Origin of the sequence: Frigidibacter sp. MR17.24 (assembly GCF_037095655.1) — a bacterium.
Lineage (GTDB): Bacteria > Pseudomonadota > Alphaproteobacteria > Rhodobacterales > Rhodobacteraceae > Frigidibacter.
In genome coordinates, this window is record NZ_JBAWKE010000001.1 from 108,985 (window position 1) to 165,612 (window position 56,628).

The window sequence follows — 56,628 nt, forward strand, 5'->3', positions numbered from 1 at the left end:
GCATGGTCAGGAGCGCCCGCGTCTCCTGCGCATCCATGGATTTTACATGGACGCGCTTGAACCAGCCGAGCCGGACGAGCTGTGCGATGCCGCGCGCATCATTGCGATCCGTCTTCACCCGCATCGCGGCGAAGGCGGCACGCACGTGCCTTGCCTCCATCACCGAGACGCTGAATCCTTCTTTGGTCAGCCCTTCGAACAACCACTGCGACAGGCCGCCGGTCTCGAGGCCGACGTGCTCAATCCGTCGACCTTGGTGGCGTATAGCTCGTGCAATTGCCGATGGTTCGCTAAGGCATCGACCTTCTTTCATGATGCGACCGCCCTCATCGACGACGCAGAAATGGGTTTCATCCAGCGATACGTCGAGGCCTGCGAAGAATTCCATGGCATGATCTCCCTGAACGATGGCGACATAGGGGAAGTGTCACAACAGCGGGTCTTGGCGCATAGCCCGATCAGCGCATCTGTATCGCCAGAGCCAGATCCTGGCGCGGTCAGGCCTCGATCTGCATCGTGCCGTGCTGGCCGACTGGGTCGGCAAGGCCGCCTTCCACCTCAGGCCGATCGTCGACCGGCTGGCCGAGCATCTGCGGCGCTCCGACAAGCTGTTCATGGAGTTCGAAGGGGACCGAGGCCCCGGTGGGGCCGCGTAAGCCCCGCAGAACGCGACCGCCCCGGTGCTGGATCCGGGGCGCGGAACTACCAAGACCGGCTACCTCTGGGCGCTGGCCCGCGATGACCGGGCCTGGGGCGGAGAGGCCCCGCCGGGCGTGGTCTACTTCTACGCGCCCGGCCGCGCGGGCGAGAATGCCGAAGCCTTCCTGACCGGCTTCGACGGCATCCTGCAGGTCGATGGCTATACCGGCTACAGCCGGCTGACCAAGCCCTCGCGCCGGGTCGGCGCGCCGCTGCGCATCGCGCATTGCTGGGCGCATGCGAGGCGCAAGCTGAAGGAGGTCTTCGACCGCGACGGCTCGGACATCGCCGCCGAGGGGCTGCGCCGGATCGCCGAGCTTTATGCCGTCGAGGCCGATATCCGCGGCACCTCCGCGGGCCAGCGCCTCTCGGCCCGTCAGGCCCGCAGCGCACCGCTGGTGGCGGCCTTCGGAGACTGGCTTCAGGCGCAGCGTCGCAAGATCTCCGCCAAGTCCAGGCTCGGCGAGAAGCTGGCCTACATCCACAATCATTGGGAGGGGCTGCAAACCTTCCTGACCGATGGCCGCGTCGAGATCGACAGTAACAGGGTCGAGAACATGATCCGCCCGCTGGCCCTCAATCGCAAGAACGCGCTCTTCGCCGGCCACGACGAGGGTGGCATCGCCTGGGGTCGCATCGCGTCGCTCATCGAGACCTGCAAGATCAACGGCATCGAACCCTTCGCCTATCTCAAGGCGACGCTCGGGGCCCTCGCGAACGGTCATCCACAAAGCCGTCTCGACGAACTCCTGCCTTGGAGCTTCCGGCCGTCAAGCTGAAACGGCCGTGGTCCGCTGCAACCGCTTACTGTTTTGGAAGTGACCGAGGTGTAATTCATCCGCCTCAGCCAAGCTGGATGGCGATGTCCAACCCAACCGTACCATCTGCCTCCAATACAACGCGCAATGCTTGGGTGCCTACCACTCGCCAGCACCGCGGAACTTGATATCAGCGCTGTCTATCCGCAGGGTCGCGGGGTTATTAGGGCGGCGGTAGGGGATCTGCACCCCAACCCGTGTCTGACGTAGGCACAGTGTAGTACAATCCGGGACAGGCCAGTCCAGCCCTGCTATCTCCTTCAGTCTGGCGACCAACCCAACCGTCTGCCGCAGCGGTAGGCCGAGCAATACCTTCAGCGTAAGGCAAGTCTGGATCGCGGCCTCCGAGAAGGTCTCGGGATGACCACGCTTGCCCGTTTTGGCTGCGAGCCGAGTCTTCGTCGCGCAGGACCAGATCGATAGCGAGCCGCGGCGGCGCAGTGCGGCATTATACTCCTATCAGTTCGCCATGCGGTGGCGGGAAGAAGAAGGCTTCGGCATGGCCCGAAGCGAACATCAGGATTCACGATGTGCATCCGCATCCCTGATAAGTGCGACAACGCCTTTCACCGTGGCCACAAAAAAAGCCGGGACTATCGAACCAATGGGCTTACTTCTTGCCCATGAGCTTCCACTGAAGGCAAGAATAAACCGGTCTCGATATCGCCCCCGTCAGATGCCGCGGGGCAGATGCAGGATCGCGCGCAGGCCGGGGGCTGCGTTCTCCAGCGTCAGCCCGCCTCCGTGTTCATGGGCGACGGCGCGGGCGATGGACAGTCCCAGACCGACGCTGCCCTGCGCGGCACCGCGTGCCGCATCGATACGGTAGAAGGGCAGGAATACCTTCTCGAGCAGATGGTCGGGGATGCCGGGGCCGCGGTCGCGGATGATGACGTCGACCATGTCTTGCGTCTTGCGGACATCGACCTCCGCGCTGCCCCCGTATCTCACGGCATTCTCCAGCAGATTGCGCAGCGCGCGCCGCAGTGCGTCCGGGCGACAGCGCAGTGGCAAGGCCGGGATCTCGGCGCAGCTGACGGACTGCCCGAGGTCGGAAAGGTCATCGCACAGACTGCAGACGAGGGCGCCAAGCTCGACCGTGCGCGTCGGTTCCGACACCGTGACGCCGCGTGCAAACGAGAGGGTTGCCTCGCTCATCCGCTGCATCTCTTCGAGTGTTTCGGTCATGCGGTCGCGCAGGGTGTCGTCCGCGATCATCTCGGCCCGCAGGCGCAGGGTGGTCAGCGGGGTGCGCAGGTCATGGCCGATGGCGGCGAGCATCCGGGTCCGGTCGTCGACGAAGACCTGGAGTCGATCCTGCATCCTTGTGAAGGCGCGGTGCAGCGCGCGGATATCCTCGGGGCCGCGGGGCAGCTGGCGCGGAGCCTCCTCGCCACGGCCGATGGCATCCGCCGTCAGGGCAAGGCTGCGCAAAGGGCGCGCAAGACGGCGTGCCGAGACGGCCCCGACCAGGCTGAGGACCAGCGCAGTGATCGCGGTCGAGATCAGCGACGGCACGAGCCCAGGGTCCGCCAGCCTGCGCTTGTAGATCACCCCGTTGAGCCAACGCCCGTCCGGCATCTGTGCGATCAGACCCGTGCCCACCCCCTGCGGCGAAGGCAGGATCAGCGCCTCCGGCCCCCCCTCCCAGAGCGGCTGGGGGAGGGGACGCCATCCCGCGAAATCCTTGGTGTCGATGATCTTGCGTTCTGCCTCTGTCAGGTCGAGCATGCCCGGCGTCAGGCGAAAACGCGTGATGTCGTCCAGCGGCGCCAGCAGGTAGGCGCGCGCGCGTGCGTACCAGTCGCGGCCTTCTTCGGTCGGGTCGGTCTCGGAGGTCCAGTACCGCGTGTGGCTGGTGGCGCTGGCCAGCAGGATGTCGCGTCGCTGGGCATCCGGCATGTCCTGCACGACCCGCAAGAGGCTCGCGGTGCGGCTGACGAACTCGTCGCGCATTGCCTGTTCCAGCACCGCGATCCGGCTGCCCCGAGACAGGATGAACCCGGCCGCCTGGCCAAGCAGCAGCGCGATCAGCATCACGCCGAGCATCTGACGGGCGAGGCTCTGGCGCCACCAGGCCATCATGGGCGGTGCAGCTCGGCACACAGACTGTAGCCGCCGCCCCAATGCGTCAGGATCATCGTCGGGTTCCGGGGATCGTCTCCCAGCTTGCGGCGCAGGCGGCTCACCTGATTGTCGATGCTGCGATCGAAGGGGTCGGAACTGCGTCCGACCGTCAGGTCCAGCAGCCGGTCCCGCGACAGCACGTGGCCCGGATGATCGAGGAACACCTGCAACAGCCGGAACTCCGCCGTGCTGAGCGCGACGCTGACGCCATCGCTGCCGGTCAGCTCTCGGCGCCGCCTGTCCAGCCTCCAGGGGCCAAAGTCGACCGTGTCCTGCTCGGGGGCGGAGGGAAGCGGCCCGCCGCCCGATCGCCGCAGCACGGCCCTGATCCGGGCCAGCAATTCGCGCGGGTTGAACGGCTTGACCAAGTAGTCGTCAGCCCCGACCTCCAGCCCGATGATGCGGTCGAGGTCATCGGCGACCGCCGTGAGAAAGATCACCGGCAACGTGCCCGCCGCGCGGATGTCGCGGCACAGGGTCAGCCCGTCTTCCCCCGGCATCATCACGTCGAGCACCACGAGATCCGGGGCGCCGCGGGCCAGCACCTCGCGCAGGGCCCGCCCGCCATCGGCCCGGGTGACCCGATAGCCATGCGCCTCGAGGTAGTCGCCCACGAGGTCGCGGATGTCGTCGTGGTCATCCACGACGACCACATGCGGGTCGCCAACGGCAGGGGCAGACAGATCTTGGGACCGGATCATGTGCCACGAATACAGGGCGGCCCCGCTCTGCGTCCATCGGTCAAACTGTAATAGATTGTATCGGCGGCGTGGCGTCCGGCGGCAGGCCGATACACTTTTGTGCAGGTCGGACAAACCTGCGCGACAGGCCGGTGCCATTCCTCTCCGGGTCAGACCCGCATCGAGTGCCGTTCGAACGGCAGGCGGGGAAAGGAGAGAACAGACATGGCTGTGAGCTTCGACCTCAACGGGAGGCCCGTCCGCTTCGACGGCGATCCCGAAACCGCGCTGCTCTGGGTGATCCGGGATCACATGGGGTTGACGGGCACCAAGTTCGGCTGCGGCGCGGCGCAATGCGGCGCCTGCACGGTGCATCTGGACGGCGCGACGCGGCGCAGCTGCATCACGCAGGTGGGCGACATCGACGGTGCCAGCATCACCACGATCGAGGGGCTGGACGGCCCGGTGGCCGAGGCACTGCGCGCCGCCTGGGTCAGATTGAACGTGCCGCAATGCGGCTATTGCCAATCGGGACAGATCATGTCCGCGGCGGCGCTTCTGGTCGAGGTGACCTCGCCCACCGACGAGGACATCAACAACGCCATGAGCGGGAACATCTGCCGCTGCGCCACCTATGTTCGCATCCGCAAGGCGATCCACCAAGCCGCCGAAGCGGTGACGAAATGACCCGCCTGACACGTAGATCCTTCCTCGGGCAGGCCGCAGGCGCACTGACCATCAGCCTCGTCTTGCCGAGCATGTCCCGCGCTCAGGAGCTGCGCCGCCTGACCCCCGCCGAGATCAAGGAGGTTGCCGCGACCCCCAATGCCTTCCTGCGGATCAATGCTGACAGCAGCGTCATGGTGATCTGCAAGCACATCGAGTTCGGACAGGGCACCTCCTCCGGTCTTGCGGCGCTCGCGGCCGAGGAACTGGACGCCGACTGGGCGCAAGTCCGGGTCGAGTCCGCCCCCGCCAACGCGCAGCTTTATGCCAATCTCAACATGGGCCAGCAGGGCACCGGTGGCTCATCGGGGATCGCCAACAGCTTCTACCAGATGCGCAAGGCAGGTGCGGCGGCACGGGCGATGCTGGTGGCTGCCGCCGCCGAGGCATGGGGTGTCCCCGCCGCCGAGATCACCGTGGAAAAGGGCGTGATCCGTCACCCGGCCTCGGAGCGCAGCGCCGGCTTCGGCCAATTCGCCGAAGCCGCCAGCGCCCAGCCCTTCCCCGAGCAGCCTGCGCTGAAGGAGCCGTCGCAGTTCACCCTGATCGGTACCGACCTGCAGCGGCTCGACGCGGTGGCCAAATCCAGCGGCCAAACGACCTACAGCATCGACGTCACCCGCGAAGGTCTGGTCCACAGCGCCATCCTGCATCCGCCCGTCTTCGGCGCAAGGCTGACCAGCCTCGACGATCAGGCGGCGCTGAAGATTGCAGATGTGCTGGCAATTCACGAGGTCCCTCAGGGCATTGCGGTGATCGCCCGCACCCGCCACGCGGCGCTGGCCGGTGTCGCGGGGCTGCGGGCGGAATGGGATCACGCCGGGGCCGAGACACGGTCGACCGACGAGATGTACCGCGACTATGCCCGTGCGGCGCAAGAGCCCGGGGCCGACGTCGAGACCGTTGGTCGCGGGGCGCAGGGGCTCGATGCCGCCGTGCAGGTCATCGAGGCGGAGTACCGCTTTCCCTTCCTTGCCCACGCCCCGATGGAGCCGATGGGCGCGGTTGCCGATGTGACGCCAGAGCGGGCCGAGATCTTTATGGCGAGCCAGTTGGTGACACGCGACCTGACCGAGATAACCAAAGTTCTTGGTCTGCCGCCCGAGGCCATCACCTTGAACATCATGTCGGCGGGGGGGAGCTTCGGACGGCTCGGGACGCCGGATGCGGAGTTCGCCGCCGAGGTCGCCGGCATCGCGCAGGCCTGGGGCAAGGGCCCGGTCAAGCACCTGTGGACCCGCGAGAACGACCTGCGGGCGGGGCGCTACCGCCCCATGTCGCTGCATCGGCTGCGCGGCGGGCTGGACGCCGACGGCAACATCGTCGGCTGGGACCAGGTCATCGCGATCCAGTCCTTCCTCGACGGCACGGCCTTTGGCGGCGGCGTGCGCAACGGTATCGACCGCTCGGCCACCGAGGGTGGAACAGGGCTGCCCTATGCCATTGCGAACCGCCACGTCGGGCTGCACCTGATGCGGAATGGCGTGCCCGCGAACTTCTGGCGCTCGGTCGGCAGCAGTCACAATGTCTACGTGGTCGAAACCTTCCTCGACCTGTTGCTTGCGCAATCGAAGAAGGACCCGGTGCAGGCCCGGCTCGACCTTCTGGCCGAAGATCAATCGCGGCTGCGTGCCGTCCTCCTGAAGGTCGCCGAGATGGCCGACTGGCAAGGCGGCGTCCAGCGCGGCGACCGCGCGCTGGGTGTGGCCATGGCCACCTGCTTCCGCAGCCATGTGGCTGAGATCGCAGAGGTGTCGCGTGGACCGGACGGGCTGCCACGGGTTCACAAGGTCTGGGCGGCCATCGACTGCGGTCTGGCGATCAACCCCGACCAGATCCGCTCGCAGATCGAAGGCGGGATCGGCTTCGCGCTCGGCGCGGCGCTGCACGACGAGGTGACGCTGGCGGAGGGCGGCGTCGTCGAACAGTCGAACTTCGACACCTATCCCTCGCTTCGCATCCACGAGATGCCCGAGGTCGAGGTCGCGATCATCCCCTCGACCGTCGATCCGACCGGCACTGGCGAACCCGGCGTCCCGCCGTTGGCCCCCGCCGTGGCCAATGCCTGGCGCGCTCTGACCGGCACGCCGATCCAGACGCTGCCCTTCCGCCGGGGAGTGCGCGCATGAAGCCGTTTATCCACATGTCCGTGACGCTGTTCCTTCTTCCGCTCGCGGCCTTCGCGCAGGAGGCCTCGGATCTGACACTGCGCGGGCCCGAGGCATTCTCGCGGATCGAGAACGACGCTGAACGCTCGGTGGCCATCTTCCGGGAAATGGGCAAGGTCATCGAGAGTCCGCGCTGCATGAACTGTCACCCGCGCGGCGACAGCCCGATGCAGAAGGACGGCGTGCCGCACATGCCGCCGGTGGTTCGGGGCGCAGACGGGCATGGCGCGCCGGCGATGGAATGTTCGACCTGTCACTCTGACGCGCCCGTGCCCTTCGAGGCGTCGGATCGCAGCGTACCCGGCCATCCCGACTGGCATCTCGCGCCGGTGTCGATGGGCTGGCAGGGTCTGCCTCTCGGCGAGGTCTGCGTGCAGATGCTCGACCCCGGGCGCAACGGCGGTCTCTCCCTTGACGAGTTGATCCATCACAATGGCGAGGATGGTTTGGTGGGCAGCGGTTGGACGCCGGGACCGGGCCGCACGCCTGCGCCCGGAACACAGGAGCTTTTTGGCGCGCTGACCCGCGCCTGGATCGAGACCGGGAGCGCCTGTCCCTCTTCCTGAGCGTCCAAAGCACGAGGATCGCCGCCCCGGCACGGGCGGCGGTCCTTTTTCATGCAGGTCAATCACCTGCCTCTGCGCAGGCACATGAAAATCGAGACCACTGCTGCTACGGCAAAAACGGCTGAGGAGGTCACGCACAGACCGGTGTAGCGAAGGGCATCGACAATTGGTTGGCAGAGCATGGGCGACAGGAAATGTCCGAGGAAGATCGCCGAGGCCAGTGTCCCGGAGATGCGCCCGATAGGCAGCCGGCATGCCGGTGCTGCCGAGCGTGACGAGCCGCGAGCTGGTCATTCGCTGCTTTGGGCCGTGCCGAATGCGCGTTTGTCCCGCTCTGCCAAGCTGGAAGGTGACGAGCAGCCCGCCTCGATACTTGGCACCGGTGTAATGTGGCGAACTCGGTAGGGGAGGGGGCCAGCGGTCGCTCACCGGCGTCCGTAAGGACTGCGCAGGCCCTTGCGATCCAGTCACCGCCCGCCCCGATGGGAGCGGATGCCGCTCTATCCTTCGGGATAACCGATGCAGCGCGTCAGCTTCGGTCGTCAGGCGCCCCGTCATTCTGCTGAGCGAAGCACCGCACACGAAACAACAAGCCCCGCGGTCTCCCGCGGGGCTTTGTCTGTTTGATGGGGCTGTCGGCGCTCAGGCGAGCTGGATGTCGAGTGCGAGGCCGCCGCTGCCGTCGGGTGTGAGCACGACCTGGCGGATGATCCCCTTGAGGAGTTGATTGGCTTCGATCCGGGTTCCGTCTGCTCCCGCAGAGAGCAACTCGCCCAAGCGGCTAATCTGTTTGCGGTAGGCCGCGGCGAGTTCGGCAGGGGAGGGGAGTGACACTGCTTGGTCTTGTTGAGGCAGGGCTTCCAGCCTGGCGATCATCCGATCCCGCTCGACTTCCCTCTCCTTCAGCCGCTCGACCAGCGCGGTGGAGCCGCCATCTTCGAGCAGGCCGACCAGACGCGCGATCGCGGTCGCGGTGTCCTTCAGCTTGCGCTCCAGTGCCGCACGCTCACCGCCGGCCTGCACGGCGTAGTCGCTAAAGGTTCGCTGGGCTTCCTGCGCGAAGGCCGTCGCAAGCTCGGGGTCATCGAGCTGTCAAACGACATCAGGAACTGACCCCCTGTCGACACGAAGAACTGACCCCTTTCATTGATGGGTGACGGTTGGGGTTTCGGGTGCCGGAGCGGCCTTCTGCAGAAGGCCGCTCCGGCACCCGAAACCCCAACCGTCACCCATCAATGAAAGGGGTCAGTTCTTCGTGTCGACAGGGGGTCAGTTCCTGATGTCGTTTGACAGCTCGATGACCCCGAGCTTGCGACGGCCTTCGCGCAGGAAGCCCAGCGAACCTTTAGCGACTACGCCGTGCAGGCCGGCGGTGAGCGTGCGGCACTNGATGGCCGTCGCGACGACGGGGTCGCCGAGCACAGATCCCCATTCACCGACGGCGCGGTTCGATGTGACCATCAGCGCGCCGCGCTCGTAGCGGCGGCTGACGAGCTGGAAGAACAGATGAGCGGCATCCGGCTCGAACGGCAGGTAGCCAAGCTCGTCCACGATCAGCAGCTTCGGCTTCGAGAAGTGCATCAGCTTCTCCTCGAGCCGGCCCTCGGAATGGGCCTTGGCAAGGGCCGCGACGAGTGTGGTGGCGGGGACGAACAGCACCGTGTAGCCGGCAATGATCGCCTCCCGACCGATGGCCACCGCCAGATGGGTCTTGCCGACGCCCGGCGGGCCCAGGAGCAGGACGGCCTCGCCATTGGCGATGAACCGCCCCGTCGCAAGATCTCGGATCTGGCCCCGGTCCACCGAGGGCTGGGCGGCGAAGTCGAAGCTGGCCAGGTCGCGGCTGAAGGGGAAGCGGGCGAGGCCGAAGCCCATCTCGATGCGCCGCTGATCCTTGCGGGCGATCTCGCGCTCGCAGAACAGGGTCAGGGCCTCGCGGATCGTCATCTCGCGCCGGCCGGCCTCGTCGATCAGGCTGTCGATCTGGTCGCGGATCGCCGTCAGCTTCAGCCGGGTCAGCATCCGGTCCAGATGATCGGGCATGTCGGGCATCATCACCAGGACCCTCCCGCGACAGCATCGTATTCGCTGAGCGGCCGCAGCAGCGCGGCGGGTGCGGTCGGCACTGGGGTTGCCTTCCGCCGTCCGATGCCCGCGAAGTGGGCCGGATCGGCGACACGGCCATGCCGTCCCGCCCGCAGCATGTGACGCGCAACCTCCTGTCCGGCATGCGTCACCCGCAGCTCGGGGCCGGTGACCGTCACCGCGACGCTTTCCCCGATCAGCCGCCAAGGGACGGAATACGCATTGCCATCGACCTCGACCGAGCAGTCCGAGCCGACCTTGCGCACCAGGTCGCGGCTGGAGAGGAAGGGCGGAACCCCAGCCACGCCGCGAAGCCGGTGCGCCTCGTCCCGCTCGAAGCGCAGACGCGGGGCCTCGCCTGTCGTGCCATGGGCGCGCAGGTCGGCGATGTCGCGGGTCCAGGCCACGAGATGCGCCTCGAGCGCGGCGAAGCTGTCGAAGCGCCGACCCGCAATGGCGTTCTTCTTGACGTAGCCCACACCGCGCTCGTCCTTGCCCGTCCGCCAGCGGCCTCGGACCGATGGCGGCCACTGGCGAACTTCGGGCCCGATAGGGTGCGCAGGCTTTCACCGCGAAGCCCCAGTGGCGGGCGAAGGCATGCAGCTTCGGGTTCACCACCACCTCCCGCGAGACGGGGTCATGGTGCTGGATCAGCGCCCGCGCATTGTCGAGCAGCACCTCCTCGGGCACGCCGCCGAAGCTGGCGAAGGCGCTCTCCATGCCAGCAAACCAATGCTCTTGCCGCTCGCCCCGGAAGGCCCGGACATGAAGGCGGCGGGAGTATCCCAGCGTGGCGACGAAGAAGAAGACCTTCTCGGACTGCCCAGCGATCTCCACCCGCCGCTCCCCGAAGTCGATCTGCAACTGCTGCCCCGGACGGGTCTCGAACCGCACCGTCGCCCGGGCCTCCGCCCGAAGCTCCTGGCGCAGGTGAGCGACCGCGCGCCCGACGGTCCGGAGGCTGACGGTGATGCCATGCTCCGCCGCAAGCTCCTGGCGCAACACATCCGCATTCCCGAAGTGGCGGCGAAACCGCTCAGACAACCAGGCCTCAAAACCTTCGAGCGCCTTGGTGCGTGACGGCACCGAAGCCGCTCGCCAGCCACCCTCGGTCAGCCATCGCTTCACCGTATTGCGCGAGCAGCCGAGTTCCGCGGCGATCCGCTTCGTCCCCCAGCCGCAAGACCGCAGCGCCAGCATCGCCGACACATCGTCCGGCGTCCGCATCTCGACCCTCCCCACCATTACCACCGGTGAGGAAACTGCGGGCTTCTCTTCTCTCATGGAACATCCTCTCGGCCAGAGGGGTCAGTTCCTCATGTCGCCGAGGGGGCAGTTTTCCATGTCGCCTGACACCGCCACTGAAGTGATCCACCAACTGGGATAGGATTTGTCGCTTAGAAGGAGGATCTGAGAGATGGCAGGTAAGCGCGAGAAGCCTGAAGACATTTTCACGAAGTTGCGCCAGGTGGAGGTTCTGCAGGCGCAGGGCGCGAAGATTGCAGATGCGGTGCGCCGGATCGGCGTGACCCAGCAGACCTACTGCCGTTGGCGGCGCGAGTCTGGCGGGATGAGCCGGGACCAGTTGAAGCGCCTGAAAGAAGTCGAGACGGAGAATGCTCGACTGCGGCGAGCGGTGTCGGATCTGACCCTGGACAGTGAGGCGGAAATGCAAACGATCCAGTGAATCGTTTGCCCGCCGAACGATCCTGTCGGAGGCGGCACGGGGAGTGAGGGGCGTCCCGGAAACGGTCCGGGGGACCGTTTCAGCCCCGAACGGGCGGAGCCCCTGAGCCCCTCGCGCCGCCGCCGCTGCATCGACCATGTTTGCGACGTCACCGGCGTGTCCGAGCGCCGGGCGTGCCAGGTTCTGGGCCAGCACCGCTCGACGCAACGCAAGCTGCCTGTCGGCCGGGCGGACGAGGCGCGGCTGGCCGCGGACATCATCGAGCGGGCACGGCAGTATGGCCGCTACGGCTACCGTCAGATCGCCGGTCTGCTGAACGACAGCGGGTGGCAGGTCAACGTGAAGCGGGTCGAGCGGATATGGCGGCGCAAGGGGCTCAAGGTGCCACGGAAGCAGAGAAAGCGCGGCCGGCTCTGGCTGGCGGATGGCTCCTGCGTCCGGCTCAGGCCGGAGCGGGCAAACCACGTCTGGTCCTATGACTTCGTTCAGGACCGCACAGCTGACGGAAGGGCCTATCGCATGCTCAATGTCATCGACGAGTTCACACGGGAGGTTTTGGCGATCCGCGTCGCGCGCAGTCTCAATTCGACCGACGTGGTCGACGTGCTGACCGACCTCTTCATCCTTCGCGGCCCACCCGCCTTCGTCCGCTCGGACAATGGCCCGGAGTTCATAGCCGGCAAGGTCCGCGACTGGATCGCGGCGGTCGGTGCACGGACCGCCTATATCGAACCGGGCTCACCTTGGGAGAATGGTTATGTGGAGAGCTTCAATGCCCGGCTTCGCGACGAACTGCTCGATGGCGAGGTCTTCCATTCGCTCCGCGAAGCCCAGATCCTGATCGAGCAATGGAGGCGGCATTACAACACCAAGCGCCCCCATTCAGCCCTCGGCTACAAGCCGCCGGCACCCGAAAGCATCGTTCCAGTCGACCGAATGCCGACGATGCACTAACTTTGAGACCGGATCACTCGATCGGGGCAGGTCAACCCGGCGCGTTACCGCCGGATCGCTGTCGTCGAGATCGAGATGGCGGGCGATGTCCGCGAGGGTCGGAGCGTGCGGCTCCTGCCGCGCGGCTGCCTTCGCGGCGCGGATGCCCGCGTCGAGTTCGGCAGGCGTGTGGCCGACGGCCCGGCGCGCCAGATCTTCAAGGGCAGGGGTATCTTCTTCGGGTAGGTGCTTCTGGAGGATTTGAGCGAGCATCTTCTCATCGGGCAGGGGCATCTCGACATGCAGGTCCAGCCGGCCGGCGCGTAGGATCGCCGGATCGAGGCGGTCGCGGTGATTGCAGGTGCCGATCAGGATCAACTCTTCCTCGCGTCCGAGCGTGTCGGCGGCATGGAGGTGTCGGAGGCCAAACGGCTGAAGGCGCTGGAGGCTGAGAACGCGAAGCTCAAGAAGATGCTGGCGGAGCACATGCTGGATGTGGCCACGCTCAAGGAGATGCTGAGAAAAAACTTCTGAAGCCCAGTGCAAGGCGAGGTGCCGTGGACCGGGCCATGACAGAGAAAAGCTACAACCAGCGGCGGGCCTGTGCCCTGGCCGGGATCGACCCGCGTGTGTATCGGCGGCGATCAACCAGACCTGCGGACGCCTAACTGCGGGAGAGGCTGAAGGCGCTTTCCAGCGAACGTCGGCGCTTCGGCTATCGAAGGCTGCACCTTCTACCTGGCCGCGAAGGCTGGAAGGTGAACTGGAAGAAACTCTACCGGATTCACCGTGAAGAAGGCCTGACAGTGCGCAAGCGTGCCGGTCGCAAGCGCGCGATCGGAACGAGGGCGCCGATGGTGATCCCGCAGGGGCCCAACCAGCGATGGTCCTTCTTCGTCTCGGACAGCCTGTCGGACGGGCGCCGGTTCCGGGTGCTGTGCGTCATCGACGACTTCAGCCGGGAATGCTTGGCAACGGTCGTGGACACTTCGCTATCGGGACAGCGCGTTGGTCGAGAGCTCGACAGCATCGCTCGAGGGCGCGGCTATCCATGCATGGTGGTCAGCGATAATGGGACAGAGCTGACCTCAAATGCCATTCTAAAATGGCAGGAGGAGCGCAAGGTTGAGTGGCATTACATCGCGCCAGGAAAGCCCATGCAGAACGCTCGCGGCGGCCTCGAACCGGTGGCGGCTCGCCGCTCGCCGTCGAGAGCTTCAATGGCCGCCTGCGCGACGAGTGCTTAAACGAGCACCTGTTCGCCAACCTGCGCCACGCCCGGGAATGGATCGCCGACTGGCGCAACGACTACAACCATCACCGCCCCCACACGAGCCTCGACGGGCTCACCCCGTGGGAGTTTCACCAACGGTCAGCAGAGAACCAAACCCTGAACAGAGCGAACTGAAAAACGCGGACTCTATGGGGAGCAGGTCAGCAGGCACGCAAGCATGGTGCGTCTGGCCGCACGCAATGGCGCAACGTACATATTGGCATGGACGCGCAGACCGGCGATGTCCGCGCCGTCGAATTCACCTCCAGACGGCAGGGCGATAGCTCATTCGTCGGGGAAATGATCCCCCGGATCGTTTCCTGACCCTCCTCATTGCCTGACCTTCTGGCCGGTCGCTCTGATCGGGTTCGCGGGCAGGACGCGGCAGGGCGATCCAGACGCCCGTCAGGTCTCGGTAACGCTGCGGACCTGCCGGCCGATCTCTTCGACGAAATGCTCGGCCACGGGGGAGAGGCGCGCCCCGAGCGGCTTGATCAGCGCGATGTGCATTTCCTCGCGCACGCGCATCGGTCGCGAGATGCCGCCGGCCAGGCGGTGCTGGGCGGCGGTCCAGGGATCGACGACCGAGACGCCGAAGCCGCGCAGAACGAAGGCGCTGATGACAGTCGACAGGTAGGACCGCAGCAGGAAGACCGGCCCGGTGCCGAGGGTCGCGAACCATCGCCCCTGAATCTGCCCGGTGACGGTGCCTTCGTCGAAGCCGACATAGGGTTGGCCGGCCAGGTCTTCGGGGATCACCTCGTCGCGGGCCGCCAGCGGATGGTCCGGTGTCGCGATCAGGTGGAACCCGACCGCGTGAGTGACCACCAGGTCGACCTCGTGCTGATGGTGGCTTGCCATGTTGAGCCCGAGCTGCGCCTGCCGCCGCGCCACCTGACGCACCACGGGCAGGGTGGTGATGTGCACCGCGCCCATGTCCTGAAGCTGGCCCCTGCGCGCCAGCCCCGCGATCGCGTCGGCCAGCAGGGTCGAGGCGAAGACCGGCGCGGTGGCGATCGACAGCCCCGAGTGGCCCCCCGCCCGGATCCGCTGCGCCGTCTGGTCGAGCACGTCGAGCCCGATGAAACTGCGCTCGACCACTTCCCAGTATTCCTCGGCAGCCGGGGTCGGCACCACGCGCGAGCCGTGGCGGGTGAACAGCGGGAAGGCGATGCTGGCCTCCAGATCGCGGATCAATCGGCTGACGGCAGGCTGCGACAGCCCGAGATATTCGGCCGCGGCCGTGACGCTGCCGTTGCGCATGACCTCGCGAAAGGCCTCGATCTGCCGGTGTGTGATCATCATAACATTTTAGCATGGCCGGTGGCGAGGCGGTCAATCGGCAAAGCTGCATCTGCGGGCGGAGCCCACCACGTTCGCGCCGAGGGATGACCTCGTGCGGATCGGCAATCGCATTCCGTCGATGAAGGCCTCCGGCAAGGCCGGCCGGGAGATCGCCCATCGCACCCGGGCGCTGCTGGCCGCCGTCGACCGCTCGCTCTTGCCTCCGCGGGATGATGCGAAATCGACGATCTGATCGGAAGCGGCGCCGGGGATGGGTGTTCGTCCGGGTGCACCTGCCGTCGACATGACAGGGCGGCCCGGCCATCCCGATCGGGGGCCGGGCCGTCCCGTCTTTCCGCGCAGGCAACTCGGTCGAAGGGCGGCCGTCGCTGGAAAGATGGCTCAGGCCTGAACCATCCGGCCCGGCCGCAGGACCAGCTGCGCCACGGCGAGGATCAGCGGAACCGCGAAGACCGCGGCACTGGCGAGCGCAATGTCGGCATAGCCGAAGCCCTCGCGGATCACCGCGCCGCCGACGACGGCGCCAAGGCCGTTGCCCAGGTTGAACGCCCCGATGTTGACCGACGAGGCCAGCGTCGGCGCATCCGCGGCGAAACGCATCACCCGCATCTGCATGGTCGGCACCAGCGCGAAGCAGAGCCCGCCCCAGACGAACAGCAGCCCGAGCGTCGGAACCAGCCGCGCCAGCACGAGGCTCAACCCGATCAGAAGGACGATCAGGGCTGCGAGCGTCACGATCAGCGTCGCGCTCAGCGAGCGGTCCGCGGCCCGTCCGCCGAGCGCGTTGCCGAGCGTCATCCCGAGGCCGACGATGACGAGCGCAAGCGTGATGGTCTCCGCCGAGGACCCGGTCACCTGCTGCAGCATCGGGGCGATGTAGGTGAAGACGGTGAACTGCCCGGTCGAGGTCAGCACCGTCATGCCGAGCGCGAAGAGCACCGGGCCGCGCAGCATCACCCGGATCTCGGCCAGCGCGTTGGCCCCGGCGGGGGCGGGCAGGCGGGGCAGGGCGCGCGAGAGTGCGAGCGCGGTCAGCAGACCCAGCCCCGCGATCACGACGAAGGGCACGCGCCAGCCGGCGATCTCTCCAAGCCAGGTCATCGCCGGCACGCCCGCCACGTTGGCGACGGTCAGCCCCATGAAGACCGCGGCGACCGCGCCCGCTTGGCGCCCCGGCGCGACGAGGCTCGCGGCGACCAGCGAGCCGACGCCGAAGAAGGTTCCCTGGCAAAGCGCGGTGATGCCGCGGGCCACCAGCAGGGCGTGGTAGCCCGGTGCGGCGGCGGCGATCAGGTTGCCGGCGGCAAGCACCACGGCCAGCGCGATCAGCAGGTGGTTGCGGGCGATCCGGCCGGCGGCCAGCGTCACGAGCGGCGCGAAGACCGTCACGCCGAAGGCATAGGCCGTCACCACGAGACCGGCCGCGGGAATGCTCACGCCAAGGCCTTGGGCGATCGATGGCAAGAGGCCCATCGGCGTGAACTCCGTCAGGCCGATGGCAAAGGATCCGAGGGACAGCGCGGCCAGCGCCGGATTGATCGTCATGGAAGGTCGTCCTGCAGGGTCGTTGGATGTGAGGCCATGTGATCATGGACTTTGACGCGGGCGGCGATTAGGCCCGGTCGGGGAAAACCATTCTTGAGTCAGGGGCAAAGATTTGGCGCAGGGCACGGACCGGCTGCGGATGATGGAGGTCTTCCTCACCGTTCTCGACGAGGGCAGTTTCTCGGCGGCCGCGCGGCGGCTCGGCATGACGCCCTCGGGCATCAGCCGGACGCTCGACCGGACCGAGGCGCGGCTCGGCCTCCGGCTCATCACCCGCTCGACCCGCGCGCTGGTCCCGACCGAGGAGGGGCGGCGCTATGCGCAGGTCGCGCGCCGGATCCTGGCCGAGCTTGACGGGGCCGAGGAGGAGCTTGCCGCGGGCGACCGGCCCTCGGGCCTCCTGCGCGTCTCGGCCGCGGTCTCGCACGGGCGGCTGCGCATCGTGCCGCTGCTGGACGAGTTCGCCCGGCTCTACCCGGCGGTGCGCATCGATCTGACGCTGACCGACCGGCTCGAGGATCCGGCGCGCGGCGAGACCGATGTGGCGATCCGCTTCGGCACGCTCGGGGACAGCCGTCTGGTCGCGCGCAAACTGGGCGAAGAGCCGATGGCGGTCGTCGCCGCGCCGGCCTACCTTGCGGCGCGCGGCAGTCCGCGAACGCCCGAGGAGCTGAAGCATCACGAATGCCTGCGGTTCAACTTCGATGGCAACCGCGCGCGCTGGCCTTTCCGTGTCGGGGACGAGCGGGTCGAGGTGCGTGTCGACGGGCGGTTCCAGGCCAACAGCGGCGAGGCCCTGGGAATGCTGGCCGTCGCGGGGCTCGGGATCGCGCGCGTGGCCCGTTTCGCGGTCGAGGACGATCTGCGCGCGGGCCGGCTCTGCGAGGTCCTTGCCGATTATCCGGTCGACGAGCGCCATGCCGTCCATGCGCTCTTTGTAGGTGGGCCGGGCTTGCCCGGCCGGACCCGTGCCCTTGTCGAGCATCTGGCATCCCGGCTCTGAGGCCCGCGGGCGCGGGCCAGCGCGTCACGCCCTGTTCAGACCGGCAGGGCGCGCGTGCGCAGCGAGAGGAGCGCGCCCAGCGCTGCCGTGCCGATCATGACGAGCAAGAACGCGTCGAATGGGCGATTTTGCGCCAATCGACCGGCGTTCGATCTGCCATTCGACTGGAACTGGGGCGTAGGCGAATGTTTGCGCAAATTTTTCGGCTCTCCGGGAGCTTGCTCGAATTTGCTCCCAATTGAAGACAGTGGCTTCGAGATTTGGTGACGTCCGCACACCGAAACGACGCAAGGTCGCGGTGCGGAGTCGCCATTCTCTCGTGCATCTCGACCGGACGGCCAGGGGGCGGACCTGGGGGCGAGGGGGCCGCGATCGCCGCGATGGCGCTGCCGGTCGGTGCCGCTCTCGCGCAAGGTCTTCAAATGACTCGAACTTGTCGCGGGGCTGCGGGCATTCCGGCCTTGTAATAAAGGCGTTTCGGCGGCCCGAGGGGTGCCGTCCGACCGCGCCTGATGCCCGCGCGGCGGTTGTGCCGGTCCTGGACCCCTGCACATGATCTGGGTTGCATACTACTATATCTAGTAATGTGGCTTTGGCGGGGCGGATTTGTGCCGTCGCATCGGTGGCGCGGGCAGCATGACGGGGCCGCATTACGGGGCCGCCGGCGGGCGCGCGCGTGCTCAGGCTGCCTGCCGATCGGTGCGAACCCGCGCCGGATGGCGGCCTCGCGGTCTGTCGCCGGCACCGTCAGGGCGACAGGGGCGGGGCGACGGGGGGCGGGCGTCGGGACGTGCCAGACGCCCGCGGGCGATGTCGTGTGGCCGGACGGCCCGCCTCAGCCGGCGCGGGCGAGGGTGCGCTGCGCGCGTTCGACCACGGGGCGGTCGATCAGCTTGCCGTCCAGCCGGATCGCGCCGGCCGCACTGGCGCCGGCGGCCTGCACGATCTGCTCGGCGCGGCGGATCTCCTCGGGGCTTGGCGCGAAGCCTTCATGCACCGCCGCGACCTGGCGCGGATGGATGCACAGCTTGCCGCCGAACCCCAGGTCGCGCGCCCGCGCCACGTCGGCCGCCAGCTGCGCCGGATCGTCGAGCGCGACCGTCACCCCGTCGACCGGCGCCGCGATCCGCGCCACGGCCGAGGCCAGCACCAGCCGCGACCGGGCATACAGCAGCGCCTCGCCCTCGGCCTCGATCCCGGTGTCGAGCTGGAAGTCGACCGAGCCGAAGGCCAGCTGCACCACGCCCGCGCTTTCGGCGATCCCGCGCGCGTTCCACAGCCCGAGCGCGCTCTCGATCACCGGCACGATCGGCATGCCGTCGGGCAGCGCCGCCGCGATCCGCGCAAGATCGGCCGGGTCCTCGGCCTTGGGCACCAGCGCATGGGTGACGCCGGGGCTTGCCAGCAGCGCGACATCCTCGGCGTGCCACTGGGTGCCGCTGCCGTTGACGCGCACCGCGGCGCGGCCGCCGGCCTGCAGCCAGGCGCCGATCGCGGCGCGGGCACGGTCCTTGGCCTCGGGCAGGACCGCGTCCTCGAGGTCAAGGACGGTGACATCGGGGCCGGCGGCGACGGCCTTGTCGAAGCGTTCGGGGCGGTCGCCCGGGACGAACAGATAGCTGCGGCTTGTCATGACGGGGCCCCTCCTCGGGCCGGTTCGGGTTGGGGACGGGACCGGCGGCCGGCGACCCGGCGCGGGCCCGGCCGCGGTGCGCCGGGGATCACGCCGGCTGGGCGCGGTGGCCGCCGCGGGGGCGGGTGGCGATCAGGAAGGCGCCGATTGCCGCCAGCACGAGCCCGGTCGCCAGGAAGGCGGTGCCGTAGCTGCCGGTGTGGCGCACCACGGCGCCGAAGGCGGGCGGGCCGACGACCACGCCGGAATATGTCAGGAACAGGCTCGCGCCGGTCAGGGTGCCGACCTGGCCCGCGGGGGCCAGGCGCGCGACCTCGGCCAGGAACACGCCGTTCCAGCCGATGGCCGAGGCGCCGAAGACCATCGCGACGCCGGCGATGGCGGCGGGCGGCCAGCCGGGCGCGGCCAGCGCGAAGGTGATGCCGGCCCCGCCCATCGCAAGCCCGAGGCAGCCCAGAAGCAGCCGCGGCGCGACGAAGCGGTCGGCCATCCAGCCCCACAGCAGCCGCCCGGCCACCCCCGCCACCTGCGCCATCGCGAGGATCGAGCCCGCGGCGGCAAGGCCGAGCTGCTGCACCCGGGTGAGATACAGCACGAGGAAGGTGGTCAGGCACAGCTGCATCGCCCCGAAGAAGAACGAGCACAGCCCGATGTCGCGCATCGCCGGCATCCGCAGCAGCTGTCCCAGCGGCCGCAGCGCCCGGCGCGGGTCCAGCGCCCGGGCCGCGTCACGGGTGTCGTCGAACAGCGGCCGGATCGCCTGCGACACGGCGGCCATGCCAAGGCACAGCGCCGCCAGCACCAGCGCCGCCCGCTGCCAGCCGCCGGCATGGATCAGCGCGGGCACCATCAGCCCCGCCAGCATCCCCCCGAGCGGCACCCCGGTCTGCTTCAGCGAGAAGGTGATCGCCATCCGGTGCGGCGGCGTGGTGCGCACCAGGATGTGCGAGCTTGCCGGCGTCACCGGCCCATAGCCCAGCCCGATCAGCGCCGCCGCGACAAGGATCATCGCCGGCGCCCCGGTCGCGGCCGCGGCCAGCCCCGCGGCGCACAGCAGCAGCGACACCTGGCTCATCCGGATCGGGCCGTAGCGGTTCACCAGATCGCCCGAGCACAGGCTCGACAGGCAGGCCGCGCCATAGACCACGCCGACGAAGATGCCGACCGACCCGGCGGCAAGGCCTGTGGTGCGGGCGGCCTCGGGCGCCATCACCGGCGCGGCGAGCGAGGCGAGCGACACCAGCGCCTGCACGGCGATGGTGATGACGAGCGGAAGGGCAGAGGACTGTCGCATGGCGCGGCCTTCGGGTTCGCCGCCCGGGTCCGTCGCCCCGGGACGGGGGCGGGCAGGGGCGGGGCTTCGGGGCCCCCGGCCGGCGGGGTCGCCGGGCGCGGGGCGTGCGGGTGGCGCGGGCCCGGCCCGCGACAGGCGGCCCGGGACCGGAGGAGCAGGGCTGGCCGATCGCTGGACAGCAGCACCGGCACCGGCACCGGGCGCTGCGGGCCAGATCCCGCAAAAGCGGCCCCGCGCATGAGGCCCTTCGGGTCAGGCCCTCCGGGTCACGGCTTCGGCACCAGCGTCGGCACGGTTTGCGTCTCGCGGTGCAGCACCATCGAGTGGCTGAACCGGTTGCCGGGATGAAGGTTCACCGCCAGTTCGAACAGCTCGCCGGTCATTGTCAGATAGCGCCGCTCGACCCGCAGCCCCGCCGCGCCGGGCTCGGTGCCGAAGGCCTCGGCCGCGCGGTCGTCGAGCAGCACCGCGCTGACCTGCTGGTGCACCTCGCTTGCCACGATGCCATGGGCGGCCTCGATCATCGCGTAGATCGGCGTCTTCGGCTCGGTCACCCCCGCGATCACCTGTCGGTAGGGCCAGGCGATATAGACCTCGGCCAGCGCGATCGGGCGGTCCTCGCCGGCGACGTGGCGCTCGCCCAGCACCCGCAGCCAGGCCTGGCCGGGGCGACAGCCCAGCAGCTCGGCCAGCGCCTCGTCGGCGATGACCTCGCGCGCGTCGCGGATCACGAGGTTGACGTCCTGCACGTAGCGGAACAGGTCGCCGATCCCTTCGCTGGCATGGACATAGCGCGACGTCGCCTTGGGCGCCTGCACCCGTGTCCCCACCCCCGGCTGCCGGGTGACCATGCCCAGGTCGGCCAGCCGCCGGATCGCCTCGCGCACCGTGTGGCGGCTGACGGCGAACCGGGCGCACAGCTCGAACTCGGTCGGCAGCAGGCTGCCCACCGGGTAGGTGCCGGCGGCGATCTCGTCGATCAGGTGCTGGGCCAGCACCATGTAGCGCGGCTGGCCTGCGGTGGCGGGCAGGGTGCCGGACTGAACGCCGGACTGGGCGCCGGGCTGTGCGGGGGTGGCGGACTGGGTCATGGGGCGTCAGGGCACCTTGCGCAGGAGTTCCGGGGGCCGGCGGCTGTCCAGCGCCCCGAGGATGGCATCGTTGTCGGCGCCAAGCCGCGGCGCAGGGCGTTTGGGCAGCTCTTCCCCCGGCACGCGGACCGGGCAGGCCAGCGTGCGGATCGTGCCGCGGACCGGGTGCGGCACCTCGGCGATCATGCCCTGCTGCGCCACATACGCGCTGTCGAGCGCCTGCGCGACATCATAGACCGGCGCCGCCGGCACCTGGCCTGCGAACCGCTCCATCCACTCGGCCGTCGTGGCCGAGGACAGCGCGCGGTCCATCTCCTCGGTCAGCTCGTCGCGGTTGGCCAGCCGCGCCTTGAAATCGGCGAAGCGGGCATCGCTCGCCCAGTCCGGCCGGTCGATGGCACGCGCGAGGATCGGCCAGAACTTCTCCTTGTTGCACATGATGAAGATCCAGCCGTCGGCGGTCTTGTACATCTGGCTGGGCGTCAGCGAGGGGTGGGCGCCGCGCGGCGCCCGCTCGGTGGTGATGCCGTCGTTCATGTACCAGGTGCCAAGGTAGTTCACGTTGTGCAGCGCCACGTCGAACAGGCTGGTGTCGATGTCGCGGCCCCGCCCGGTCGCGCGGGCCGAGACCAGCGCGGCCAGCAGCGCCATCGCCGCGGTGGTGCCGGTCATCATGTCGATGATCGAGATCCCGAACCGCGCCGGCGGCCCGCCCGGCTCGCCGGTGACGGCGCAATAGCCCGCCTCGGCCTGCATCAGGTAGTCATAGCCCGGCCAGGCCTTGCGCGGCCCGGTGCGGCCATAGGCCGACAGGTGGCAGCACACGATCGCCGGGTTGACGTGGCGCAGGCTCGCGTAGTCGATGCCCAGCCGCTCGGGCAGGTCGCCGCGCAGGTTGTCGAAGACCGCGTCGGCGGTCGCGACCAGCGCCTCGAACTGCGCGCGGCCCGCGTCGCTTTTCAGGTCGATCGTCACGCTCTTCTTGTTGCGGTTGAACGACTGGTAGAAATGGCTGTCGCCGGGTTCGAAGTAATAGGGCCCGACGTGGCGGCCGACCTCGCCGCCCTCGGCCGGGTTCTCGACCTTGATCACCTCGGCGCCCAGGTCGGCAAGGTGCTGGGTGCCGAACGGGCCGGCGCCGTACTGCTCGACCGCGACGATGCGGACACCTTCCAGGGGCAGGCTCATGCCGGGTTCCTTTCGACAAGCTGGCGGGCGATGATGATGCGCTGCATCTCGTTGGTGCCCTCGCCGATGGTCAGCAGCGGCGCGTCGCGGAACAGCCGCTCGACGTTGTACTCCTTGGAATAGCCATAGCCGCCGTGGATGCGCAGCGCATCCGTCGCGTTCTTCAGCGCGGCCTCGGTCGCGAAGTACTTGGCCATGCCCGCCTCCATGTCGCAGCGCTCGCCGCGGTCGAAGGCGCGCGCGGCGCTGTCGACCAGAAGCCGCGCGGCCTCGACCCGGGTCGCCATCTCGCCCAGCATCAGCTGGATCGCCTGATGCTCGCAGATCGGCTTGCCGAAGGTCTTGCGGATCTGCGCGTAGGTGACGCTTTCCTCCATCGCCGCGCGGGCGACCCCGACGCCGCGGGCGGCGACGTTGATCCGGCCCAGCTCGAGCCCGGAGAGGATCTGCTTCAGCCCCTGGCCCTCCTGGCCGCCGATCAGCCGGTCCACGGGCACCTTGTAGTCGGTGAACAAAAGCTCGCAGGTGTCGATGCCGCGATAGCCAAGCTTCTGCAGCTTGCGCACGACCTCGAAGCCCGGGCCCTTCTCGGCGATCAGCAGGCTCATGCCCTTGTGGCGCGGCTGCGCCTCGGGGTCGGTCTTGACCAAGAGCGCGATGCAGTTGCCGTACATCGAGTTGGTGATCCAGGTCTTCGCGCCGTTGACCACGTAGTCGTCACCCACCCGCTTGGCCGCGGTGCGGATCGCCTGCAGGTCGGTGCCGGCGTCGGGCTCGGTCAGGCCGATCCCGCCGCGCAGCTCGCCGGTGGCGAAGCGGGGCAGGAACTCGGCCTTCTGTCCCTGCGTGCCCGCGCGCTGCACCGCCGAGGCCATGATCAGGTGCGAGTTGATGATCCCCGACAGCGACATCCAGGTCTTCGAGATCCGCTCGATGATCCGCGCATAGGTCGCCGTCGACAGGCCGAGCCCGCCGTACTCCTCGGCGATGATGCAGCCGAAAAGGCCCATCTCCTTCATCTTCTCGACGATTTCCTCGGGGTAGGTATCGTCGTTTTCCAGTTTGCGGACATGGGGTTCGACCTCGGTCTTCAGAAACCGGTCGATCATGTCGAGCATCATGTCTTCCTGCTCGAAGGCGTCCTGTTGGTCTTTCATCTCTCTCTCCCTGTTCAGCGGCCGGCCAGCACGGCCGCAAGCCCGCGCGCCGAGATCCCGTCGTCGAGGCCCAGCACGGCCTCCTCGACCCGCGCCACGCCCGAGGGGGCCAGCGCCATCGCCGCGTTCTCGCGGAATTTGGTGGTGATCTCGGCCGCGCTCAGCGGCCGGTCCGAGGCGCCGCGGTTCACATGCTCGCGGTGCGCAATCTCGCGGCCGTCCTTCAGCCGCACGATCACCTCGCCCGAGTAGTACTTGGGGAAGGCCGAATTCGGGTCGACCTCGTAGGCGACCTTGCGCGCGATCCCCAGCACCTCGGGGTCGTTCAGCGCCTCGGGCTCCAGCTCGGCCAGGCCGAAGCGGCCCTTCACGAGGCCCGAGGCGACGGCGTAGGGGATCGAGAACTGCGCGTCATAGCTGTTTTGCGGCTTCTGCTTGTGGCGCACCGGCTCGCAGACGGTCTTGACCACCTCGGCCGGGATCAGGGCGCGCACGCTCTCGATCTGCTCGGGGCGGATGGCATGGGCCTCGCGCAGGGCCACGGCGGAATCGGCGCAGGCATGGGTGAAGTGGCAGGCCGGCAGCGGCTTGACCGCGACCGCGGTCACCTCCCAGGCCTCGCCCAGCGCTTCGGTGGCCAGCGACAGGTCGCAGGCCTCGGCGAGCGGGCCGAGGTGGCTTGCGTAAAGGCCGAAGCGGCCCTCGTAGGTCTCCTTCGGGCCGATGAAGCCCGCGCGCGCCAGCGCGGCGGCGGTGATGCCCGCCACCCCGGCCCAGCCGGGATGCATCCGCTTGGTCCAGGCGCCGTCCTGCAGGAATTCGAGGCTGCCCGAGGCCATCGACAGCGCGATGCCCTGCGCATGGGCAAGCTGCTTCGCGGTCAGGCCGCGCAGCTGGCCCGCGATCAGCGCCGCCGAAAACGCGCCGATCAGCCCGGTCGGGTGGAAGCCGGTCTGGTGAAAGCCGCCCTTGGCGACCGAGCCGAGCCGCGTCGCGACCTCCATCCCGCCGATATAGGCGGTGAGCAGGTCGCGGCCCGAGCGGTCGCCCTCGGCGGCCTGTCCCATCGCGGTGGGCAGGCAGCTGGCGGTGGCGTGGATCACGCCGCGGGTGTGGGTGTCGTCATAGTCCAGCCCGTGGACCAGGAAGCCGTTCATCATCACCGCGTCGCGCAGCGGCAGGCGGGTGCCATAGCCGATCACGTCGTGGCTGCCCTCGCCGAACGAGGCCAGCGCGGCATGGGTGCGGTGCGAGAAGTCGTACTGCGTCGAGGCGAGGGCGATGCCGACGGCGTCGAGGATCAGGTAGCGCGCCCGCTCGCGCGTCGCCGCGGGGATCTCGCGGCCGGGCAGGGTCTCGATGAAGGCGGCAAGCCGTTCGGCGATGGTGCCGGTGGCGGCGAGCGTCTCGGGGGCGGGAATCTGGGTCAGTTCGTTCATCTGGTCTCCTCCCTAGCGGACCAGTGCCAGCGAAATCGCCGGGACATAGGTGATAAGGGCAAGCCCGGTCATCCGGACGAGGTAGAAGGGCAGCACGCCGCGCGCGACCTCGTGCACCGGGATCCGGGCGATGCCCGACATCACGAAGAGGTTCAGCCCGATCGGCGGCGTCAGCGTCGCGATCTCGACATTGGCGACCATGATCACCGCGAAGTGGATCGGGTCGATGCCAAGCGCGGTGGCGGCGGGGAACAGCAGCGGCGCCGTCAGCACGATCAGCGCGATCCCGTCGAGGAACATCCCCAGGATCAGCAGCAGCACGTTGACGATCAGCAGGAACATCCACGGGCTCATGTCGGCGGCCTGCAGCGCGCCGATCAGCGACTGCGACACGCCCATCCGCGCCAGGACGAAGCCGATCAGGCTGCCGCCCATGACCACGGCGAAGATCATCGTGGTCTGCAGCACGCTTTCCTTCGCGGTCTCCCACATCTCGCCGGCGGTGACGCTGCGGTAGACCAGCAGGCACAGCAGCGCGGCATAGGCGGCGGCGAAGGCCGAGGTCTCGGTCGGGGTCAGGAACCCCGAGTAGATCGAGCCCATGACCAGCACCGGCATCAGCAGCGCCGGGATCGCCCGCGGCAGGTTGCGCCCGAAGCCCTTCCAGTCGGGGCGGGGGATCTTCTCGCCATAGCCGTTGCGGCGCGACATGATCGCGACGCCGATCATCAGCAGGCAGGCCTCCATGATCCCGGGCACGATCCCGGCGAGGAACAGCTTGTCGATCGGCACGCCGACGATCGAGCCGATCAGGATGAAGCCCAGCGACGGCGGGATCATCAGCCCCAGCGTGCCGCCGACCGCGACCAGCGCCGCGGCGAAGCGGGCGGGATATCTCTCGCGCCGCAGCCCCTCGACGGTCGAGGCGCCGATCGCGGCGGCGGAGCCCACGGACGAGCCCGAGACGGCGGCGAAGAACACCGAGGTGATCAGCACCGTCTGCGCCAGCCCGCCGCGGATCGACCGCACGAGCGATCCGACAAGGTCGATCATCAGCTCGGCGATGCGGCCCTTCATCATCAGGTTGCCGGCGAGCACGAACATCGGCACCGCCATCAGCGCGTAGCTGTTGACCGACTTGAACGCGGTCTGGGCGATGACCGTGGTCGGCACCCCGCCCGCGACCAGCAGCAGCACCGCCGTCACCAGGCCGAGCGCGATCGCGACATGGCTGCCGATGGCGAGGAAGGCGAGCGCAATGGGAAGTGCTAGGACGACGCTCATTTCATCTCCTCTCCGGGGGCGAGGTGGCGCGCGTGCTCGGGGTCGAACGGCAGCGGGTCAAGCCCGCCGGCACCGGGCTGGGCGCCGAACGGCTCCTCGCCGTGCCAGGCGCGCATCAGGCAGCCGAGGTAGTAGATCCCGAGAAGCGTGGAGCCGATCGGCATCGCCAGGAACAGCGCCCACATCGGCAGGTCCAGCGTCGATTCCGTCATCATCCCCATGGTGTAGTAGCGGGTGATCTGCGGGATCGAGGCCGCGAACAGGATCACCGCGAAGGCGATGCCGGCAAGGCTGGCCAGCAGGTGGCAGACCCGGCGCAGATGCTGGGGCAGCATGTCGACCAGCATCTCGGTGCGGATGTGGAACCCGCCGCGGCCGGCCGCGCCCAGCGTCAGGAAGAACGCCCAGATCATCAGGTAGCGCACGCTCTCCTCGGCCCAGAAATAGCTGTGGTCCAGGAAGCCGCGGCTGAAGGCCTCGACCAGCATGATCAGCGTCGCCGCGACCGCGAGCAGCGTCGACAGGCCCAGCAGCCACCGGAATTCGAACCGCGTCCACAGGCTGCCGCGCCGGCGTTCGGCGGGGCGGGCCTCGGCGCGCGGCGGGGGGGTGCCCGCCGCGCGGCTGCGGACCGGATCAGCCGCCGATGTCACAGCTCGTCTCCAGCTCGTGGACCTTGGCGACGATCTCCTGGTGCTCGTCGTTGAACGACGCGGCGCTCTCGTCGGCCAGCGCCTTCCAGCGCGCGATTTCGGCCTCGTCGGCGATGTGGAAGGTGGCGCCCTGCTCCTCCATCTTCTTGATCAGCTTCTCGTCCGACGCCTTGGCCTCGACCCATTCCTTGGCCGCGATCTCGGTGATCGTGCTCTGGATCGCCTCCTGCTGCTCGGCCGGCAGGCCCTCGAACCACATGCCGTCGACGACGACCGCATAGGTCGAGAGCGAGAAGCCCGGCACGTACCAGCCGTACTGGCCGGTCATGCCGATCATCTCGGCCCAGCCCGCGGGCGACGAGAAGACGCCGTCGATCGCGCCCTGCGACATCGCCGTCGACATCTCCGAGGCCGACATCGACACCGGCGAGACGCCGAGCCGGTTCATCGTGTCGAGGAAGACCTTGCCGCCGGTGACGCGCACCTTGGTGCCCTTCAGGTCCTCCATCTTCGTGATCTCCTTGTCACGGAAGATGAAGAACAGGTCGGCGGTGCGCAGCAGGCCCAGCACCTTCAGCCCGCGCGGCGCCACGCTGTCCGAGATCGTGGCGGTCAGCCCCTCGGAGAAGCAGGTGTTGGCCATCATCTCGTCGCTGAGCGCGAAGGGCAGGTTGATGACCCCGGTGTCGGGCACGATCGATTCCAGCCGCACCGACACCGGCCAGACCATCTGCACCGCGCCGGTGCCAAGCGCCGCCAGCGCGTCCTGCTCGTTGTAGAGCTGGCCGGCGGGGAAGACCTTGACGTCGATCTCGCCGCCGGTCTTCTCGCCGACCATCTCGGCGAACTGGTTCTGGTAGTCGGTCTTCCAGTGGGTTGCGGCAACCTCGCTCGGCAGCACCAGCTCGTCGGCGAGCGTGGGGGCCGCGGCAAGCGCGCCGGCGGTGGCAAGCACGGTCAGACCCGCGCCGCGAAACGACTTCGTCATGGTTTCCTCCCTGGTGTCCCCATTGCCTCGCCGCGCCGGGGACGGTTGCGCGGCTGTCGTCGGTTGCGGGGGGCGGTCTCCTCTCCGCCCGCCGCACCGGTGGCGGGCTAGTAGCCCGCGGCCTCGTCGATGTTGCCCGCCCGCTTCTGGATCAGCGCCAGGCGGTCGAAGCTCATGAACACGGTGCCGTCGGCCTTGCGGCCAAGGGTGCGGACCTTGACGATGCCGGCACCGGGGCGCGACTTCGACTCGCGTTTGTCCAGCACCTCGGATTCGGCATAGATCGTGTCGCCGGGGAACACCGGCGCGGTCAGCTTGATGCTTTCCCAGCCGAGGTTGGCGATCGCCTTGCCGCTGACGTCGGGCACGGTCATGCCCAGCACGATGGCCACCGTCAGCCCGCTGTTGACCAGCGGCTTGCCGAATTCCGACTTCGCGGCATAGGCCGCGTCGCAGTGCATCGGGTGCAGGTTCATCGTCATCAGCGAAAAGTTGATGTTGTCGGCTTCCGTGATCGTGCGCCCGGGCCTGTGCTCGTAGACGTCGCCGACCTCGAAATCCTCGTAATAGCGCCCGATCTCACCCCGGTAGCGCTGGTCTCCAATCTTCTTCACGGCTCCTCCTCCGTCGTGTCCGGGCATCCGCCGCGCGAGCAAGCTCCCCGCCTGTTCCACTTTGTTCGTATGTCCGAACAAAGTAAGCGCCAAATGCCCCCTCGCCGTCAAGGCGAAACGGCCGCGGCGCGGGAACTTTCCGGCAAGATATTGACATCGTGTCATTTTCTCAGACGGCCGCCGCCGCGCAGGGCCGTGCCGCATTTGCACGGACAAATGCCGCACGGCAGCGGTGCCGGCAGAGTCGGGGGCGGAAACGGGGGAGGCAACGGGGGCGGGGCGATGCCGCGCGCGGATGCGAAAAGGCCCGCGCTGCGGCGGGCCTTCGGGGTCGGTCGGGACGGTCGCGGCCGGCAGGGCGCGCGGCGTCGGGGTCACTCCAGCTCGATCGTGCCCGGCGGCTTAGAGGTGACGTCGTAGAACACCCGGTTGATGCCACGCACCTCGTTGATGATCCGCGTCATCGTCTCGCCGAGGAACTCGTGCGTGAACGGATAGTAATCCGCCGTCATGCCGTCGACCGAGGTCACGGCGCGCAGCGACAGGGCATAGTCATAGGTCCGCCCGTCGCCCATCACGCCCACGGTGCGCATCGGCAGGATCGCGGCGAAGGCCTGCCAGATCTCGTCATAAAGCCCGTGCTTGCGGATCTGGTCGATGTAGACCGCATCCGCCTGACGCAGGATGTCGAGCTTTTCGCGCGTGATCTCGCCGGGGCAGCGGATGGCAAGGCCGGGGCCGGGGAAGGGGTGGCGGCCGATGAAGCTGTCGGGCAGGCCCAGCTGGCGACCCAGCGCGCGGACCTCGTCCTTGAACAGCTCGCGCAGCGGCTCGACCAGCTTCAGCCCCATCTTCTCGGGCAGGCCGCCGACATTGTGGTGCGACTTGATCGTGACCGACGGGCCGCCCGAGAACGACACCGATTCGATGACGTCGGGATAGAGCGTCCCCTGCGCGAGGAACCGCGCGCCCTCGATCTGGTCGGCGTATTTCTGGAACACGTCGATGAAGAGCCGCCCGATGATCTTGCGCTTGGTCTCGGGGTCCGACACGCCCTCAAGCTCGCCCAGGAACAGCTCCTGCTCCTGCGCGTGGATCACCTGCAGGTTCATGTGGTCGCGGAACATCGCGACGACCTGCTCGCCCTCGTTCAGGCGCAGCAGGCCATGGTCGACGAAGACGCAGGTCAGGTTGTCGCCGATCGCCTCGTGGATCAGCGCGGCGGCGACCGAGCTGTCGACCCCGCCCGACAGCGCGCAGATCACCTTGGCGTCGCCCACCTGCTCGCGGATCTTGGCCACCATCTCGTCGCGATAGGCGGCCATGGTCCAGTCGCCCTTGAAGCCCGCGATGCGCACGAAGTTCTCGTAAAGCGCCGCGCCCTTCGGGGTGTGGTGCACCTCGGGGTGGAACTGCACGGCGTAGAACTTGCGCTCGAGATCGGCGGTGATCGCGAAGGGGGCGTTGGGCGAGGTGCCGTAGACCTTGAACCCCGGCGCGATCTTCGAGACGTGGTCGCCGTGGCTCATCCACACCTGCTCGCGGCCGGCGGCGAACCAGCCCTCCAGCAGGTCGATGGTCTCGATCTCGGGCTGCACGAAGGCGCGCCCGAACTCGGCGGTGCCGTGGCCGCGCTCGACCTTGCCGCCCAGGCATTCCATCATCACCTGCTGGCCATAGCAGATCCCCAGGATCGGCACGCCAAGGTCGAAGACGCCCGCCGGCGGACGGGGCGAACCCTCGTCCATCACGGAAGCGGGGCCGCCCGAGAAGATCACCGCCTTTGGCGCGAACTCCCGGAGGAAGGCCTCGTCCACCCGGTTGAACGGATGGATTTCGCAGTAGACGTTCAACTCGCGCAGACGCCGGGCGATGAGCTGCGTCACCTGGCTGCCGAAGTCGATGATGAGAAGGCGATCATGCTGGGTCATGCGCCTGCGCATAGGGCGCGCCGACGCCCTGCGCAAGAGGGTCGCGCTTCGCGACCGGGCGGGCTATGTCGCTTTCGGTTGCCGGATGCCGAAAACCGACCCGGGCCACGCCGCCGCAGCGGCTAGATTCGACCACGACACGCATGCGGGAGGCAGCGATGAACGACCAGGCAGGACGGGCGTCCCCGGCACGGGGCCGGTCGGGCGGGGGGGCCGCGCGGCGCGCGGAGCGCTCGGCAGTGCATTTCGAGACCGCGCGCTTCATCGAGCGCAACATCCCCGACCTCGCCCTGCTCAACGACGAGGCGCTGGAGCTGATCGAGCACAACGCCGAGACGGTGCTGGAGGAGATCGGCGTCAACTTCGTGGAAAACCCCGCCGCGCTCGATCTGTGGCGCGCGGCCGGCGCCGACGTGCGCGGCGAGCGGGTGCGCATCCCGCGCGGCCTGGCCCGGCAGCTGTGCGCCACCGCGCCCGCGCGCATCGTCCAGCACGCCCGCAACCCCGAGCGCACGGTCGAGATCGGCGGGCGGTCGCTGGTGCTGGCGCCGGTCTACGGCCCGCCCTTCGTGCGCGACGCGGCCGGCGGGCGGCGCTATGCCACGCTGGCCGATTTCCAGAACTTCGTGAAGCTCGGCTACATGTCGAAATGGCTGCACCATTCGGGCGGCACCGTCTGCGAGCCGACCGACGTGCCGGTGAACAAGCGCCATCTCGACATGCTGCTGGCGCACATGACGCTGTCGGACAAGCCCTACATGGGCTCGGTGACCGAGCCGGCGCGGGCCGCGGATTCGGTCGAGATGTCGAAGATCCTGTTCGGCGCCGATTTCGTCGACCGCAACACCGTGATGACCTCGCTCATCAACATCAACTCGCCGCTGACCTTTGATTCGGTGATGATGGGCTCTCTCGAGGTCTACGCCCGCGCGAACCAGGCCTGCATCATCTCGCCCTTCATCGTCGGCGGTGCGATGGCGCCGGTGACGGTGGCGGGCACGCTGACCCAGGTGCTGGCCGAGGTGCTGGCCGGCGTCGCCTACAGCCAGCTCGTGCGCAAGGGCGCGCCGGTGATCTTCGGCGCCTTCGTCACCTCGATCGACATGAACTCGGGCGCGCCGACCTTCGGCACCCCCGAAGCCAGCCAGATCACCTATGGCGCGGGCCAGCTCGCCCGCCGCCTCGGGCTCCCGTACCGTTCGGCCGGGGCCTTCACCGGCGCCAAGCTGCCCGACGCGCAGGGCGCCTACGAATCCGCGAACTCGCTGAACATGGGGCTTCTGTCGGGGGTGAACTTCATGCTGCACGCCTGCGGCTGGCTCGAGGGCGGGCTCGTCTCCAGCTACGAGAAGTTCGTGATGGACGCCGACCAGCTGGGGATCCTGCACCGCATGGCCGCGGGCGTCGCGATCGACGAGAACGCGCAGGGCATGGACGCGATCCGCGAGGTCGGACCCGGCGGGCACTACCTCGGCTGCGCCCATACCCAGGCGAATTTCAAGCAGGCGTTCTGGCGCACTGATCTGCTGGACTACAAGCCCTTCGAGACCTGGGAGGAGGAGGGCGCGCGCGACACCACCGCCCTCGCCGCCGTCCGGGTCGAGAAGATGCTGGCAAGCTATGTCAGGCCGGCGATCGACCCCGCGATCGGAGAGGCGCTGACCGCCTTCGTGCGCCAGCGCAAGGACTCGATGGCCGACAGCTTCCTGTAGACTTCGGGGCCGGGTCCCGGCTCGGCCCCCGGTTCCGGCCCGTCCGGTTCGGCCAGTACCCGGCGCTCGGCGATCAGCGCGATCACCACCGCGACGTGCCGGCCGGGCCGATAGGCCGGGTCGCCGGCGCGGCGCTGCGCCTCGAGCCCCGCCTCGACCGGGGCGAGCGCGGCCACCGCCGCGGCCGGCCCGGGCGCCACCGGCACGGCCAGCAGCCGGCGCAGCACCGGTTCGCGCCGGTACTGCGCCAGCCCCATCCGCGCCGCCCGCAGCAACAGCTTCGGGCGCATCCGCGCTTTCGGGGCCACGAAATGCTTCGACATCTTCACCTCCGCGATCTGCGGCGACGATCCTGCGCCCGGCCGGCGGGGTGTTGCGCCGGCGGCGGGTCATGCGAACGCTGGGGTCCGGAAGAATTAGGTTTCTGTAAACGATGATGGGCTCGTTCGATTTTCTTAACGAACGGGTAACCAATGCAGCGGACGGTTGTTGCGGGGGCGGAAACGAAAGAACCGCCGATGTCACCAAGGGGGAAGACGCCCTTGTCCTGGGGCGAAGCCGAAGCGGGCCTCTCCTGCCTCGCTGGTGATCTGCGCCTGTATCTCAGCCATGTCGAGGAGGGACGGTCGATCCGCGCGCTGGCGCGCGAATGCGGCTGCCATGCCTCGACCGTCCTGCGCCGGGTCCGGCGCCTCGAGGCCCGGCGGGACGATCCGCTGGTCGACGAGGTGCTGGGGGCGCTGGGGGCGCTGGGCACACGGGCCGCGGGCCAGCCCGGACCGTCGCGCGCGATCAGAGAGGATGAGGGAATGAGCCAACACATTTCCGGCGCGCGGCCCGCTGCGGGCGCGGCCGAGCTGCCGCCCGATGCCGAGGCGCAGGCGCTGCGGATCCTGACCCGGCTGGCCGAGACCGGCGCCTTCCTGGCGGTCGCGCCGGGGATGGAGCGCGCGGCGGTGCTGCGCGACGGCGTGCGCCGCGCGGTGGCCGAGCGGGGGTTGCTGCAGCTTCTGGCGATCAACGACTGGATCGCGCTCGACCGCCGGCAGGGGCGGGTGCTGCTGTACACGATCAGCGCGCCGGGCCGGGCCGCGCTGCGCCGGGCCTCGACCGGGGGGCGGCTGCTGCCCGCGGCGGCGGCCGGGGCGCAGGGGGACGTGCCGGGCCGGTCGGCCGCCGCCGCCGCCGCCGCCGGCGGCGGATTTGCCGAGCAGCACCGCGAGTGGGTCACGCGCGATCTGCCCTCGCCCGAGGATGGCCGGCTGCGGGCGCAACGCTGCAACCTTGCCGAAAGCCCGCTGACGGCGCTGGCGCGGCGGCGCGACCGCGACGGCCAGCCGTTCCTGTCGCAGGAGCTGGTCGCCGCGGGCGAGCGGCTGCGCGAGGATTTCGAGCTTGCGCAGCTTGGCCCGCGCGTGGCGCAGAATTGGGAGCGGTTCCTGACCTCGTCGGACCGCGGCGGCTTCCGGCCCGGGGGCGGTGCCGACAACGGCTCGGCGGCGGCGCGCGACCGGGTGGCGGCGGCGCTGCGGGCGCTGGGCCCGGGCTTGGGCGACATGGTCCTGCGCTGCTGCTGCTACCTCGAGGGGCTCGAGGCGGCCGAGCAGCGGATGGGCTGGTCGGCGCGCTCGGGCAAGATCGTGTTGCGCATCGCGCTGATGCAGCTCAAGCGCCACTACGACGACGTCTACGGCAACGCCCCGCGCATGATCGGCTGACGAGCGCCCCATCGTGTACCGCCCCGGCGCGGGCGAGTGCGGAGGGCGATCGGATGTCCCGCTCAGGCATGGCCTCGGGGGGGGGGCGACAGGCGGGCAGCCTGAACATGGGCGTGGGCGGGGTTCGGCGGGGTGTCCCGCCCATCCCCCGCCTTGGGCAGGTTTCGGCAAGGTCTCCCCGCTTTGCAGGTATAGGTGCAGCCTCTGGCGGAAGTTCCTGGTTCGTCATCGGCCCCGGCGGTTTCCGGAGGGCGGGCCGCACAGCCCCGGGCTTGGGGCAGCTTCCGGCGCCGGGGGCCGCTCTGCGTGGACAGGTACAGCCCCTGGAGGAAATTCCTCGCTCGTCATTGGCACCGGCGGTTTCCGAAGGGTGTCCCGCCCAGCCCCCGCCTTGGGCAGCTTCCGGCAAGGTCTCCCCGCTTTGCAGGAACAGGTGCAGCCTCTGGCGGAAGTTCCTGGTTCGTCATCGGCCCCGGCGGTTTCCGAAGGGGCGGGCTGCACAGCCCCGGGCTTGGGGCAGCTTCCGGCGCGGGGGCCACTCTGCATGGAGAGGTGCAGCCCCTGGAGGAAATTCCTCGCTCGTCATCGGCACTGGCGGTTTCCGAAGGGCGGGCCGCACAGCCCCGGGCTTTGGGCAGATTCCGGCGCGGGGGCCGTTCTGCAGAGGCATGTGGTGACCCTGGCGGCGTTCCCTCGCTCAGCCATGGGCACCGGCGGTTCCCGAAGGGGTTTCCCGCTCTGCCCCGGGCCTGAACGGTTTTTGGCGGGGTTTCCCGGAAGGGGCGCGGGCTTGAGCAGCCGCTCGGGCACGAGATCCCGCATGGCCATCGGCGCGGGCTCTGAGATGAGCCCTGGCGTGGCGTCCGGCGCGCTCTGGCGGCTTCCCACCGTACGGCCGGCACTGGCCGCCAACGACCGGGCGGGGCCGATCGGCGCGCGTCGGCCCGTGCCGCGACGGCGGGGGTCAGTAGCTGCGGATCAGCCCGACCAGCCGGCCCTGCACCTGCACGGCCGAGTCGGGCAGGATCCGGGTCTCGTAGGCCGGGTTCGCGGCCTCGAGCGCGATCATCCCGCCGCGGCGGCGGTAGTATTTCAGCGTGGCCTCGGCCCCCTCGACCAGCGCCACCACGATCTCGCCGTTCTCGGCGGTGTCCTGCTCGCGGATCACGACGATGTCGCCGTCGTTGATCCCGGCCTCGATCATCGAATCGCCGCGCACCTCGAGCGCGTAGTGCTGCCCGCGCCCCGCCAGCATAGACCCCGGCACCGCCACCATGTGCGACACTTCCGAGATCGCCTCGATCGGCACGCCGGCGGCGATCCGGCCCATCACCGGCAGCTCCATCGCGTGCACCGCCGCCACCGGCATCGCCGCGGCGGGCCGATCCGCGGCCCGATCTGCAGGCTGCGGCTTCGTCCCCTCGATCACCTTGGGCGCGAAGGCCGGCGGCGCGGCGGGACGCTGCGCCGCGTCGGCCCGGCGGGTCCGCTCCATCGCCTCGGGCAGCTTCACGATCTCGATCGCGCGGGCGCGGTGCGCGAGGCGGCGGATGAAGCCGCGTTCCTCGAGCGCGGTGATCAGCCGGTGGATCCCGGATTTCGACCGCAGGTCCAGCGCTTCCTTCATCTCGTCGAACGAGGGGGGAACCCCGTCGCGATCCATCCGCTTCTGGATGAATTCAAGCAGTTCCAGTTGCTTGCGGGTCAGCATCGACCGAACCTCCGACGAGTCGCGGGCGTGGGATCGCCGCGCGTTCGCTCAACGTTCTGCCCGTGTTCCGCTTTTGTGTCAAGCGCGTCCGATCAGATCGGGATGTAGCCCACCACCTCGCCCGCGCGCCGGGGGCCGTCGCCGACCGGGCGGACCAGAAGCGCGTCGGCCTCGGACAGCAGCCGCAGCCGCGCGCTGTCCTGGCTGTCGGCCGGCGTGATCCGGGGCAGGGCCGCGCCGGGGGCGAGATGGGCGCGCATGTAGTGGGCGCGGGGGCCGTTCGCCGGCAGGTCCGCCGCAAGTTCGGCCTGCAGGGTCCTGATCTCGCCCGGCAATCCCTGCATCCTCGCAAGAAGCGGCAACAGGAACAGGTGGCCGCAGACGATGGCCGACACCGGGTTGCCCGGCAGGCCCAGCAGCCGCGCGGTCCCGAGGCGGCCGGCCATCAGCGGCTTGCCCGGGCGCAGCGCGATCTTCCAGAAGGCGCGCTGCATCCCCAGCTCTTCGGCCACCGCGCCGACGAGGTCGTGATCGCCCACCGAGGCGCTGCCGATGGTCACGATCAGGTCCGCCCCCGCCGCCAGCGCGAAGGCCTGGTGCAGGCTCTCGCGGCTGTCGCGGCCAAGCGGCAGCATCCGCACCCGCGCGCCCGCGGCCTCGGCCATCGCGGCGAGCGCGAAGCTGTTCGAGGCGACGATCTGGTCGGGGGCGGGGTCCTCGCCCGGCATCACCAGCTCGTCCCCGGTGGCGAGGATCGCGACCTCGGGGGCGCGGGCCACGGTGACGGTGGCGACGTTCATCGAGGCGATCAGCGCCACGTCGGCCGGGCGCAGCAGGCGCGGCGCGGCGATCGTGTCGCCGTCGCGGAAATCCTGTCCGCGCGGGCGGATGTGGCGCGCCGCCTCGAGCCGGTCGCCAAGCGTGATCCGCGCGCCGTCGCGCGCCACGTCCTCCTGCAGCACGACGCGGCTCGCGCCGGCGGGGACGGGGGCGCCGGTGAAGATCCGCACCGCCTCGCCCGGGCCGGGCGTGCCCGCGAAGCCATGGCCCGCGCCGGCCTCGCCGATCACCGTCAGCACCGCGCCCGGGGCGTGATCCTCGTCGCGGATCGCGTAGCCGTCCATGGCCGAGGCATCGAAGGGCGGCTGGTCGCGCCGCGCCGTCACCGGCTGCACCAGCACCCGGCCCGCGGCCCGGCGCAGGGCCACCGTCTCGGGTTGCGGCGGGTCGGCGAGCGCAAGGACGCGCGCCAGCGCCTCGTCGACCGAGATCAGCGCGCCGGGCGTCGGTTCGGCCGGCATCAGCCTTCGGCCCGCCAGCTGCCGGACTTGCCGCCGTCCTTCGACAGCAGCCGCAGCCCTTCGATCCTGATGCCCTTCTCGGCCGCCTTGAGCATGTCGTAGACCGTCAGCCCCGCGACCGAGGCCGCGGTCAGCGCCTCCATCTCGACCCCGGTCTTGCCGGCGGTGCGCACGGTGGCGGTGATCCGCACGCCCGGCAGCGCGGGCTCGGGCACGAGGTCGAGCGTCACCTTGGTGATCGGCAGCGGGTGGCACAGCGGGATCAGCTCTGCGGTCCGCTTCGCCCCCATGATCCCGGCCAGCCGCGCCACGCCCAGCACGTCACCCTTGGCCGCGGTGCCCGCGACGACCAGCGCCAGCGTGTCGGGCGACATGATCACCAGCGCCTCGGCCACGGCCTCGCGCGCGGTGTCGGGCTTGGCCGAGACATCGACCATGTGGGCGCGGCCCTCGGGGTCGAAATGCGTCAGGCTCATGCCGCCGTCGCCGCGCGCGGATTGGCGAGGATCGCGCGGGTGGCCGCGGCCACGTCCGCCTGCCGCATCAGGCTTTCGCCGATCAGGAAGCTGCGCGCGCCGACATCGGCCATCGCGGCCAGGTCGGCGGGGGTGAAGAGGCCGCTCTCGCAGACCAGCCGGCGGTCGGCGGGCACCCGCGGCGCCAGCCGGCGCGTGGTGTCGAGCGTCACGTCGAAGGTCTTGAGGTTGCGGTTGTTGATGCCCAGCAGCGGCGAGCTGAGCGCGAGCGCGCGGTCAAGCTCGGCCTCGTCGTGCACCTCGACCAGCACGTCCATCCCGTGCTCGGTCGCGGCGGCCTCAAGCTCGGCCGCCAGCGCGTCCTCGACCGAGGCCATGATGATCAGGATGCAGTCGGCGCCCCAGGCGCGGGCCTCGGCCACCTGGTAGGTGTCATAGAGGAAATCCTTGCGCAGCGCGGGCAGCGCGCAGGCGTCGCGCGCCGCCGTCAGGAAGTCGGGCGCGCCCTGGAACGAGGGGAAGTCGGTCAGCACCGACAGGCAGGTCGCGCCGCCCTCGGCATAGGCGCGGGCCAGCGCGGGCGGGTCGAAATCGGGCCGGATCAGCCCCTTCGAGGGCGAGGCCTTCTTGATCTCGGCGATCAGGCCATAGCCGGTGAGGGACGCCTCGGCGAGCCGGGCGGCGAAGCCGCGCGTCGGCGTCTGCGCCCGCGCGGCGGCCTCGAGATCGGCAAGCGACCGCTGCGCCTTGGCGGCGGCGATCTCGTCGAGCTTGTAGGCCTTGATCTTGTCGAGGATGTGCATGGCCGTCTTCCTAGCGCCTTCGCGGGCCTTTGCAAAGACGCGAGGCCACCGCGACTGCCACCGCGACGGCCACCGCGACGGCCGCTGCCGCTGCCGGCCGCCGCCGGACCTAGCCTTGGCCCGCCTCCTGACCCGACTCCCTACCGGCGGCCTTGCCGTGGCGCGGGGCGAGGCTTGCGAGCACCGCCAGCACCATCTCGGTGGTGAACGGGCGTTCGAGCACGGTGAAGCGGGCGGTGTCCTTGGGGGCGGGGTCGTCGTCGCGCGGGATCAGCACGACGCGGGCGCCGCGCGCCTCGACCATCGCCAGCGCCTCGTCCCAGCCCTCCTGGCCATGGGCATCGGCGAGAAACGCGAGCGAGACCCGCGCCGCGCCGTCCAGAAGCGCCGCCGCCGCCTCGGGGTCGCGGGCGCGCAGGACCGCGCCGGTGGGGTCGTGCTGGGCCAGGATCTGCGCGAGGTCCTCGGCGACGATCAGGTGGCGGGTCAGGATCAGATAGGTCCCTGCTGTCGATGTCATCCGGGAGGTCCTTTGTCCTGTCACGTCATGGGCCCGCCGCCCCGGGGAGGTGGCAGCGCATGCGCTGTAAATGGAACCGGTTCGCATTTGGCGCATTTAACTGTGACATAGCGGAAGGATTTTCTCGGTTGAATTCTCCAACGGTCTCCTGCTTCGACTGCCCCCTGCGCTGCAATCCGCTATTCGAGGTCCCGAGCGAGGACGAGCTGCGCTACATGAGCAGCTTCAAGCTGGGGGAACTGACGGTCGAGCCGGGGCGCACGGTGCTGATGGAGGGCGCGGCAAGCGCGCAGTTCTACACCGTGCTCGAGGGGATGGGGCTGCGTCAGAAGACATTCCCCAGCGGCCAGCGGCAGGTGATCAGCTTCGTGATGCCGGGCGACCTTGTGGGGTTGCAGGCGGCGGTGATGGGCGAGATGCGCCACTCGGTCGAGGCGACGACGCGGATGAGCCTGTGCGTCTTCGACCGCAACGGGCTGTGGGACCTGCTGCGCAACCAGCCCAAGCGCGCCTATTCGGTGACCTGGCTCGCGGCGGTCGAGGAGGTGTTCCTGGGCGAGACGCTGGCGACGATCGGGCAGCTTGACGCGACCCAGCGGATCGCCTGGGCGCTGGTGCGGCTGCATGACCGGCTGGCGATGCTCGACGATCCCGAGGGGGCGCTGCTGGCCAACGGCGGCCCGGTGGCGCTGCCCTACCGCCAGCAGGACCTGGCCGATGCGCTGGGGCTGTCTTTGGTGCATACCAACAAGACGCTGGCGCGGCTGAAGGCGGGGGGGCTCGCCGACTGGTCGGGCGGGCAGCTGCGGCTGCCGGGGCGGCGCCAGCTTGCCAGCCTCGCGATGATCGACGACGAGATGCCGCGCCGCCCGCTGCTTTAGTCGATATCCTCACCCGGCTGACCGCGCCGTGGCGCGCCGCCCGCTGCCGGTCCTGCCCCGGCCGTCGGCCCGACCGCGTGGCCCGTCCTGTGCCGTGACCCGTGCCCCGCGTGGCCGCCGCGCTTTGACGCGCGGGGGCGGCTTGGCTAGAAGCGGCCGACACCAACCGGAGCGCCCCCGCGATGACCCCAGCCGCCCGCCTCGCCGCCGCGATCGAGATCCTCGACCGCCAGCAGGACGGCATGCCGGCCGAGCAGGCGCTGACCGGCTGGGCGCGCGCGCACCGCTTCGCGGGCTCGGGCGACCGTGCGGCGATCCGCGACCATGTCTTCACCGCGCTGCGCTGCCTGCGCTCGCAGGGCTGGCGCGGCGGCGCCGGGGCGGGGCGCGCCACCGGCCGGCAGCTGGTGCTGGGCGGGCTCGTGGCGGCGGGCACCGATCCCGCCACGCTCTTCACCGGCGAGGGCCACGCCCCGCCCGCGCTCGACCCCGGCGAGGCCGCGGCGCTGGCCGCGGCGGGCGCGATGCCCGAGGCGGTGGCGCTCGACTGCCCCGACTGGCTGCTGGACCCGATGCGCGAGAGCCTCGGCGCCGATGCCGCGGCGGTGCTGGGCGCGCTGCGGGCGCGCGCGCCGGTGGTCCTGCGCGCCAACCTTGCCCGCACCGACCGCGACGGCGCGATCGCCGCGCTGGCCGCGGCGGGGATCGAGGGGCGGGCGCATCCGCTCGCCGCCGCGGCGATCGAGGTCACGGCCGGCGCGACCCGGCTGCGCACCGCCGCCCCCTATCTCGACGGGCTGGTCGAGCTGCAGGATGCCGCGAGCCAGGCCGTGGTCGAGATGCTGCCGCTGCCCGCGGGCGGGCGGATCCTCGACTACTGCGCCGGCGGCGGCGGCAAGACGCTGGCGATGGCGGCGCGGGTCGCGGCGCGGTTCACCGTCCATGACGCCGACCCGGGCCGGATGCGCGACCTGCCGGCGCGCGCGGCGCGGGCGGGGGTGAAGGTGGCGCTCGCGCGCACGCCCGCGCTGGCGGGGCAGACCTTCGATCTGGTGCTGACCGACGTGCCCTGCTCGGGCTCGGGCAGCTGGCGCCGCGCGCCCGAGGCGAAATGGACGCTGACCCCCGCGCGCCTGGCCGAGCTGACCGGGATCCAGGCCGGGATCCTCGACCGGGCGGCGGCGCTGGTGCGGCCGGGCGGCGTGCTGGCCTATGCCACCTGCTCGATGCTGTCGGCCGAGAACGGCGCCCAAGTCGCGGCCTTCCTGGCCCGCTGCCCCGGCTGGCGGCTCGAGGCCGAGCGGCGGCTGACCCCGCTCGACGGTGGCGACGGCTTCTATGCCGCGGTGCTGCGCGCCCCCGCCTGACTGAAGTCGGCCTGATTCCGGTCGGCCCGAATCCGGTCGGCCTGTACCCGGTTGTCCTGCGGCCGGACCTTCCGGTGGCGGTTTGCCCGCGGGCGGCCGGCCCGGGGGCGGGCGACGCCTGCCGTGGTTCGCCAGAGCCTCTTCCCGCAGCACGGGGGGGCCGCGGTCGCCGCTGCCTCCGGCAGCTTCCCGCCACTGACGGGGGCGGCGCGCATTGGGCGCCGTTTCTCGTTAACGCTCGATTAACACCTCGGGTCTCTACTCCGCGCATGGTAAGGTCACGGCCTTGGTGGAGGGACGAGTGATCGAAGCGGCACGCAAGTTCGACCCGGTGTCGCGCCCGCAACGGCCGGTGATGCGGCTGGCGGCCTCGCTCAGCCAGCGCAGCCTCTGGCTGCTGCCGCTCGCGGTGCTGGCCTCCAGCATCGCCCTGGCGCACTGGGACCGGCCGGCGGGGCTGATCGGCGCCGCCGTCGCCTGCGGGCTGGCGGGGGTGTTCTTCGTGATGCGGGTGATCGCCGGGCGCCAGGGCCTCGTGCTCGACCAGCGCCTGGCCCAGATCGCCGAGCTTGTGGCGGACGACCTGACCCCCAGCTTCGTCACCGATGCCGGCGGGCGGGTGCTGCTGCAGAATCGCGCCGCAAGCGAACGCTACGGCCTGCGGCGCGAGGACGGGCTGGTGATCGCGCTGTCCGAACTGCTGGCCAGCCCCGCCACCGTGGTGCAGCGGCTGGGCGCCAAGGCCGACCGCGCCGGCACCGCGCAGGAGGACATCGCCATCACCCGCGGCCGCGTGCGCCTGTCGGTGCGCCGGATCGACGACGACAGCCACCTGTGGCGGCTCGAGGAACGGGTCACGCCCGGCGCCGACCCGCGCGGCACCGGCGACCGGCTGCCGATGCTCGCTGTCTCGCGCAGCGGCACCGTGCTTTACATGAACGAGGCGCTGCGCCGGATCACCGGCCCCGCGCCGCGCAGCCTTTCGGCGCTGATCGGCCCGGCGCCGGTGGTCTCGGGCGCCGAGCGGCGGCTGGTGCTGGCCGAGGGCGGCACGCTGCGGGTCTGCCTGGCCGAGATCGAGGGCGCGGCCGGCCGGCGCGAGATCTACGTCCTGCCCGCGCCCGCCCGCGACGAGGCCGACCCCACCGGCTTCGACACGCTGCCGGTGGCGATGCTGCGGCTGTCGGTCGATGGCCGGATCGAGCGGATGAACACCGCGGCGCGCGCGATGCTGGGCAAGGTCGAGCCGGGCACCGGGCTCGCCCAGCTGCTCGAGGGGCTGGGCCGGCCGATCTCGGACTGGATCGAGGACACCGTCGGCGGGCGCATCGACCGCCGCCCCGAGGTGCTGCGCCTGCGCCGGCCGGGGGCCGAGGAATTCCTGCAGGTCACGCTGTGCCGCGCCGCCGGCGGCAGCGGCGAGGGCGGGCTGTCGCTGATCGCCATCCTCGCCGACGCGACCCAGCTCAAGACGCTCGAGGCGCAGATCTCGCAAAGCCAGAAGATGCAGGCGATCGGCCAGCTTGCCGGCGGGGTCGCGCATGATTTCAACAACCTGCTGACCGCGATCGGCGGGCATTGCGACCTGCTGAAGCTGCGCCACGACCGCGGCGATCCCGATTTCGCCGATCTCGAGCAGATCAGCCAGAACGCCAACCGCGCCGCGGCGCTGGTCAGCCAGCTGCTGGCCTTCTCGCGCAAGCAGACGCTGCATCCGCAGGTGCTCGACCTGCGCGAGCTGGTGGTGGACCTGACCCACCTGCTGAACCGGCTGGTGGGCGAGAAGGTGCGGCTGCAGCTGATGCAGGTGCCCGACCTGCTGCCGATCCGCGCCGATCCGCGCCAGCTCGAGCAGGTGATCGTCAACCTCGTGGTCAATGCCCGCGACGCGATGCCCGACGGCGGCACCGTGCGGATCGAGACCGCCAACACCCAGCTGACCCAGCCGGTGACCCGCGACCGGGCCGAGGTGCCGCGCGGCCCCTATGTGGTGATCCGCATCATCGACAGCGGCACCGGCATCCCGCCCGAGCACCTCTCGAAGATCTTCGAGCCGTTCTACACCACCAAGCGCGGCGCCGAGGGCACCGGGCTCGGGCTGTCGACCGCCTATGGCATCGTCAAGCAGTCCAGCGGCTATCTCTTCGTGGACAGCGTGATGGGGCAGGGCTCGGTCTTCGAGATCTGGCTGCCGGCGCTGCCCGCGGGCACCCGCGACATCGCCGAGCCCGCGCCGATCGCGCCGCCGCGCCGCGCGCAGCGGATGGGGCAGGGCACGGTGCTGCTGGTCGAGGACGAGACCCCGGTGCGCGCCTTCGCCAGCCGCGCGCTGCGCCTCAAGGGCTATGACGTGATCGAGGCCGATTGCGGCGAGGCCGCGCTCGAGATCCTCGCCGACCGCGATCTCGGGATCGACCTGTTCGTGTCGGACGTGATCATGCCGGGGCTCGACGGCCCGGCCTGGGTCGAACGCGCGCTGGGCGCGCGGCCGCAGGTGCCGGTGATCTTCATGTCGGGCTATGCCGAGGATGCGCTCGAGGATCGCGACGCCCGCATCGGCAGCGCGGCCTTCCTGCAAAAGCCGTTCTCGCTCGCCGACCTCACCGCCATCGTCGAGCGCGAGATCGCCTGACCCCGGCCCCCGCGGCGGGTGGCCCGGGCCGCTTCCGGTGCGGGGTATCAGCAGCGGGGCCGAGGTGCCGGTCGGGGCGGGGTCGAGGCCGCGCGCCGGGCGGTCAGCCCGCCGCCTGCCAGATCGCACGGTCCGCGGCCAGGCGCGCGCCCAGCCGGGCGGCGAGGCCGGGCGACAGCGCCGTCTCGGCCGGGGCCGAGGCCCGCAGCCGCGGCAGGATGATCTCGCATCCCAGCCGGTCCTCGAGGAAGCCGACCAGCCGGTCGATCTCCTCGTAGCGGAACAGGTGGTCGACCCCGACCCGGCCGCTGTCGTCGGTCAGGAAGCTGGCCTGGTCCTCGATCCCCAGCGGCCGCGGCCCGGGATCGGCGAGGAAGGCCTCGGCGAAGCTCTCGAAGCTGCCGGCCGCCGCGGCATCGCCCTCCTCGGCCTCGAGCCGCAGTTCGCGGTACCAGCTGGCCAGCCAGTCGAGCGGCTCGCGGATCACCGCCACCGTCTCGAAGCCCGCGCCGCCCGCGGCGCCCGCCAGCAGCGGCGCGAGATGGGCGCGGTAGGCGCGCTGGCCGACATGCTTCAGCTCGGGCGGCCGCGCGATCGCGACATTGGCCAGCGACTCGAGCGCGGTCTCGATCGAGGTCGAGCCGGTGCGGCTGTTGGCCAGAAACACCAGCCGCGGTCTCCAGAACACCAGCATTCGCCATCTCTCCCGTCACTTGCGGCCCGGTCTAGGGCCTTGGTCCGCGCCCTGTAAACCGGGCATTAACCACAGCGCGGAAAAACTCCGAGGCGTGTAGTTAATCATTGATTTGTTCTCTTTTTGATCTCATAACGGCGAGAACAAGTGCGGAACAAAACCCTTTCGGCGGATCGCGGGCGGCTTGATTGCCGCCGCTGGCCGACCGTGACATAAGGATCGGGACCCATGGCAGCGACGAACCTCTTCGACATGAACGACAAGCGCAACGCGGACAAGCAGAAGGCGCTGGAAAGCGCGCTGGCCCAGATCGAACGGCAGTTCGGCAAGGGCTCGATCATGAAGCTTGGCGCCGACAACCCGGTGATGGAGATCGAGGCGACCTCGACGGGCTCGCTCTCGCTCGACATCGCGCTGGGCATCGGCGGCCTGCCCAAGGGCCGGATCGTCGAGATCTACGGGCCGGAAAGCTCGGGCAAGACCACGCTGACGCTGCATGCGGTGGCCGAAGAGCAGAAGAAGGGCGGCGTCTGCGCCTTCGTCGATGCCGAGCATGCGCTTGATCCCCAGTACGCCAAGAAGCTGGGCGTGAACCTGGACGAACTGCTGATCTCGCAGCCCGACACCGGCGAGCAGGCGCTCGAGATCGTCGACACGCTGGTGCGCTCGGGCGCGGTCTCGATGATCGTGGTCGACTCGGTCGCGGCGCTGACGCCGAAGGCGGAACTGGAAGGCGACATGGGCGACGCGACCGTCGGTGCCCAGGCCCGCCTGATGAGCCAGGCGATGCGCAAGCTGACCGCCTCGATCGGGCGCAGCAACTGCATGGTGATCTTCATCAACCAGATCCGGATGAAGATCGGCGTCATGTTCGGCAGCCCCGAGACGACCACGGGCGGCAACGCGCTGAAGTTCTACGCGAGCGTCCGGCTCGACATCCGCCGCATCGGCTCGATCAAGGACCGCGACGAGGTGGTGGGCAACACCACCCGCGTGAAGGTCGTGAAGAACAAGGTGGCGCCGCCGTTCAAGCAGGTCGAGTTCGACATCATGTACGGCGAGGGCATCTCGAAGACCGGCGAGATCGTCGACCTGGGCGTGAAGGCCGGGATCGTCGAGAAATCGGGCTCGTGGTATTCCTACGGCGACGAGCGCATCGGCCAGGGCCGCGAGAATGCCAAGCAGTTCCTGCGCGACAACCCCGACGTGGCGATGTCGATCGAGGACAAGATCCGCGCGAGCCACGGCCTCGATTTCGGCGCGCCGATGACCGAGGACGGCGACGACGTGATGGAAAGCTGAGGCTTTTCCCGCCGATGACGACGGGCCTGCCGGAAAGGGCGGGCCTGCCGGCAACGACAGGCGGCAACGACAGGCACCAACCGGGCGCCCCACTCGCGAGAGGGGGCGCCCGTTTTGCGTCGGCGCGCGGTTGCCGGGTCGGGCGCGGACCGCCTGCGTCATCCGCCAGGGCCGCGTCCGGGCGCGTTGAGGGCCGTGACCGCGCCGCACTCGGGGCCGCATTCGGGGCCGCATTCGGGACCGCGTTCGGGGCGGTCTCCGGGGCCATTTCCGGGCCACGTCCGAGTTCGGGCCGGCCGCTTCCGGGCCGGGGCCGGCTCGGCCACGGGCGCGGCGCGGCGCTCAGCCCCGGGTCGCCGTCAGGTCGACCGTCACGGTGACCGGGAAGCCCACCGTCGCCTCGTCCTTGTAGGTCGGCCCGATGCCCCAGTCGCGCCGGTCGATCACCGCCTCGCCCTGCATCCGCGCGGTGTCGCCCTCGATCGCGAGGGTGAAGGGCAGGGTCACCGGCATATCGGCGCCGCGCAGCGACAGCGTGCCGGTGGCGACCAGCCCCGTGCCCTCGCCGGGGGCGATGTCGGCGGCGAACTGGGCCGAGGGGTGGTTGGCGGCATCGAAGAACTCGGCCCCCAGCGCCTGGTCGGTCACCGAGCCGAGCTTGAGCCCCGAGAGCGGGATCGCGACCTCGACATGGCCGCTGCGCGCGGCCTCGTCATAGTCGATCGCCGCCGACCAGCCGGTGAAGCTGCCGGTCACGGCCGAGCCCATCTGCACGAGCGAGATCGACAGCGTGCCCTCGGTCACCGTCCAGGGATGCGCACCGGCCGAGGCCGAGGCGGTGGCGGCGGGCGCGGCCGGGGCCGCGTCCGGCGCGGCGGCGGTCGCCAGCGCCGTGCCGATCACGCCGCCCCAGATCACCACGGCCGCCGCCGCCGGGGCGAGATGCGCGCCGCCAAAGCCCACCGCGGGGCCCCGTCCGGTCGTCATCCGCGCGATCGTGCCGTCGCGGTCGACGACCGCGTGCTTGAGCGCGCCCAGCACGTGCAGCCCGACGGTGACATAGATCACCCAGGCCGACAGCCCGTGCACCGCGCCCGAGACATGGGCCACGGCGTCGGATTTCGGCACGAAGGGCAGGTCCTGGCCGAAGGGCCACAGGATCGGCGCGAAGCCGTCGAGCGCCGCGTGGTGGATCCAGCCCGACAGCGGCATGACCACCATCGCGCCGTAAAGCGCCCAGTGCACGGTCTCGGCCAGGAAGGTCTCGGCCCGGCGGGCCGGGTGCAGCGGCGCGGGGCGGTGCTGGGTCAGCGCCCACAGGATCCGGGCCAGCGCGACGAAGAAGGCGGTGATGCCGATCGTCTTGTGCACCGAGTAGAGCGCGGCCACCCGCGCGACCTCGTCCCCGGTGCCGCGCGGCAGGCTTTCGCCGTACAGCCCCAGCGCCAGCGCGCTGAGGATCAAGAGCGCCGTCAGCCAGTGCAGCGCGCGGGCGACGGCCCCAAAGCCGGTTTCGGTATTCGAGATCATCCAGGGCCATCCGCAGGTCGAAGGGGAGTGTCGGGCCAGGATACGCCGGGGCGCCTGTGTGCGGAAGCGCAGGGGGGCGCACAGGATTTGTGCGGCGCCGCAGCATTCCTGACGGGGAGTTGTCTCGCGCGTGATCGCCGGTTATGGGCGGGGCAACCGCGTTTCCAGCAGGAGTGATCCCATGACCCGCGCATTCGTCTTCCCCGGCCAGGGCGCCCAGGCCATCGGCATGGGCCGCGCGCTGGCCGAGGCCTGGCCCGCCGCGCGCGCCGTCTTCGACGAGGTCGACGACGCGCTCGGGCAGAAGCTGTCGGCGCTGATCTGGGAAGGCGACATCGAGACGCTGACCCTGACCGAGAACGCGCAGCCCGCGCTGATGGCGACCTCGATGGCGGCGGTGCGCGCGCTGGCGGCCGAGGGGATCGCGGTGACGGATGCGGCCTTCGTGGCCGGCCACTCGCTGGGGGAATACTCGGCGCTCTGCGCGGCCGGATCGCTTGGCCTGTCGGATACGGCGCGGCTGCTGCGGTTGCGCGGGCAGGCGATGCAATCGGCGGTGCCGGTCGGCGTCGGCGCGATGGCGGCGCTGCTGGGGCTGGATTTCGCGGCGGCCGACGAGGTGGCGCGCGAGGCGGTGGCCGCGGGTCCGCGCGGCGAGATCTGCCAGGCGGCGAACGACAACGACCCCGCGCAGGTGGTGATCTCGGGCCACCGGGCCGCGGTCGAGCGGGCGGTCGAGATCGCCAAGGCCCGGGGCGCCAAGCGCGCGATCCTGCTGCCGGTGTCGGCCCCCTTCCACTGCGCGCTGATGCAGCCCGCGGCCGAGGCGATGCGCACGGCGCTGGCCGAGGTGGCGATCGCGGCGCCCGCGGTGCCGGTGGTGGCCAACGTGACCGCCGCGCCGGTGACCGACCCGGCCGAGATCCGCGACCTGCTGGTGCGGCAGGTGACCGGCTCGGTGCGCTGGCGCGAGAGCGTGGCCTGGATGGCCGGGCCCGGCGGCGTGACCGAATTCTGCGAGATCGGCGCCGGCAAGGCGCTGTCGGGCATGGTCAAGCGCATCGCCAAGGAGGCGCAGACCCGCGCCATCGGCACGCCCGAGGACGTGGCCGCGGCCAAGGGCTGAGGCCGCCGCGCCACCCGCGCCGGTCGGGTGCGGGTGGGGGTCAGGCGATCAGCTGCAGCGCCGGGGCCGCGCGGCCATGGGCCGGGTCCAGCAGCGGCGCGAGCCAGCAAAACAGCGTCTCGACATCGGTGGTCCCGGTGATCTCGTGGCAGGCGATGCCCGCGGCCTCGAGCAGGCGGCGGCTGTCCTGCCAGCGCCCGGCGCGGTCGAGGTCGCGCGCATGGGCGCCCGCCGCGATCTCGAGCACGGCGACGGGGCGGCCGTCGCGGTCGAGCACGGTGAAATCGGCGCGGTGGCGCAGCACCCGCCCCCAGGCCGAGGCGCCGGCGGGCAGGGTCACCAGCTTGGCCAGCGACAGCTGCGGCGCCAGCCTGTGGCCGTCGCCCAGCGTCTCGACCGCGATGTCCAGATAGCCCAGCCAGTCGATCTCGCAGGGGTCGAACACCGCCCGGGCGCAGGTGCCGGCCGGCGGAGCGATGTCCTCGAGGCTGTCGCGGCGGGAGGCGTCGGGGCGGCGTGCGTACATCGGGGCTGTCCTGTGCGGGGGCGCCACGGCGGCGCCCGTCCGACAGAGACCCGGCAATGTGGCGTTTTCAGGTCGCGGGTGGCGCCATTCGTGGTCGGCTGCTATGGGGCGGGGCAATGGCGGGCGACCGCCGCAGGACCCCAAGGAGTAAGGCCATGTTCGATCTGGGTGGGAAGACGGCGCTGGTGACCGGCGCTTCGGGCGGCATCGGCGCCGCGATCGCGCGCAGCCTGCACGGCGCGGGCGCCACGGTGGCGCTGTCGGGCACCCGGACCGAGCCGCTCGAGGCGCTCGCGGCCGAGCTGGGCGGGCGCGCGCACGTGCTGCCCTGCAACCTGTCGGATGCCGCGGCGGTCGAGGCGCTGCCGAAGGCCGCCGTCGCCGCGATGGGCGGGCTCGACATCCTGGTCAACAATGCCGGCATCACCCGCGACAACCTGTTCATGCGGATGTCGGACGAGGAATGGCAGTCGGTGATCGACGTCAACCTGACCTCGACCTTCCGGCTGTGCCGCGGCGTGCTGCGCGGCATGATGAAGGCGCGCTGGGGCCGGATCATCAACATCTCGTCCGTCGTCGGCGCGACCGGCAACCCGGGGCAGGGCAACTATGCCGCCGCCAAGGCCGGCATGGTCGGCATGTCGAAATCGCTGGCCTACGAGGTCGCGAGCCGCGGCATCACCGTCAACTGCATCGCGCCGGGCTTCATCGCCACCGCGATGACCGACAAGCTCAACGACGAGCAGAAGGCCAAGATCCTGGGCCAGATCCCGGCGGGCCGGATGGGCGACGTGGCCGAGATCGCGGGCGCCGCGCTCTACCTCGCCTCGCCCGAGGCGGGCTATGTCACCGGCACCACGCTGCACGTCAACGGCGGCATGGCGATGATCTGACGCCACCGCCGCCGCAGGCGCCGGATTTGGCGCTTGCGAAAGCGTTTGCCTTCATATCAGTGTGTGCTATTAGCGCGCCGACCCCGGGGGTACCGCCCCCGGCTTGCCCCGTTCCCGGGGCGCTTGACCGCCCCGGTCCCGGATGGGATGAGGGCACACGGAACGGACAGGGCCGAAGGGCCTGCTTTGTGAGGACAGGACATGAGCGATATCGCTGATCGCGTGAAGAAGATCGTCGTCGAGCATCTCGGCGTCGAAGAGGACAAGGTGACCGAGAACGCCTCGTTCATCGACGATCTGGGCGCGGACAGCCTCGACACCGTCGAGCTGGTCATGGCTTTCGAGGAAGAGTTCGGCATCGAGATCCCGGACGACGCCGCCGAGACCATCCAGACCTTCGGCGATGCCGTGAAATTCATCTCGGAAGCCGCCTGAGCTTCTTCCGCGACGAAGACCATCGCTTGCGGCGCTCCCCCGGGGGCGCCGTTTGCATTTCGGGGGCGGGACGCTGTCTCAGGCCCGAGGGAAGGGGGCTCTGCCCCGGTCTGAGGGAAGGGGGCTCCGCCCCCGGCGCCGTGCCGGCGCCTCCCCCGGGATATTTTGACCAATGCGAAAGCCGGGACGCGACGGGACGGGCCGGGGAAAGGGTGACGCCATGAGCCTTGGGGCAGCCCCCCGCCTGCAGACGCCGCGGCTGGTGCTGCGCGCGCTCGTCGCCGAGGATTTCGACGATTACGCGGCGCTGTGGTCGGACCCGGCGGTGACCGCCCATGTCGGCGGCACCCGCGACGCCGACCGCAGCTGGAGCTCGTTCCTGCTCTGCGCCGGGTTCTGGCCGCTGTTCGGCCATGGCATCTGGGCGGTGACCCGGCGCGAGGACGGCGGCTTTCTGGGCCATGTCGGCTTCATGCGGGCGCGGCGCGGGCTGCGGGGCCTGGACGAGGTGCCCGAATGCGGCTGGATGCTGGCGACCAGGGCGCAGGGCCTTGGCTATGGCCGCGAAGCGGTGGCGGCGGTGCACCGCTGGTTCGACGCCGAGGGCTTCGCGCGCAGCTTCGTGATGATCGAGCCGCGCCATGCGGGCTCGATCCGGCTGGCCAAGGACATCGGCTATCGCCATCTTCGCGACGACCGCTTCGGCGGCGAGGCGATGGTGCTGCTGATGCGGGAGGCGGGATGAGCGCGCTGGGGAAGATGTTCGGGGCCGGGGAGGGCGCGACCTTCATGGGCCTGCCCGCGGGCCGGATCGAGAGCTTCGCGGGCGGCACGGCGCTGATCGGGGCCGGGGCGATCACCTCCTATGCCAGCGTCGGGGCGTATTGCGCGGGCGCGCCGGCGGCGATCCGGGCGGCGAGCCAGGCCTATGCCGCGAACCTGTCGCACATGAATTTCGACATCGGCGGCCCGGTGGTGCCCGAGGGCGCGACGGTGACCGACCTGGGCGACCTGCCGCAGGTCGATGGCGAGGCGGAGGCGAACCGCGGGCGCATCGCGGCGGCGGTGCGCGCGGTCACGGCGCGGGGCGGGGTGCCGGTGTTCCTGGGCGGCGACGATTCCCTGCCGATCCCGATGCTGGGCGCGCTGGGCCCCGAGCCGCTGTGGATCCTGCAGATCGACGCCCATATCGACTGGCGCGACGCGGTCGACGGCGAGCGGCTGGGCCTGAGTTCGCCCATGCGCCGCGCCTCGGAGATGGCGCATGTCGCGGGGATCGTGCAGGTCGGGTGCCGCGGCATCGGCTCGGCGCGCGTCGGCGACGTCGCGGACGCGACGTCATGGGGGGCGACGCTGGTGCCCGCCGCCGAGGTCGCGCGCGACGGCATCGGCCGGGCGCTGGCCGCGATCCCGCAGGGGGCGCGGATCGCGCTCTGCCTCGATTGCGACGCGCTCGATCCGGCGGTGATGCCGGCGGTGATTGCCCGCACCGCCGGGGGCTTGTCCTACTGGGACGTCATCGGCCTGGTGCAGGGCGCGGCGGCGCGCGGGCGCATCGTCGCGGCCGACGTGGTCGAGTTCATGCCGGAGCAGGATATCGACGGCCAGGGCGCGCTGGTCGCCGCGCAAGTGACCGCCGCGATCCTGGGGATTGTTGCGCGGCAGGGGTAACATCGTTATCAGGGCGCCCTGAGAGCTTACACGGAACGGAGAAGCCCATGCGTCGGGTCGTCGTCACTGGTCTTGGCATGGTCACCCCGCTCGCCTGCGGCGTCGAGGAGACCTGGTCGCGTCTGCTGGACGGGCAATCGGGCGCGGGCCCGATCACCCGCTTCGACGCCAGCAACGTGGCGACGAAATACGCCTGCGAGATCCCGATGGGCGACGGCAGCGACGGCACCTTCAATCCCGACGACTGGATGGAGCCGAAGGACCGCCGCAAGGTCGACGACTTCATCCTCTACGGCATCGCCGCCGCCGATCAGGCGGTCGCGGATTCGGGCTGGAAGCCCGCCACCACCGAGGAGTTCGAGCGCACCGGCGTGATGATCGGCTCGGGCATCGGCGGGCTGAACTCGATCGCCGAGACCGCCGTCCTGATCAAGGAGAAGGGCGTGCGCCGGGTCTCGCCGTTCTTCATCCCGGGCGCGCTGATCAACCTCGTGTCGGGGCAGGTGTCGATCAAGCACGGCTTCAAGGGGCCGAACCATGCCGTGGTCACCGCCTGTTCGACCGGCGCCCATGCCATCGGCGACGCGGCGCGGCTGATCGCCTTCGGCGACGCCGACGTCATGGTCGCGGGCGGCACCGAGAGCCCGATCTGCGAGATCGGCGTCGCGGGCTTCAACGCCTGCAAGGCGCTGTCGACCAAGCGCCCGGACGAGCCCACCAAGGCCTCGCGCCCCTATGACGCGGACCGCGACGGCTTCGTGATGGGCGAGGGCGCGGGGGTCGTGGTGCTTGAGGAATACGAGCATGCGAAGGCGCGCGGCGCGAAGATCTATGCCGAGGTGCTGGGCTATGGCATGTCGGGCGACGCCTATCACATCACCGCGCCCTCGGAAGATGGCGACGGCGGCTTCAGGTCGATGACCGCGGCGCTGAAGCGCGCGGGCGTCACCCCCGACCAGATCGACTACATCAATGCCCACGGCACCTCGACCATGGCCGACACGATCGAACTGGGCGCGGTCGAGCGGCTGATGGGCGAGGCCGCGTCGAAGGCGACGATGTCCTCGACCAAGTCGGCGATCGGGCACCTTCTGGGCGCGGCGGGCGCGGTCGAGGCGATCTTCTGCATCCTCGCGATCCGCGACCAGGTCGCGCCGCCGACGATCAACCTCGACACCCCGGCGATCGCGCCGAAGCTCGACCTTGCGCCGAACAAGGCGGTGAAGCGCAAGATCGACATCGCGCTGTCCAACAGCTTCGGCTTCGGCGGCACCAACGCCTCGCTCGTGCTTGGCAAGGTCGACGCCTGATGTGGCGCGCGATCGCCTCGAACTTCCTGACGCTGGCCATCGTCGCACTGGTCGCGGTCGGCGGGGTGATCGCCTGGGGGCAGCGGCAGTATGTCGAGCCGGGGCCGCTTGCGCAGGCGATCTGCCTGCAGGTCGCGCCGGGCTCGACCATGCGCCGGGTCTCGGCCGACCTCGAGGAGGACGGCGCGATCGCCTCGGGCTACATCTTCCGCGTCGGCGCGGATTACGAGGACAAGACCGGCCAGCTGAAGGCGGGGTCGTTCCTGATCGCGCCCGGCGCCTCGATGCAGGGGATCGTCGACACGGTCACCCGCGGCGGCCAGTCGACCTGCGGCACCGAGATCAACTATCGTATCGGCGTGCTGAGCGCCGAGATGGTGGTGCGCGAGCTTGACCCCGCCACCAACCGCTATGTCGAGCGCGTGGCCTTCGACCCCGCCGCCGACCCGGCGCCGCCCGAATATCTCGAGGTGGCCGAGGACGGCGACACCCGGCTGCGGGTGACGCTGGCCGAGGGCGCGACCGCCTGGCAGGTCGTCGAGGCGCTCAAGCGCGCCGACTTCCTCGAGGGCGAGATCGACACCGTCCCGGCCGAGGGCACGCTGGCCCCCGACAGCTACGAGGTGCGCCGCGGCGGGTCGCGGGCCGACCTGGTGGCCGAGATGGAGCGGCGCCAGACCGCGATCCTGGCCGATGCCTGGGCGAACCGGGCGCAGGACCTGCCCTATGACACGCCGGAACAGGCGCTGGTCATGGCCTCGCTGGTCGAGAAGGAGACCGGGATCGCGACCGAGCGCGGCCGCGTCGCCTCGGTCTTCGTCAACCGCCTGGAGAAGGGGATGCGGCTGCAGACCGACCCGGCGGTGATCTACGGCGTGACCAAGGGCCAGGGCGCGCTGGGCCGCGGGCTGCGCCAGTCCGAGCTGCGCCGCGCCACGCCCTACAACACCTATGTCATCGACGGGCTGCCGCCGGGACCGATCGCCAACCCGGGCCGCGACGCGATCCGCGCCGCCACCAATCCCGACCGCAGCGACTTCCTGTTCTTCGTCGCCGACGGATCGGGGGGCCACGCCTTCGCCCGCACGCTGGACGAGCATAACCAGAACGTCCGCAAGTGGCGCGAGATCGAGGCGCAGCGCGGCGAGCAGGATCAGGGCGGCACCCAGACCGGTAGCCAGACAGGCAACTGAGCCGTTAACGACTTCTGCCGGATTATTCCATTCGCGCGGAACGGCTTGCGCGGCGGCGTTGATCCGCCGCGCGAGTATTCGTTGACGGCGCGGCCGCGGGGTGTTGCGCAACCCTGGCGCGACGGATTTGACTTGGCGCCCGGTCCGTGGCAGAGATTGTGACACGCTGGACATGGTGGGTTCGGCGGCTGACGGCGACGGACGAACGGTCCCGGGGCTTTCCCCGCGGGCCGTTTTTTGTTGCCCCGAGGCCGCCGCCCCGCCCCGGCAGGCGACCCGGCCGCGCCCCCGCCGGGGGCGGCGGGCCGTGGCGAAGAAGGGGGGCTGGCCGGTGACGGAACCGATGATGCCGCTGGGCTTCGGGCGAGAGCTGCCGAAGCCCGGCACTCTGCTGACAGAGACGATCGAGATGTACGAGGACGCCGCGCGCGACCTCGCGGCGGTCCTGCGCGCGATCAAGCAGGGCGACCACGAGAAGGCCCGGGCGGCCCAGGGGGCCGTCCGCGACCTGAAGGCCGCGTTCCAGTTGGCTTTGGAGGAGAGGAACCGTGTCGAGAAGCTTGGGCGAGACGCCGCAGGACATGTTCGTGACCACGCGCTCGACTTCGACGCCGCAAGGGCTGAGATCGGGCGCCGCCTGGCTCTCCTGCGCGACGGAAGATGAGATCGACGGCTTCCTCGGGTCCCTGAGCGACGCGAGCCTGCTGGCGCTGCCCTGGATCTTCGAGTTCTGGGCGCTGCCGCACCAGCTGCCGCCGGCGGGCGCCTGGCGGACCTGGGCGATCCTGGGCGGGCGGGGCGCGGGCAAGACCCGCGCCGGGGCCGAATGGGTGCGCGCCCAGGTCGAGGGGCCGCGCGCCGCCGACCCGGGCCGGGCGCGGCGCGTGGCGCTCTTGGCCGAGACCTACGACCAGGGCCGCGACGTGATGGTCTTCGGCGAGAGCGGGATCCTGGCCTGCTCGCCACCCGACCGCCGCCCGGCCTGGGAGGCGACGCGGCGCCGGCTGGTCTGGCCCAACGGCGCGGTGGCCACGGTGCATTCGGCGCAGGAGCCCGACGCGCTGCGGGGGCCGCAGTTCGACGCGGCCTGGGTCGACGAGCTGGCGAAATGGAAGAAGGGGGCCGAGGCCTGGGACATGCTGCAGTTCGCGCTGCGGCTGGGGACCCACCCCCAGCAGGTGGTGACGACCACGCCGCAGAATGTCGACGTGCTGAAGGCGGTGCTCAGGAACCCCTCCACCGTCACCACCCATGCGCCGACCGAGGCCAACCGCGCCCATCTCGCGGCCTCGTTCCTGGCCGAGGTCGAGGCGCGCTATGGCAACACCCGCCTCGGCCGGCAGGAGCTGATGGGCGAGCTGATCGAGGATGTCGAGGGCGCGCTCTGGACCACGGCGATGCTCGAGGCGGCGCGGGCCGAGGCGGCGCCGCAGCTCGACCGGGTGGTGGTGGCGGTGGACCCGCCGGCGACGGGGCGCGGCAGCTCGGACGCCTGCGGCATCGTCGTCGCCGGGCTCGAATGCCGCGGCGAGGGCCCGCGCGACTGGCGGATCTGGGTGCTGGAGGACGCGAGCCTCTCGGCCGCCTCGCCGATCGCCTGGGCCGAGGCCGCGGTGGCGGCCGCGCGCCGCCACGGCGCGGCGCGGCTGGTGGCCGAGGTCAACCAGGGCGGCGACATGGTCGAGACGATGATCCGCCAGGTCGACGCCTTCGTGCCCTACCGCGCGGTGCGCGCCGCGGTCGGCAAGGCCGCGCGGGCCGAGCCGGTCGCGGCGCTCTACGAACAGGGCCGGGTGCGCCACCTGCGCGGGCTTGGCCATCTCGAGGAACAGATGTGCCGGATGGCGCGGCACGGCTACCAGGGACCGGGCTCGCCCGACCGGGTCGACGCGCTGGTCTGGGCGGTGCAGGAGCTGCTGTTCGACCCCGGCGCCCGGGCA

The 56,628-nt window shown here is 70.3% G+C and carries 49 protein-coding genes and 6 pseudogenes (2 of these 55 cut by a window edge); 25 read left to right on the plus strand and 30 right to left on the minus strand.

The annotated features are described in order from the left end of the window. A protein-coding gene (locus V8J39_RS00590) for an IS110 family transposase (protein WP_336458935.1) crosses the window boundary here: on the minus strand, positions 1-388 show its 5' portion. The gene continues 665 nt to the left of window position 1, outside the view; only the first 388 of its 1,053 coding nucleotides appear in the window; it begins with the start codon at positions 386-388; its stop codon lies off the left edge, out of view. A gap of 79 nt (positions 389-467) precedes the next feature. Here V8J39_RS00590 and tnpC point away from each other — a divergent pair. Beyond that, positions 468-1,478, plus strand: a pseudogene (gene tnpC / locus V8J39_RS00595) (IS66 family transposase); the annotation flags it as partial. A 141-nt stretch (positions 1,479-1,619) separates the two neighbouring features. Here tnpC and V8J39_RS00600 read toward each other — a convergent pair. From V8J39_RS00600 to V8J39_RS00610, 3 genes and pseudogenes are all read right to left on the minus strand, one after another. Continuing rightward, positions 1,620-1,958, minus strand: a pseudogene (locus tag V8J39_RS00600) (transposase); the annotation flags it as partial. Between the two features lie 231 nt (positions 1,959-2,189). Then, positions 2,190-3,602, minus strand: a complete 1,413-nt coding sequence (locus tag V8J39_RS00605; RefSeq protein ID WP_336458936.1) for an ATP-binding protein — start codon at positions 3,600-3,602, stop codon at positions 2,190-2,192. After that, positions 3,599-4,288 (minus strand): response regulator, encoded by a 690-nt coding sequence (locus V8J39_RS00610; RefSeq protein WP_336458937.1) that lies wholly within the window; start codon positions 4,286-4,288, stop codon positions 3,599-3,601. The genes V8J39_RS00605 and V8J39_RS00610 overlap by 4 nt, the downstream gene beginning before the upstream one ends. 261 nt (positions 4,289-4,549) lie before the next feature. Here V8J39_RS00610 and V8J39_RS00615 point away from each other — a divergent pair, with 261 nt between their 5' ends. The 3 genes from V8J39_RS00615 to V8J39_RS00625 are packed head-to-tail and all read left to right on the plus strand — an operon-like array spanning position 4,550 to position 7,784. After that, positions 4,550-5,011, plus strand: a complete 462-nt coding sequence (locus tag V8J39_RS00615) for a (2Fe-2S)-binding protein (RefSeq protein ID WP_336458938.1) — start codon at positions 4,550-4,552, stop codon at positions 5,009-5,011. Continuing rightward, positions 5,008-7,179 (plus strand): xanthine dehydrogenase family protein molybdopterin-binding subunit, encoded by a 2,172-nt coding sequence (locus tag V8J39_RS00620; RefSeq protein WP_336458939.1) that lies wholly within the window; start codon positions 5,008-5,010, stop codon positions 7,177-7,179. The genes V8J39_RS00615 and V8J39_RS00620 overlap by 4 nt, the downstream gene beginning before the upstream one ends. Continuing rightward, positions 7,176-7,784, plus strand: a complete 609-nt coding sequence (locus V8J39_RS00625; RefSeq protein WP_336458940.1) for an Isoquinoline 1-oxidoreductase subunit — start codon at positions 7,176-7,178, stop codon at positions 7,782-7,784. Before V8J39_RS00620 ends, V8J39_RS00625 begins: the two co-directional genes overlap by 4 nt. A gap of 642 nt (positions 7,785-8,426) precedes the next feature. Here V8J39_RS00625 and V8J39_RS00630 read toward each other — a convergent pair. From V8J39_RS00630 to istA, 3 genes and pseudogenes are all read right to left on the minus strand, one after another. Further along, positions 8,427-8,807 (minus strand): hypothetical protein, encoded by a 381-nt coding sequence (locus V8J39_RS00630; RefSeq protein ID WP_336458941.1) that lies wholly within the window; start codon positions 8,805-8,807, stop codon positions 8,427-8,429. Positions 8,808-9,053: 246 nt separating this feature from the next. After that, positions 9,054-9,839 carry an IS21-like element helper ATPase IstB gene (istB, locus tag V8J39_RS00635; protein ID WP_442902553.1) on the minus strand — a complete coding sequence of 262 codons (786 nt, stop codon included), beginning with the start codon at positions 9,837-9,839 and terminating at the stop codon, positions 9,054-9,056. Beyond that, positions 9,839-11,060, minus strand: a pseudogene (gene istA, locus V8J39_RS00640) (IS21 family transposase). The gene istB and the pseudogene istA overlap by 1 nt, the downstream one beginning before the upstream one ends. On the opposite strand from istA, the gene V8J39_RS00645 reads away from it, so the two are divergent. After that, positions 10,942-11,256: a hypothetical protein gene (locus V8J39_RS00645; RefSeq protein ID WP_336460220.1), complete on the plus strand. Its 315-nt coding sequence runs from the start codon at positions 10,942-10,944 to the stop codon at positions 11,254-11,256. The pseudogene istA and the gene V8J39_RS00645 overlap by 119 nt on opposite strands. 30 nt (positions 11,257-11,286) lie before the next feature. After that, a pseudogene (locus tag V8J39_RS00650) lies at positions 11,287-12,510 on the plus strand (IS3 family transposase). On the opposite strand, the gene V8J39_RS00655 reads toward V8J39_RS00650, so the two are convergent. Further along, positions 12,439-12,867, minus strand: coding sequence for an ATP-binding protein (locus V8J39_RS00655; protein WP_336458943.1), 429 nt, complete (start codon positions 12,865-12,867; stop codon positions 12,439-12,441). The pseudogene V8J39_RS00650 and the gene V8J39_RS00655 sit on opposite strands and share 72 nt — an antisense overlap. Between V8J39_RS00655 and V8J39_RS00660 the strand changes: the two are divergent. After that, positions 12,826-13,897 (plus strand): annotated as a pseudogene (locus V8J39_RS00660) (IS3 family transposase). The gene V8J39_RS00655 and the pseudogene V8J39_RS00660 sit on opposite strands and share 42 nt — an antisense overlap. Positions 13,898-13,930: 33 nt before the next feature. Continuing rightward, positions 13,931-14,077 (plus strand): annotated as a pseudogene (locus tag V8J39_RS00665) (IS5/IS1182 family transposase); the annotation flags it as partial. Between the two features lie 90 nt (positions 14,078-14,167). Here V8J39_RS00665 and V8J39_RS00670 read toward each other — a convergent pair. Beyond that, positions 14,168-15,064 carry a LysR family transcriptional regulator gene (locus tag V8J39_RS00670; RefSeq protein ID WP_336458944.1) on the minus strand — a complete coding sequence of 299 codons (897 nt, stop codon included), beginning with the start codon at positions 15,062-15,064 and terminating at the stop codon, positions 14,168-14,170. A 94-nt stretch (positions 15,065-15,158) separates the two neighbouring features. Here V8J39_RS00670 and V8J39_RS00675 point away from each other — a divergent pair, with 94 nt between their 5' ends. Further along, on the plus strand, positions 15,159-15,299 hold the full coding sequence (locus V8J39_RS00675) for a hypothetical protein (protein WP_336458945.1): 141 nt from the start codon (positions 15,159-15,161) through the stop codon (positions 15,297-15,299). A 149-nt stretch (positions 15,300-15,448) separates the two neighbouring features. Here the strand turns inward: V8J39_RS00675 and V8J39_RS00680 are convergent, their stop codons facing one another. After that, complete coding sequence (locus V8J39_RS00680) at positions 15,449-16,612, minus strand: MFS transporter (protein WP_336458946.1); 1,164 nt, start codon at positions 16,610-16,612, stop codon at positions 15,449-15,451. Between the two features lie 112 nt (positions 16,613-16,724). Between V8J39_RS00680 and V8J39_RS00685 the strand changes: the two genes are divergently transcribed. Beyond that, positions 16,725-17,615, plus strand: a complete 891-nt coding sequence (locus V8J39_RS00685) for a LysR family transcriptional regulator (RefSeq protein ID WP_336458947.1) — start codon at positions 16,725-16,727, stop codon at positions 17,613-17,615. An 835-nt stretch (positions 17,616-18,450) separates the two neighbouring features. Here the strand turns inward: V8J39_RS00685 and V8J39_RS00690 are convergent. The 11 genes from V8J39_RS00690 to guaA form a co-directional block, all read right to left on the minus strand. After that, positions 18,451-19,248 carry an HpcH/HpaI aldolase/citrate lyase family protein gene (locus tag V8J39_RS00690; protein WP_336458948.1) on the minus strand — a complete coding sequence of 266 codons (798 nt, stop codon included), beginning with the start codon at positions 19,246-19,248 and terminating at the stop codon, positions 18,451-18,453. An 88-nt stretch (positions 19,249-19,336) separates the two neighbouring features. Beyond that, positions 19,337-20,542: an MFS transporter gene (locus V8J39_RS00695; protein WP_336458949.1), complete on the minus strand. Its 1,206-nt coding sequence runs from the start codon at positions 20,540-20,542 to the stop codon at positions 19,337-19,339. Positions 20,543-20,808: 266 nt separating this feature from the next. After that, positions 20,809-21,633 (minus strand): GntR family transcriptional regulator, encoded by an 825-nt coding sequence (locus V8J39_RS00700; RefSeq protein ID WP_336458950.1) that lies wholly within the window; start codon positions 21,631-21,633, stop codon positions 20,809-20,811. Positions 21,634-21,639: 6 nt separating this feature from the next. Then, complete coding sequence (locus V8J39_RS00705; RefSeq protein WP_336458951.1) at positions 21,640-22,821, minus strand: CaiB/BaiF CoA transferase family protein; 1,182 nt, start codon at positions 22,819-22,821, stop codon at positions 21,640-21,642. After that, positions 22,818-23,978 carry an acyl-CoA dehydrogenase family protein gene (locus V8J39_RS00710; protein WP_336458952.1) on the minus strand — a complete coding sequence of 387 codons (1,161 nt, stop codon included), beginning with the start codon at positions 23,976-23,978 and terminating at the stop codon, positions 22,818-22,820. Before V8J39_RS00710 ends, V8J39_RS00705 begins: the two co-directional genes overlap by 4 nt. A 14-nt stretch (positions 23,979-23,992) precedes the next feature. Continuing rightward, positions 23,993-25,417, minus strand: a complete 1,425-nt coding sequence (locus tag V8J39_RS00715; protein ID WP_336458953.1) for an MmgE/PrpD family protein — start codon at positions 25,415-25,417, stop codon at positions 23,993-23,995. A gap of 12 nt (positions 25,418-25,429) precedes the next feature. Further along, positions 25,430-26,701, minus strand: coding sequence for a TRAP transporter large permease (locus tag V8J39_RS00720; protein ID WP_336458954.1), 1,272 nt, complete (start codon positions 26,699-26,701; stop codon positions 25,430-25,432). Continuing rightward, on the minus strand, positions 26,698-27,354 hold the full coding sequence (locus V8J39_RS00725) for a TRAP transporter small permease (protein ID WP_336458955.1): 657 nt from the start codon (positions 27,352-27,354) through the stop codon (positions 26,698-26,700). Before V8J39_RS00725 ends, V8J39_RS00720 begins: the two co-directional genes overlap by 4 nt. Then, positions 27,338-28,342: a TRAP transporter substrate-binding protein DctP gene (gene dctP, locus V8J39_RS00730; RefSeq protein WP_336458956.1), complete on the minus strand. Its 1,005-nt coding sequence runs from the start codon at positions 28,340-28,342 to the stop codon at positions 27,338-27,340. The genes V8J39_RS00725 and dctP overlap by 17 nt, the downstream gene beginning before the upstream one ends. A 107-nt stretch (positions 28,343-28,449) precedes the next feature. Further along, the gene (locus tag V8J39_RS00735) at positions 28,450-28,956 is read right to left on the minus strand and encodes a MaoC family dehydratase (RefSeq protein ID WP_336458957.1); all 507 of its coding nucleotides are present in this window, start codon (positions 28,954-28,956) and stop codon (positions 28,450-28,452) included. Between the two features lie 374 nt (positions 28,957-29,330). Continuing rightward, on the minus strand, positions 29,331-30,887 hold the full coding sequence (gene guaA, locus V8J39_RS00740) for a glutamine-hydrolyzing GMP synthase (protein WP_336458958.1): 1,557 nt from the start codon (positions 30,885-30,887) through the stop codon (positions 29,331-29,333). Between the two features lie 158 nt (positions 30,888-31,045). On the opposite strand from guaA, the gene V8J39_RS00745 reads away from it, so the two are divergent. Beyond that, on the plus strand, positions 31,046-32,599 hold the full coding sequence (locus tag V8J39_RS00745; RefSeq protein WP_336458959.1) for a trimethylamine methyltransferase family protein: 1,554 nt from the start codon (positions 31,046-31,048) through the stop codon (positions 32,597-32,599). Here V8J39_RS00745 and V8J39_RS00750 read toward each other — a convergent pair. Next, a complete protein-coding gene (locus V8J39_RS00750) occupies positions 32,506-32,922 on the minus strand; it encodes a DUF6477 family protein (RefSeq protein ID WP_336458960.1) in 417 nt (138 codons plus the stop codon). The genes V8J39_RS00745 and V8J39_RS00750 overlap by 94 nt on opposite strands. A 219-nt stretch (positions 32,923-33,141) precedes the next feature. On the opposite strand from V8J39_RS00750, the gene V8J39_RS00755 reads away from it, so the two are divergent. Continuing rightward, the gene (locus V8J39_RS00755; RefSeq protein WP_336458961.1) at positions 33,142-34,317 is read left to right on the plus strand and encodes a DUF6456 domain-containing protein; all 1,176 of its coding nucleotides are present in this window, start codon (positions 33,142-33,144) and stop codon (positions 34,315-34,317) included. 964 nt (positions 34,318-35,281) lie between these two features. On the opposite strand, the gene lexA is transcribed toward V8J39_RS00755, so the two are convergent. The 5 genes from lexA to V8J39_RS00780 form a co-directional block, all read right to left on the minus strand. Next, the gene (gene lexA / locus V8J39_RS00760) at positions 35,282-36,028 is read right to left on the minus strand and encodes a transcriptional repressor LexA (RefSeq protein WP_336458962.1); all 747 of its coding nucleotides are present in this window, start codon (positions 36,026-36,028) and stop codon (positions 35,282-35,284) included. Between the two features lie 92 nt (positions 36,029-36,120). Next, a complete protein-coding gene (locus V8J39_RS00765) occupies positions 36,121-37,302 on the minus strand; it encodes a molybdopterin molybdotransferase MoeA (RefSeq protein ID WP_336460161.1) in 1,182 nt (393 codons plus the stop codon). A gap of 26 nt (positions 37,303-37,328) precedes the next feature. Further along, positions 37,329-37,805, minus strand: coding sequence for a cyclic pyranopterin monophosphate synthase MoaC (gene moaC / locus V8J39_RS00770; RefSeq protein WP_336458963.1), 477 nt, complete (start codon positions 37,803-37,805; stop codon positions 37,329-37,331). Further along, positions 37,802-38,608, minus strand: coding sequence for an indole-3-glycerol phosphate synthase TrpC (trpC, locus tag V8J39_RS00775; protein WP_336458964.1), 807 nt, complete (start codon positions 38,606-38,608; stop codon positions 37,802-37,804). Before trpC ends, moaC begins: the two co-directional genes overlap by 4 nt. 109 nt (positions 38,609-38,717) lie before the next feature. Beyond that, positions 38,718-39,128 (minus strand): hypothetical protein, encoded by a 411-nt coding sequence (locus V8J39_RS00780; RefSeq protein ID WP_336458965.1) that lies wholly within the window; start codon positions 39,126-39,128, stop codon positions 38,718-38,720. 128 nt (positions 39,129-39,256) lie between these two features. Between V8J39_RS00780 and V8J39_RS00785 the strand changes: the two genes are divergently transcribed. From V8J39_RS00785 to V8J39_RS00795, 3 genes are all read left to right on the plus strand, one after another. Next, a complete protein-coding gene (locus tag V8J39_RS00785) occupies positions 39,257-40,009 on the plus strand; it encodes a Crp/Fnr family transcriptional regulator (RefSeq protein ID WP_336458966.1) in 753 nt (250 codons plus the stop codon). A gap of 182 nt (positions 40,010-40,191) precedes the next feature. Further along, positions 40,192-41,376, plus strand: a complete 1,185-nt coding sequence (locus tag V8J39_RS00790; protein WP_336458967.1) for an RsmB/NOP family class I SAM-dependent RNA methyltransferase — start codon at positions 40,192-40,194, stop codon at positions 41,374-41,376. A gap of 301 nt (positions 41,377-41,677) precedes the next feature. After that, positions 41,678-44,008 carry a hybrid sensor histidine kinase/response regulator gene (locus V8J39_RS00795; RefSeq protein WP_336458968.1) on the plus strand — a complete coding sequence of 777 codons (2,331 nt, stop codon included), beginning with the start codon at positions 41,678-41,680 and terminating at the stop codon, positions 44,006-44,008. Positions 44,009-44,111: 103 nt separating this feature from the next. On the opposite strand, the gene V8J39_RS00800 is transcribed toward V8J39_RS00795, so the two are convergent. After that, positions 44,112-44,702, minus strand: coding sequence for a hypothetical protein (locus V8J39_RS00800; RefSeq protein WP_336458969.1), 591 nt, complete (start codon positions 44,700-44,702; stop codon positions 44,112-44,114). A gap of 228 nt (positions 44,703-44,930) precedes the next feature. On the opposite strand from V8J39_RS00800, the gene recA reads away from it, so the two are divergent. Beyond that, positions 44,931-46,004, plus strand: coding sequence for a recombinase RecA (recA, locus tag V8J39_RS00805; protein WP_336458970.1), 1,074 nt, complete (start codon positions 44,931-44,933; stop codon positions 46,002-46,004). 342 nt (positions 46,005-46,346) lie between these two features. Here the strand turns inward: recA and V8J39_RS00810 are convergent, their stop codons facing one another. Further along, the gene (locus V8J39_RS00810) at positions 46,347-47,534 is read right to left on the minus strand and encodes a cytochrome b/b6 domain-containing protein (protein ID WP_336458971.1); all 1,188 of its coding nucleotides are present in this window, start codon (positions 47,532-47,534) and stop codon (positions 46,347-46,349) included. A 181-nt stretch (positions 47,535-47,715) separates the two neighbouring features. Between V8J39_RS00810 and fabD the strand changes: the two genes are divergently transcribed. Next, on the plus strand, positions 47,716-48,660 hold the full coding sequence (fabD, locus tag V8J39_RS00815; RefSeq protein WP_336458972.1) for an ACP S-malonyltransferase: 945 nt from the start codon (positions 47,716-47,718) through the stop codon (positions 48,658-48,660). A gap of 40 nt (positions 48,661-48,700) precedes the next feature. Here the strand turns inward: fabD and V8J39_RS00820 are convergent, their stop codons facing one another. Continuing rightward, a complete protein-coding gene (locus V8J39_RS00820; protein WP_336458973.1) occupies positions 48,701-49,186 on the minus strand; it encodes a DUF2726 domain-containing protein in 486 nt (161 codons plus the stop codon). Between the two features lie 155 nt (positions 49,187-49,341). Between V8J39_RS00820 and fabG the strand changes: the two genes are divergently transcribed. The 8 genes from fabG to V8J39_RS00860 form a co-directional block, all read left to right on the plus strand. Beyond that, positions 49,342-50,079 (plus strand): 3-oxoacyl-ACP reductase FabG, encoded by a 738-nt coding sequence (gene fabG / locus V8J39_RS00825; protein WP_336458974.1) that lies wholly within the window; start codon positions 49,342-49,344, stop codon positions 50,077-50,079. Positions 50,080-50,280: 201 nt separating this feature from the next. Then, the gene (locus V8J39_RS00830) at positions 50,281-50,514 is read left to right on the plus strand and encodes an acyl carrier protein (RefSeq protein WP_150422503.1); all 234 of its coding nucleotides are present in this window, start codon (positions 50,281-50,283) and stop codon (positions 50,512-50,514) included. 220 nt (positions 50,515-50,734) lie between these two features. Then, positions 50,735-51,259, plus strand: a complete 525-nt coding sequence (locus tag V8J39_RS00835; RefSeq protein ID WP_336458975.1) for a GNAT family N-acetyltransferase — start codon at positions 50,735-50,737, stop codon at positions 51,257-51,259. Then, entirely contained in the window at positions 51,256-52,185 is a 930-nt protein-coding gene (locus V8J39_RS00840; RefSeq protein WP_336458976.1) for an arginase family protein, read from the plus strand. Before V8J39_RS00835 ends, V8J39_RS00840 begins: the two co-directional genes overlap by 4 nt. Positions 52,186-52,232: 47 nt before the next feature. After that, positions 52,233-53,495, plus strand: a complete 1,263-nt coding sequence (gene fabF / locus V8J39_RS00845) for a beta-ketoacyl-ACP synthase II (protein WP_336458977.1) — start codon at positions 52,233-52,235, stop codon at positions 53,493-53,495. Continuing rightward, on the plus strand, positions 53,495-54,688 hold the full coding sequence (gene mltG / locus V8J39_RS00850; RefSeq protein ID WP_336458978.1) for an endolytic transglycosylase MltG: 1,194 nt from the start codon (positions 53,495-53,497) through the stop codon (positions 54,686-54,688). Before fabF ends, mltG begins: the two co-directional genes overlap by 1 nt. Before the next feature lie 346 nt (positions 54,689-55,034). Then, positions 55,035-55,352, plus strand: coding sequence for a hypothetical protein (locus V8J39_RS00855; protein WP_336458979.1), 318 nt, complete (start codon positions 55,035-55,037; stop codon positions 55,350-55,352). After that, positions 55,270-56,628, plus strand: the 5' portion of a protein-coding gene (locus tag V8J39_RS00860; RefSeq protein WP_442902554.1) for a DNA-packaging protein. 27 nt of this gene lie beyond the right edge of the window; the window shows 1,359 of its 1,386 coding nt (coding positions 1-1,359); the start codon lies at positions 55,270-55,272; its stop codon lies off the right edge, out of view. Before V8J39_RS00855 ends, V8J39_RS00860 begins: the two co-directional genes overlap by 83 nt.

Coding starts and splice junctions, on each gene's coding strand:
- V8J39_RS00605 (WP_336458936.1), bottom strand. CDS start 3,602: ATGATGGCCTGGTGGCGCCAGAGCCTCGCCCGTCAGATGCTCGGCGTG.
- V8J39_RS00615 (WP_336458938.1), top strand. CDS start 4,550: ATGGCTGTGAGCTTCGACCTCAACGGGAGGCCCGTCCGCTTCGACGGC.
- V8J39_RS00620 (WP_336458939.1), top strand. CDS start 5,008: ATGACCCGCCTGACACGTAGATCCTTCCTCGGGCAGGCCGCAGGCGCA.
- V8J39_RS00625 (WP_336458940.1), top strand. CDS start 7,176: ATGAAGCCGTTTATCCACATGTCCGTGACGCTGTTCCTTCTTCCGCTC.
- V8J39_RS00670 (WP_336458944.1), bottom strand. CDS start 15,064: ATGATCACACACCGGCAGATCGAGGCCTTTCGCGAGGTCATGCGCAAC.
- V8J39_RS00680 (WP_336458946.1), bottom strand. CDS start 16,612: ATGACGATCAATCCGGCGCTGGCCGCGCTGTCCCTCGGATCCTTTGCC.
- V8J39_RS00690 (WP_336458948.1), bottom strand. CDS start 19,248: ATGACAAGCCGCAGCTATCTGTTCGTCCCGGGCGACCGCCCCGAACGC.
- V8J39_RS00695 (WP_336458949.1), bottom strand. CDS start 20,542: ATGCGACAGTCCTCTGCCCTTCCGCTCGTCATCACCATCGCCGTGCAG.
- V8J39_RS00700 (WP_336458950.1), bottom strand. CDS start 21,633: ATGACCCAGTCCGCCACCCCCGCACAGCCCGGCGCCCAGTCCGGCGTT.
- V8J39_RS00705 (WP_336458951.1), bottom strand. CDS start 22,821: ATGAGCCTGCCCCTGGAAGGTGTCCGCATCGTCGCGGTCGAGCAGTAC.
- V8J39_RS00710 (WP_336458952.1), bottom strand. CDS start 23,978: ATGAAAGACCAACAGGACGCCTTCGAGCAGGAAGACATGATGCTCGAC.
- V8J39_RS00715 (WP_336458953.1), bottom strand. CDS start 25,417: ATGAACGAACTGACCCAGATTCCCGCCCCCGAGACGCTCGCCGCCACC.
- V8J39_RS00720 (WP_336458954.1), bottom strand. CDS start 26,701: ATGAGCGTCGTCCTAGCACTTCCCATTGCGCTCGCCTTCCTCGCCATC.
- dctP (WP_336458956.1), bottom strand. CDS start 28,342: ATGACGAAGTCGTTTCGCGGCGCGGGTCTGACCGTGCTTGCCACCGCC.
- guaA (WP_336458958.1), bottom strand. CDS start 30,887: ATGACCCAGCATGATCGCCTTCTCATCATCGACTTCGGCAGCCAGGTG.
- V8J39_RS00745 (WP_336458959.1), top strand. CDS start 31,046: ATGAACGACCAGGCAGGACGGGCGTCCCCGGCACGGGGCCGGTCGGGC.
- V8J39_RS00750 (WP_336458960.1), bottom strand. CDS start 32,922: ATGTCGAAGCATTTCGTGGCCCCGAAAGCGCGGATGCGCCCGAAGCTG.
- lexA (WP_336458962.1), bottom strand. CDS start 36,028: ATGCTGACCCGCAAGCAACTGGAACTGCTTGAATTCATCCAGAAGCGG.
- moaC (WP_336458963.1), bottom strand. CDS start 37,805: ATGAGCCTGACGCATTTCGACCCCGAGGGCCGCGCCCACATGGTCGAT.
- trpC (WP_336458964.1), bottom strand. CDS start 38,608: ATGCACATCCTCGACAAGATCAAGGCCTACAAGCTCGACGAGATCGCC.
- V8J39_RS00780 (WP_336458965.1), bottom strand. CDS start 39,128: ATGACATCGACAGCAGGGACCTATCTGATCCTGACCCGCCACCTGATC.
- V8J39_RS00790 (WP_336458967.1), top strand. CDS start 40,192: ATGACCCCAGCCGCCCGCCTCGCCGCCGCGATCGAGATCCTCGACCGC.
- V8J39_RS00800 (WP_336458969.1), bottom strand. CDS start 44,702: ATGCTGGTGTTCTGGAGACCGCGGCTGGTGTTTCTGGCCAACAGCCGC.
- recA (WP_336458970.1), top strand. CDS start 44,931: ATGGCAGCGACGAACCTCTTCGACATGAACGACAAGCGCAACGCGGAC.
- V8J39_RS00810 (WP_336458971.1), bottom strand. CDS start 47,534: ATGATCTCGAATACCGAAACCGGCTTTGGGGCCGTCGCCCGCGCGCTG.
- fabD (WP_336458972.1), top strand. CDS start 47,716: ATGACCCGCGCATTCGTCTTCCCCGGCCAGGGCGCCCAGGCCATCGGC.
- V8J39_RS00820 (WP_336458973.1), bottom strand. CDS start 49,186: ATGTACGCACGCCGCCCCGACGCCTCCCGCCGCGACAGCCTCGAGGAC.
- fabG (WP_336458974.1), top strand. CDS start 49,342: ATGTTCGATCTGGGTGGGAAGACGGCGCTGGTGACCGGCGCTTCGGGC.
- V8J39_RS00830 (WP_150422503.1), top strand. CDS start 50,281: ATGAGCGATATCGCTGATCGCGTGAAGAAGATCGTCGTCGAGCATCTC.
- V8J39_RS00835 (WP_336458975.1), top strand. CDS start 50,735: ATGAGCCTTGGGGCAGCCCCCCGCCTGCAGACGCCGCGGCTGGTGCTG.
- V8J39_RS00840 (WP_336458976.1), top strand. CDS start 51,256: ATGAGCGCGCTGGGGAAGATGTTCGGGGCCGGGGAGGGCGCGACCTTC.
- fabF (WP_336458977.1), top strand. CDS start 52,233: ATGCGTCGGGTCGTCGTCACTGGTCTTGGCATGGTCACCCCGCTCGCC.
- mltG (WP_336458978.1), top strand. CDS start 53,495: ATGTGGCGCGCGATCGCCTCGAACTTCCTGACGCTGGCCATCGTCGCA.
- V8J39_RS00855 (WP_336458979.1), top strand. CDS start 55,035: ATGCCGCTGGGCTTCGGGCGAGAGCTGCCGAAGCCCGGCACTCTGCTG.